The sequence below is a fragment of the Actinomadura rugatobispora genome (assembly GCF_055379765.1).
This window is the reverse complement of record NZ_AP029191.1, coordinates 3030605-3084493: the sequence shown is the minus strand read 5'-3', so window position 1 is coordinate 3084493 and position 53889 is coordinate 3030605. Positions and strand designations below refer to the sequence as shown.

Here is a 53889-nt window from a genome sequence, read left to right as displayed (position 1 = left end):
GTCGTATGGGCGCGACTTAAGCTCTGATGTCGGTCATTTCCTGGAAGAGGGATTCGATCAGCTGGGCCAGTTCTTCTGGGTCCGCGTCGGCGAGTGCGGGCGTGGTCAGGACGCTGCGCATGAGCCATACGCCCGCCTGGACGGCGAGCATCAGTTCCGCGCGGATCCCGGTTCCGCCGCCGGAGAGTTCCTCGGCGAGGTGCCGTCCGGGGTGCCGTCCGATCGCTTCGCGCATGATCTCCGCGGCTCTGGGGTTGGCCGCCGACCTGAGCATGAGCAGGAAGGGGCCGAGTTCCTCCGCGTCCGGCGCCGTCCGCGCCACCAGTGTGCGTGCGGTCTCGCCGGCCAGTTCGCCGCCTGTGCCCGCGATGACCGTGCGCGGTGCGAAGGCGACGTCGACCGCCTCGGTGAAGAGCTGCTCCTTGGAACCGAAGTAGCGGTTGATGAGCATCGCGGTCACGCCCGCGTCCTGGGCGATGTCGCGGACTCCGACGCCGTCGTAGCCGTGCCGGGTGAAGGCCGCGATCGCCGCGTCCAGGATGGCCTGCCTGGTGGCGGCGGCGTCGCGGCGGCGCCTGTTCGAGGGGGCGGGCGCTGGGGTAGCACTCATGTCTACGAGTGTATACTTCCAGAGAAGTCTACGGGTGTAGACATGAGAGGACATCATGGATCTTCAACTGACGGATAAGCGCGCGCTGGTCACCGGCTCCAGCTCCGGTCTGGGCGAGGCCATCGCGAGGGCTCTGGCGGCCGAGGGTGCCGACGTCGTCGTCCACGGTCGCGACCGCGGCCGCACCGAGGCCGTCGCCGCCGCCATCCGGGCGGACGGCGGCAGCGCGCACGTCGCCATCGGCGACCTGACTTCCGACCCCGGCGCCGACACCGTGGCCGAGGCCGCGCTGGCCCGCGGGCCGATCGACATCCTGGTCAACAACGCCGGCGCCTACCCCCACCGGACGTGGAAGGAGGCGACCGCCGAGGATTGGCGGGAGACCTACGAGGCCAACGTGACCTCCGGCGTCCGCATGATCCTGCGCCTGGTCCCCCGGATGCACGAGCGCGGCTGGGGGCGCGTCATCCAGATCGGCGGCGGGCTCGCGCTCCAGCCGGGCGCCGACCTGCCCCACTACACCGCCACCCTGGCCGCCCGCCACAACCTCACGGTGTCGCTGGCCCGCGAACTGAAGGGGAGTGGGATCACCTCGAACACCGTCGCGCCCGGCGCCATCCTGGTCGACGCCGTCCAGCGGTACCTCACCGACCTTGCCCCGGACCGCGGATGGGGGGAGACGTGGGAGGAGATCGAGCGCAACGCCATCGAGGAGCTGGTGCCGAACGACGTCGGCCGGATGGGACGGCCCGAGGAGATCGCCGGTGCGGTCCTCTACCTCAGCGGCCCGCTCGCCGACTACGTCACCGGCACGACGCTACGGGTGGACGGCGGTACCGTTCGCGGCGTGCACTGAGAGGGCCGTGGCCAGGGTGGCTGGGATGGCGATGAGGGCGGTCAGGGCGGGGACGGCGATGCCCGAGTCGTTGACGGCGAACCCCGCGACGGCCGTGACCAGGACGGCGGGCAGGGCCATCCGCAGTGCGGGGATGTCCCGCAGGAGGGGGCCGAGGAGCCCGTCGCGGCGCAGGGGCAGCGCTAGGAGAAGGATGAGCAGGGCGAGCGCGGGCAGTGTGAGCCAGGCGCTGCCGAGCGAGTTCAGCATCGAGTCCACCTTGCGCTCCAGGACGGGTCCGGCGGCGCCGTCCAGGAGGCGGAGCCAGAAGTCGCCGAGGTGGGAGCGGGCGTCGGCGGGGCGCCGGGCGTCCAGCCAGGAGAGGGCGCCGACCAGCACGATGCCTGCCGCGCCCGCGAGGAGGATCGGCCGGGCCGAGACGCGGCGGCCCGATGCCCACAGGGCGACCAGCACGACGCCGGGGGTGAGTGCGAGCACGCCGCCGAAGTCGCTGCCCCAGCCGGGCCAGCCGTCCACCACGATGGCGGCGCCGCCGACCAGGAGGGGCAGCGCGACGGCGAGGCGGCGGCGTCCGGCGGCGAGGGCGTGGGCGGCGAGCCCGGCCGCGCAGATCAGCGTCGCCGTGGCGAAGAGGGCGAAGGTGAGGTTGCCGAACCCGTAGAAGCGCCCGGCGGCCAGCGAGAAGTTGCCGTTGAGGCTGTCGGCCTGGAGCGGGGATCCGGCGATCGCGTCCGCGGCCAGGGTCAGGCTGGTGATCGCGGCGACCACCGTGACGGGTCCGAACGGGCGGCGCCGCCACGGCCCGGCCAGTGCCGCGGCGACGACGGCGAGATCCGCCGCGACGACGGCGGCGGTGAGCGCGCCCGCGGGATGCTCGCCCCGCCACCACGGCACGAGGTTGGCCAGGTAGGTCGCGATGGGCGCGGCGGCCGCGGCCAGTGCGGCGAGGCGGGCGAGGGAGAGGACGGTGCGGCGCCGTGCGGTGGGGCCGCGGCGCCAGGCCCAGGCGGCCAGGGCGTAGGCGAGCAGTTGGCCGCCGACGAGCGCGATGTTGAACGGCGCCACCATGTCCCGGCTGATGCGTGCGGCCAGGTCGCGTTCCTGGAGGTGGGCGACGGCGGTCGGCGGGGCCTGCGGGGTCTGGTGCGTCCAGGACGCGCCGGTGATCTCGCGGGGGACGGGCAGCCGCAGCAGGCTCAGGACGGTCGGGGTGACGTCGGTCAGGGACAGCAGGCCGGGGCGCCGGGTGGACGAGGCGGTCAGGTAGCCCGGTCCGGCGGGGGCGCCGCTGTCGATCGTGACGCGCAGCCCCGAGTGACCCGCGTCCGCGACGCCGACGACCAGCACCGTCGCGCCGTCCGGGACGCGGTCCAGGACCTCCCCGATGCGACGGTCCGCCCGCGACAGCGTTGTCGCGCGGCCGCCGGTGCCGTGCGCGATGTCGTCGACGTCCACGACGGTGAGGGCGCAGCGCCTCCAGTCGCGGCGGTCCATGTCGCGGACGCGGTCGCGGTAGTGGCGGACGTGCCCGGTGGAGTCGGCCGCGGCGAGGGCGCCGCCCGGCCCCACGGCGGTCGTGCAGCCGCCCGTCCTGCGCACGGCGTCGCCGAGCAGGCCGACCCGGGCGGCGTACCCGGTGGCGGCGTTGTGGGCGCGCAGTCCGGCGTGGCCGGGGACGACCGCGCCCGCGCCGTCGCGCCGCGGCTCGGGCGGCGGGGCGCAGCGGTTGCTCGGGGGCTCGGCGCGGGCTCCGGCGGAGATGGTCAGCCAGCCGTCGGACGCGCAGGTCCGGGGTGTGACGCCGCGGACGGCGATGTTGGCGATCCCGCCCCGGCTCGCCATCCGCCACAGGACGGGCGTGGCGTGCGGCTTCACGTCGCCCCAGCGCAGGCCCGGCACTCCGACCAGCACCACCCTGCCGTCCGAGGCCGTGGCGGGTGCGGCCGCCAGGAGCGGCAGGACGCAGAGTGCGGCGAGCAGCGTCACCGTCAGGAGCACGCGGCGGCGTAGAGAGCCCATGATCGGATTGTGCGGTCCGTCCAGTAACGACCCGGTCGCGTTTGCGTGTCTCCCGCACGCGAACGGCCGGTGGCGGGCCGCGCCAGGTCGCGGCCCGCCACCGGGATCAACGGTCGGGATCAGGAGCCGGGGCAGGTGTCGCGGTAGTCGGAGATGTCCCCGATCGCCCGCGGCGGCGGGCAGAGGAACTGCTCGTAGCGGGTGTCGTCGTCGATGTACCGCTTCATCCAGCTGATCATGTACTTGGCCACGGTCGTGTTGGAGGTCTGCGGGAAGAAGTGGCTCGCGTTGTCCAGCTCGAGGTACGCCTTCTCACGGGCGCCGCTGAGGCTGTTGTAGAACGGGATGGCATGCGTGCTCACCCCGGCGACGGCATCGGCCTCGCCACCGAGGATCAGGGTGGGGGTGCGCACCTCGGGCCAGGTCTTGTCCAGGTTCCAGGGCGCGATCGGGATGGCGGCCTTCAGCGAGGTGCGGGACGCGGCCGCGTGGAGCGTGCCGCCGCCGCCCATGGAGTGACCCGCGACGGCCAGGCGGGACGCGTCGATCCGGCTGCGCACCGAACTGCTCTGGGTCAGGTAGTCCAGGGCCGCCAGGAGCTGCCGGCCGCGGCTGTCGGGCTGGTCGAGGGTGGTGTTGGTCTCGATGCCGATGACCACGAAGCCCTGCGAGGCCAGCCGCGGGCCCAGCCACGACAGGCTCGACCAGTAGGCGGTGAAGCCGGGGGAGATGGCGATCGCGCCGAACGTGCCCTCGCTGGTGGAGGTCGGGTAGTAGATCGTCCCGCCGCCGAAGCCGGAGACGCCCAGGCTCGGCACGTTGGTCTGCGAGGTGGCGAACGGGCCGCGGATCGCGGTGACGCTGGACTCGGTGGGGGCGGGGCCGCGTTCGTAGGGGTTGGCGGCGGCCGCCTGTGCGGAGGGCGCCGTGACGAGGCCCGCGATCAGGGCCGCGCCGGCACCGAGCAGCGCGAGTGACTGCTTGCGGAGCATGGTTCTCCTCTCACTGACGGTCAAGCGGCGGGGGGTGCACGCCTGCCGTATTGGATGCGCCGTCAGTGTGTTGCGCCCGTGTTACGCGGGCATCGGTGAAACCACCGTCCTCGGGACGGGCGCCGCGAGCTTGTGAACGACCACAGCGGGCGGCCCCGCGCGGTTGTGACCGCTCACAACGCTCCGGTTTTCGGCGCGGCCGTACGGAGCGCGGGAGCGAGGGCGAGCGTGACGGCGATGGAGGCGGCGGCCATCACCGCCATGCCGGTCGCGGGAGAGGTGTGCTGCGCGACCGTCCCGGCGAGCGCGGCGGCGACGCCCTGCATGGCGAGCATCCCGGACGAGTGCAGCCCGAGCGCCTGCCCCTGCATGTCGCCGGGCGTCAGCGCCATCAGCCGTTCGGTGAGCAGCAGCGTCGCGGAGTAGCCGTACGAGGCGACCAGCACGGCGGCGGCCACGACGGGGAACGCCGGGTCGAGCAGGAAGACCAGGTACGGGACGGCCAGGAGCAGCCGCAGGAAGGGCTCGAGCCGTCGCCGCCACGCCGCGGACAGGAAGCGTCCGGTGACGGTGTCGCCCGCGAGCATCCCGAGCGCGGCGACCGACAGCAGCACACCCGCGTTCTGGGGTGTGTACGGGACGAACAGCGACTCGCACCCGACGATCAGCCCGTTCGGCACCCACAGCGCGAGGTAGACGTACCGGCGCGGCGGCGACGACCACAGGCGCGCGTTGGTCCGCCAGGTCTGCGCGACCGACGGCCGTCCCTGCGCGCGCGGCGGCCGGGGCGACAGCCGCAGGTACGCGACGGCCGCGGCGGTGAGGTGCAGTGCGGCGCCGGTCAGCAGGGTGCCGCGGGCCGACAGCCCGGCGACCAGCGCGGCGCCCGCCGCGAACCCGAGGACCTGCATCGTCCCGGAGGTCATGTTGAGGACCGAGCGGCCGATCAGGTAGCCGTCCCGGGGGAGGATCTCGCCGAGCAGGCCGTGCCGGACCCCGCCGCCGACCGAGGCGACCAGCCCGAGCGCGACCACGACCAGCACGCCCGCCCAGCCCGGCAGCCCGGGGGTCGCGAGCGCGGCCGTACCGGCGGCGGAGGCCAGCGCCAGCCCGGCGGTCGCGGCGCGCGGCGGCAGCCGGTCGGCGGCCGACAGCAGCGTGGTCGCGCCGACCACCTGCACCAGCGACGGCCCGAACATGCTCAGCGCCGACAGCAGCGGCGACCCCGTCGCCGTGTAGACGAGCGTGCTGAGCGCCAGCCCGCTCACGGTGGTCGCGGCGCTGTGAGCGGTGGCGGCCGCGAACAGCGGGGTGAACTCGGGGGAGGCGAACAGCTCCCGGTAGGTGCGCATGGCCGGAGTCTGCGGAGCACGCCCGGCCCGGCGTTAATGTTTCGCGGGAGGTCGAAACGTATGGGTTTCTGGCAGGTGGGCGCGGACACGCTCGCGCGCGGCCGGTTCGTGCTCTCGCCGCTGGCCGAGACCGTGGCGTGCCTGAAGGCCCTGGAGAAGGGGACGGCCGCGCATCCCGGCGAGCGGGCCTGGCTCGCGGCGCACCTGGATACCTACCGGGAGCGGCTGGCCGCCGACCCCGTCACCGCGCTCATCGTCCGGTCCGCGCTGGGACGGCGCTGGAACGCCGACTTCCTCACGCCCGCCCCGTCCGGCGAAGGCGAGCCGACCTTCCACGAGGAACTCGAACGGGTCAGGGAGACACCGCCCGAGGCCGCACGCGCCCACCTGGTGATGGCCCTGGAACGTCCACTACCCGAGAGCCTGCGCCGCCGCCACGACGTGGCCGACCGCGCCGCGGACCTGCTGGAGTGGGTGTGGACGGAGACGGTCCTGCCGTCCTGGCCGCGCCGCCGCCGGATCGCCGAGGCCGACACCGTCGCCCGGACGCGGCAGCTCGGCCGGGGCGGATGGGCGGCCGCGCTGGACGACCTGCGCCCCGGCACCCGCTGGCTGGGCGGGGGCCGGTTGCAGATCAACGCGCACGACTACCCGCCCCGCGACATCTCCGGCGCCCAGCTGTTCTTCGTCCCGGTCACGCCGCGGTTCGGATGGGTGGCGTGGGAGGAGCCGTACCGGTACGCCGTCGTGTACCCGTGCGCGGGCCCGCTCGCGGAGGCCGGGCACGCCCCGGTGCCCGAGGCGCTGGCGCGGCTGCTGGGGGCCGGGCGCGCGAACGTCCTGGTGCTCCTGGAGTCGCCGAAGAGCACCACGCAGCTGGTCGCGCTGACCGGGCAGGCGCTGGGGTCGGCGGGCCGCCACCTCAGGGTGCTGCTGGACGCCGGTCTGGTGGGACGGCGCCGCGCCGGGCGGTCGGTCCTCTACTACCGCACGGCGGCCGGCGACACCCTGGTCCGGGCGGCCGGGGACCGCTGACGGCGTCGCGGCTCAGGTGTTCTGGGACGACACCCTGCGCTGCGGCTTCCGTCCACGCGAGGCGGCCGGGTCGTGACGCGTCTGCTCGCTCACGGCGTCGCGCGTCCCGCGGCCGCGGCGCGGCTTCCGCCTGCGACGCGACGCCTTCGCGGGCCCCTCCCCGGAAGCCTTCGCGGACCCCGCCGCCTCGCCGGGCGCGCCCGCGGCGGGCTTCCCGCGTGCGGCGGTTTTGCCGGGTGCCGTGTTCCTGGAGGTCGCGCCTGCGGCGGAGTTCTCGCGTGCGGCGGTCTTGGCGGGTGCGCCTGCGGGCGCGGTGGTGGCGGACGTGGCGGGGGCTCCGGTGAGCTCGGCGAGCCAGGGGTCGGCGGAGTGGACGCGGGTCGTGCGCGGGGTGATCCCGGCGGCCGACATCAGGCGGTCCATGTCGCGGCGCTGGGCGGGCAGCACCAGCGTGACGACGGTCCCCGAGCGCCCGGCGCGCGCGGTGCGCCCGCCGCGGTGCAGGTAGTCCTTGTGGTCGTCGGGCGGGTCGACGTTGACGACCAGGTCGAGGTCGTCGACGTGGATACCCCGGGCCGCGACGTTGGTGGCGACCAGCACCGTGAGCGTCCCGGAGCGGAAGCCCTCCAGGGCGCGGTTGCGCTGCGACTGCGACTTGCCGCCGTGCAGCGACGCGGCCTGGACGCCCCGCGCCGACAGCTTGCGGGCGAGCCGGTCGGCGGCGTACTTCTTGCCCACGAACATGATGACCCGGCCGTCGCGGGCGGCGATGCGGGCGGTGGTGTCGTGCTTGTCGTCCTCGGTGACGTGCAGGAGGTGGTGCTCCATCGTGGTGACCGCGCCGGCGGGCGGATCGACCGAGTGCGTGACCGGGTGGTCCAGGAAGCGGCGGACCAGCCGGTCGACGTCGCGGTCCAGCGTCGCGGAGAACAGCATCCGCTGCCCGTCGGACGGCACCTGGTCCAGCAGCTTGGTGACCTGCGGCAGGAAGCCCATGTCGGCCATCTGGTCGGCCTCGTCCAGGACGGTGACGGCGACCCGGTCCAGCCGGCAGTCGCCGCGCTCGACCAGGTCGGTGAGGCGGCCGGGCGTGGCGACCACGACCTCGGCGCCGCGCCGGAGCGCCTCCGCCTGGCGGTTGAGGGACAGGCCGCCGACGACCGTGGCCGTCCGCAGCCGTACGGCCTCGGCGTACGGGGCGAGCGCGTCGGCGACCTGCTGCGCCAGCTCCCGCGTGGGGACCAGCACCAGGGCCAGGGGACGCCTGGACTCGGCGCGCCGTCCGGCGGTGCGGGTCAGCAGGGCCAGCCCGAAGGCGAGCGTCTTGCCCGATCCGGTGCGGCCGCGGCCGAGGACGTCCCGTCCCTGGAGCGCGTCGGGCAGGGTGGCCGCCTGGATGGGGAACGGCTCAGTGACCCCCTGGCGCGCGAGCGCCTTCAGAAGGGCGGGGGGCAGGTCCAGATCCGCGAAAGCGGGGGAGCGACGGTCAGCGGGCAAGCGGAATGCCTTCCTCGGGTGGCACGTGTCGAGGAGTACTCCGCTGCCGGGCCCGGAGGCGACACGGGGCCGGACGAAAAGTCCTGCGAAGGAATCTCAAGAACGAACCATGGATGAAAAAACGAGCGGCGGCGGGCCGCGGTGAAGCGGTCCGCCGCCGCACGCGAGTCAGCGCGGGCCTGAGCGGCCCGGCTTGGTAAAGCGTGTGTCGCGGGCTCAGGCGGGGGTGATGTTCTCCGCCTGCAGGCCCTTCTGGCCCTGCGTGACGTCGAAGGAAACCTTCTGCCCCTCCTGCAGCTCACGGAAGCCCTGGCCGGCGATGTTCGAGAAGTGGGCGAAGACGTCGGCGCCGCCGCCGTCCTGCTCGATGAAGCCGAAGCCCTTTTCAGCGTTGAACCACTTCACGGTGCCGGTGGCCATATGCGTCTCCTTATGGGTCGGTCCCCGTTCCGCACCGTGCGGGACGGGCAGCCGCGGATTCAGCCCCATCCGGAGGATCCAGATCAACAAAAAATGCGCCTGAGGCGAAACCGTCAGGCGCACACAAGAGTCTATGGGAACCGCAACTGGCATCGACATTACCACATGGTTCCCGGACTCGCCTTCGGTGCGCCCGGCGGCGCGGTCAGGGGATGTCGAACAGGTTGGGCCTGCCGGCGCGGTAGCGGCGTGCGTCGATCTCCTTGAGGCCGTCGAGTTCGGGTGGCTGGTAGAGCGTCCACAGGTCAACGGGCCCGGCGGGGGAGTCGGCGGCGTCCAGCAGCGCGTTGACGGCCGCCCGCCCCGACTCGTTGGCGCCCTCCATGGTGGCCAGGTCCATGCTGGTCCGGACGTAGTCGCCGGCCATGAACAGGTTGGGGATCCCGGTCCGTGGGGTCGGCCGTTTCGCCCAGCTCCCGACGGTGTTGACCATCAGGGGCTCGTCGTTGGCGTTGCGGCCGGCCGCCGGATCCCAGCTGATCGCGGGATCGAGGAACCAGGAGTGCAGGATGTCGTCGGGGAGCACGGAGCGGCCCGTGTCCTCCAGGTGGTCCTTCATCTGCGCCCAGCACTCCTGGACGACCTGGGCCGGGCTGCACTCCTTGGCCGGACGGCCGTACAGGATGCCTGGGGTGTCCCAGTCGGAGACGTCCAGGGACAGGCAGTCGGCCACGTTCCCGTCGCCGTAGTCGCGCCGGAAGTCCTTGCCGTCCCAGAGCCTGCTCTGCAGGACGGCGGTGAGCTGCCACGGCGAGTCCATGAAGTTGACCTCCTCGCCGAGGCCGGCGGGGGTGCGGCGCAGGAAGAGTTGCAGGCCGTTCATCCACTCGGTGTGCAGGTCTTTCAGGCCCTCCAGCTCCGGCGCCAGGGCCAGGACGCCCGGGGTCAGCAGCGCTCGTGCCCGTTCCACCGGAACCGCGCAGACGAACCAGTCCGCCTCGGCGGTGCGGCGGCGTCCCGCGGAGTCGGCGACCCGTACCGACCGGATCCGGCCAGAGTCGATCTCCAGCGCCTCGACGGCCTGCCCGACCTCGAACCGGACGCCGCGGCCGGTCAGGTAGCGCACCCACGGGTCGATCCACGCCTCGTTGGTGGGCGCGTCCAGCATCCGCGCCAGACCGCCGTCGGCGCCGAGCCCGAGCCCCGACAGCAGGAACGCCTGGCCCATGGAGCCGACCGTCCGGGTGCTGGCGACCTGCTCCTTGACGGCCACGAGCCCGCGGGTGAGGAACCTGGCCACGATGGCCTGGTAGTCCCTGGACCTGCCCTCGGCCCGCACGTACTCCCACCACGGCAGCCGTTCCCACTGGCCGAGGCGCCGCTCGTCGCTGCTGGTCACGTAGACGATGAACCGGTTGACGAACAGGGCCAGCTCGGCGGGCGGGATGGCGGCGACCTGCTCCACCAGGCCGGTCAGGGTCTCCTTGAGCACGTCCAGGGTCAGCCCGCCGCCGGGTGAGGTCAGCTCGGGGACGATGATGTCCGAGCGTCCGTCGTTGCGGGAGATCCGGGTCGAGGACAGCGCGAACATGTTGTCGTGGACGCCGTTGGCGTTGCCGGGGAACGGGATGCGGCGCATCGTGTCGGGGACGTTGCGGTAGAAGCCGGGGAAGAAGCGGAACCCGTGCTCGCCCTGGAGGTCCTGGCGCCCTTCCTTGCCGGTGCCCTGGACGGGGATGCTGCGGGCCTTCCCGCCCAGGGCTTTGCGCTCGAAGACGGTGACGTCGAAGCCTCGTTCGACCAGTTCGTGTGCGGTGGCCAGCCCGGCCATGCCGCCGCCGAGCACGGCCACCGTCCGCTTCGCCCTGGACGTGGCCGCCGCGCGGGCGGAGGGGACGGGCAGCAGCGCGGCCGCGCCCGCGGCGGCGGCGGTGCCGGTGAGCACGCGGCGTCGTGAGATACGCGTCGTCATGGTCGCTCCTGGGGTGGGAGGAGATGAGGCCGGATCAGGAACGCGGCACCCTGGCCGACAGGGTCCGGATGTGCTCGATGAGGCCGAGGGAGCCCGGGACGGTGCGCCCGAGCGACTCGGGCAGGGCGAGCAGGCCGACGTCCAGGATGAACGGGTCCACCACGTGGAAGGTGCGGTCGAGCCCCGGCCGCTCGCCCTTCAGGCCCTCGGGCGTGGCGAGCAGTGAGGACGGGCAGGTCGCCCTGGTGGCCTCCGGATAGGAGAACAGGCCGGAGGTCCGCCACTTCGACAGCGTGAGCGTGCTCATGCAGCCGTAGGTCTCCTCGCGGGTCACCCGTCCGACCACGCCCTGCCAGGTGCCGTCGCCCTTCACCACGCCGCCGAGCAGGGTGGCGGTGCCGTCGGGTTCGTGGGAGACGCCCCATTCCCAGCCGGAGTAGCTCTGGTCGAGGACGTTGAACTTGCCCCAGTTGTGGTCGTGGTAGCCGCGCCAGCCGTCCACGCTGATCGGGGACGAGGCGCCGGGCGGGCGGAGCCAGCCTTTGACGCGGCTGGTGGCCACGGGCGCGGACCAGTACATGTCCTGGCCGTTGTCGTACTTGATCGGCCCGCCGGTCACGCCCGGCAGCGCGTCGTCGAACCAGATGTCGGCCTTGGCGAAGGTGCCGGTCCACTTCAGGTGGTAGGCGCGGCGCCGCTCGTCGTAGACCAGGCTGCCGGCGCTGCTGCGGACCTCGGGGCCCTCGGTCGCCGTCACCTTGGCGGTCGGCTCGGGGAGCACCAGCTTGGCGCCCTCCTCCGGGTACCAGAAGATCACGGCGGTGGGGAGGGGCGCGGTGAACAGCATCGCGATGAACGTGCGCTTGGTCTCCGGATCGATGACGTGCGTGTACCACCACTCGGTGGTGGAGCCGGGGTGCGGCCCGTCGTCGGAGGGCTCGGCGAGCTTGCCGGGCACCTGCGTGAGGTCCGAGCCGGTGATGTCGGTGGGCGGGATCTCCCAGGCGGCCCGGGGCGGGGCGGGCGGGGCCTCCGCCCGCGCGGCGGCCGGTGCCGGGGAGAGGGCGGCCAGCGCCGTGACCGTGAGAGCGAGTGCGGCGATGCCGGTTCTGGGACGTACCACGTTGAGCCTCCTTGGCCGAGCCCCCGTGACGTCCGGCTCCCGCGGTGAGCCGTGGACCGAGTGTGATTCGGTTAAGGAGGGCTGTCAAGCACAGTGTCGACACACTGTCCGACATGCCGTCCGAGCGGGTACGCTGCGGCCATGTCCTCCACCACGCGAGCGCGCGGGAAGGTCCGGGAGCGGCGCGAGGACGTCCGGCGCCGCGTGCTGCGGACGGCCGCGGAGATGATGGCCGACGGGACGCCGTACACCGAGCTGCCCGTCCAGCGCATCGCCGAGCGGGCCGGGGTCGCCCGGTCCACCTTCTACCTGCACTTCCCGGACAAGAGCCGGCTGCTGATCGCGCTCGCCGAGGAGGCCGTCGACGCGCTGTTCGGCGAGGCCGTCGTCTGGTGGCGGGCCGACCACTCCGGCGGGGAGGAGGACGTCGCCCGCGCCATGCGGCAGATGATCGCCGCGTACCGCGAGCACCGCCGCGTCCTGCACGCCCTCGGGGAGGTCGCCGGCTACGACCCCGACGTCGCGGGCTTCTGGCGCGACCGGATGCGGGGGTTCACCGAGGTCGTCCAAGGCCGGCTCGACGCCGAGCGGCGCGCGGGCACGGTCGACCCCGCGATGGACACGCCGACGACCGCGCAGGTGCTGATCTGGACGGTGGAGCGGACCATCTCGGCGCACTGCCACCACGACGAGGGCCCGGGGGACGACCGGATCGCCCGCACCCTGGCCCGCTCCATCTGGCTGATCATCTACGGCGTCGCCCCGCCGGCCCCGACCGACCGGCGCTAACCGCCGCGCGGGAGGTGCGCCTCGGCCGTGGCGTGCAGGGAGAGTGAGAGGTCGACGGCGCGGTCGACGACGGCGTCCAGGTCGTCGCCGAGGCGGCCGTCCGCCCACTGCTGGGCCAGCTCGGTCATGGCGCCGGTGAACATGGTGGCGGCGACGACCACCACGAGCGGCGGGTCCTGGACGGCGCTCATCGCGAGCACGCCGTCCAGCAGGGCGGTCTGCGCGGCCCGGCGGCGCTCGGCCAGGACCTCGTTGCCGCGCGCCTCGACGAACAGCACCCGGCCGCGGCGCGGGTCGTCGCTGATGAAGCGCAGCACGGCGCGGATGCCCGCGCGGGTGCGCGGGCCGGGGCGGGGGCCGGCCTCGCCGAGGGCGGTGGCGAGGACGTCCGCGAGCGCGGTCGCCTGCTGGTCGTAGACGGCGGCGAGCAGCTCGCCGGTGTCGGCGAAGTTCTCGTAGAAGTAGCGGGTGTGCAGCTCGGCCTCGCGGCACACCGCGCGGACCGTCAGCGCCGCCTCGCCCCCGTCGCCGAACAGCCGGAACGCGGCCCGGACGAGCATGTCGCGCCGCTCGTCGCGGCGCCGGGCCGGGGGGATCCCCGCCCACCGGGTCGACGTGGCCGTCCGGACGCTCGCCATGGCGGTCACCCTACCAAGACTGGACACGGGCGTACCCAGACGCTTACCTTTCTGGATACAGCCGTATCCAGAAATGGTTTGGGAGATCCGGATGCCACCGAACGACAACCTCCTCGCCCGGCGCTTCGAGCGGTCCTTCGACGCCGACATCCGCTCCAGGTTCTTCAAGGGCCTGGAGTTCGCCGGACCCGAAGGCGACCCGGGATGGTTCGGCCCCGGAAGCGCCGTCTGGTACGTCCACTCGCACCTGCCCACGCTGATGCTCGGCCTGGTCGCCGCCGCCTACATCGAAGGGCTCGACCCGAGCATCAGCTGGATGGCCTACGACCACTCCCGCATCCCCGAACGGGTCGACGGCGTCCCCACCGGCGGCATCGACCCCGAGGGCGCCGCCGTACGGCTCGGGCACTCGCTCTCGTTCTTCATCGGCACCGCCTACGGCTCCACCGCCACCGCCGAGCGCCTGGCCCGGACCGTCCGCGCCATGCACCACACGGTCAAGGGCACCCGTCCCGACGGGCTGCCCTACGACGCCGACGACCCCGACTGGCTGAGGTGGAACTACGCCACGGTCGTGTGGGGGCTGGCGACCGCGCACGAGCGCTACCACCGCCGCCCGCTGCGCGGCGCCGACCTGGAGCGCTACTACGGCGAGTTCGTCCGCGTCGGCGAGGCCCTCGGCGGGACGGACCTGCCCGCCACCAAGGCCGAGACCGCCGAATGCCTGGAGTCCTACCTGCCGCGCCTGGCGGTGACCCCGATCAAGGCGTTCGGCACCGGGCCCAACCTCCGCGACAGCAAGGCCAAGCCGTGGGAGCCCGGCAGCCCCTTCATGGACTGGGCGGCCCGCGACATGCTCCCGGGATGGGCGCAGAAGCTCGCCATGTACCAGCCGCCCAACCCGGCGGCGCTGCGGCTGCGCCGGGGCGCGCTGTGGGCGGCGCTGAACGGCCTGCACGACGCCACCGGCCCGCTGCCGGAGTTCCGGCGGGCCAAGGCCCGGGTCGCGGGCGGCGTCTAAGCGCTTATTGCATGCGCGAGCTGCGCTCCTCGCCTGGCGGCTCGTCGCTTGTCGCGCCTGCGGCGATCGCTGCATCGCTCCGAACTCGCCTGGCGGCTCGCTCCGCGATCAGGTTCTCGCTCCGCTCGAACCTGCCTCCGGACGCGATCGCAACGCCTGGGCGACCGTTCGGGGCTGGGCCGACAGCTGAGGTGGTCTCCAACCGAAAAGCCCCACCCCATGCCGGGTGACATGCCGCTCGTCAGGGTGTGCGGCGATCGCCGCATCGCTCCGAACTCGCCTGGCGGCTCGCTCCGCGATCAGGTTCTCGCTCCGCTCGAACCTGCCTCCGGACGCGATCGCAACGCCTGGGCGACCGTTCGGGGCTGGGCCGGCAGCTGAGGTGGTCTCCAACCGAAAAGCCCCACCCCATGCCGGGTGACATGCCGCTCGTCAGGGTGTGCGGCGATCGCCGCATCGCTCCGAACTCGCCTGGCGGCTCGCTCCGCGATCAGGTTCTCGCTCCGCTCGCACCTGCCTCCGGACACGATCACAACAGTTGACAGGATCGCCGGGCGCAGTGGCTCGCCGGACGCGGTCGCGACCACCTCGCCCTCGGGCGTGACCAGCACGCCCTCCGATGTCGACGCCGAGCAGCAGGTCCATGGACCCGTCATGGACTCAGAGGTCGGCGGCGACCTCGCGGGCGAGCCGGTCGGCGACCGAGTCGAGGGCCAGGGCCAGCAGCTCCTGGAGGGCGTCGATGTCGAGGGTGTCCGGTTCGGCCGCGGACATCGCGTACAGGCCGTCCGAGGCGGCCATGTTGAGACGGGCCAGCAGCGCGGGCACCTCGGGACGGCGTTCCAGCAGGTCGGGTGGGAGGACGGCGGCCCACCACTCGCCCATCGCGGCCAGCATCTCCTCGCGGATCCGCTGGAAGCGGGCGCGGGCGGCGGGCTCCTCGGCGCGGCGCTCCAGCAGCAGCATCAGCCCGAGCCGCATGAACTCGGGACGTTCGGCGAAGCTCTGCCCGGCCTCGCGCAGCGCCCGGCGCAGGTGGTCGATCCGGTCCGTGCCGGGCTCGGGCGGCTCCCAGCGGGGGCGGTCGGGCAGCCACTCCCGGTAGCTGTGCTCGATCACCTCGGCGAGCAGCTCGTCCTTGCTGCCGAAGTGCCAGTAGACCGAGCTGGCGGGCAGCCCCGAGCGCTTGGTCACCAGGGCCACGCTGGTCCCGTCGTAGCCGCGCTCGGCCGAGATCTCGGCCGCCGCGCGCAGGATCCTGCGCCTGGACTCCGCGCTGTGCTGGGTGCGCCTGTCGGTTTTGGGTGCCACGGACCTCTTGCTATCACACCGCGTCGCGGCGTACGTTTCGGCTACGCGAAAATCCTGTAGCGATTACTACAGGGTGGAGCACCCATTACAGATCCGAGAGGGGTCGTCCATGACGATCGCTGACCGGGTGCGGGCGCTGGCACCGGAGCTGGCGGCGGAGGAACGCCTCGCCGCACGCGACCGCGCGCTGACCGGCACCACCTGGAAACACCTGCTGGAGACCGGCGTCCTGCGCGCGCTCCAGCCCGCCCGCTGGGGCGGCGGCGAGGCTCCGCTCCCCGACTTCCTCGACGCCGTCTTCGAGGTCGCGCGGGTCGCGCCCGCGGCCGGCTGGGTGGCCGGCGTCATCGGCTCCCACCCCTGGCAGTCGGCGATGTTCGCCGAGGAGACCCAGGCCGAGCTGTGGGGCGAGGACCCGTCCCGCATGCTGTCGTCCTCGTACGCGCCCACCGGCACCGTCGTCCCGGTGGACGGCGGCTACCGGGTCTCCGGCCGCTGGTCGTTCTCCTCCGGCTGCGACCACGCGCACGGCGTGATCCTCGGCGGCAACGCCGGCACGATCGAGGCGGACGGCCAGACCTTCCCCGACTACGGCTCACTGATCCTGCTGCGCGACCAGTACCGCATCGACGACACCTGGCACACCTCGGGACTGAGGGGCACCGGCAGTAAGGACATCGTGGTCGAGGACGCGTTCATCCCCGCCCGCCGGTTCCTGTCCCACCTGCGCTACGAGTACCGGCCCGACGTCAAGGCGCCCGGCCAGGAGAGCAACCCGGGCCCGCGCTACCGGCTGCCGTGGGCGACGCTGTTCAACCTCGTGCTGGTGGCGCCGACGCTGGGCATGGCACAGGGCTTCCTGGACGAGTGGACCCGCATCACCCGCACCCGTAAGGCCAACTGGGGCGGCACGGTCGGCGAGGACCCGCTCGTCCAGAAGCACCTGGCCGACGCGTACTGGACCCTGGACGCCGCGATCGCCAAGATGCGCGCCGCCGCCGTCGCCATCACCGAGGCCGGCGAGACCGGGCGGCACATGGAGAAGGGCGAGCGCGCCCGGCTGCGCTGGGACGTCAACCGCGGCTGCGAGCTGGCCGGCGACGCGATCGGCGACCTCTACCGGATCTCCAGCGGCCGGGTCGCCTATCTCGACCACCCGCTGCACTCCCGCTATCAGGACATCGTCGCCGCCCTCGGCCACGCCTTCCTCGTCCCCGACGCTGTCGGGCTCGCCTACGCCGCCCGCGAGCTGGGCGCGACACCCCTGGAGGTCCAGCTGTGATCCAGTCGCTCGACTACATCGGTTTCTCCTCGCCCGGCTTCGCGGAGTGGCTGTCGTTCGGTCCCGAGGTGCTCGGCATGCAGGTCGCCTCGCGCGGCGCGGACGGGACGGTGCGGCTGCGCGTGGACGACGCCGACCACCGCCTGACGATCCATCCCGGCGACGAGCACGCCCTGGAGTACCTCGGCTGGGGCGTGCGCACCCCCGAGGCGCTCGCGGAGGTCGCGGGGCGTGTCCGCGACCAGGGCATCGCCGTCCACGAGGGCGATCGGGAGCTGGCCGGGGAGCGCGGGGTGGCCGGGCTGGCGTGGTTCGTCGACCCGTTCGGCAACCGGCACGAGCTGTCGTGGGGGCAGCACCGCCACCCGGGGTCGTTCCGCCCGGGGCGGGCCATGGCGGGCGGCGGTTTCGTCACCGGGTCCCAGGGGCTCGGCCACGCCGTCCTGGTGGTGCCGGACCTGGCGGAGGCGAACGCGTTCTTCACCGGTGTGCTCGGCTTCAAGCTGTCGGACCGGATCGTCGACCCGCCGCTGAACGCGCAGTTCTACCACGTCAACGGGCGGCACCACTCGCTGGCGATCGCCGAGGTGCCGGGCGCGAGCGGCTTCCAGCACCTGATGGTCGAGGTGGCCTCGCTGGACGACGTCGGCATCGCCTACGACCTGTGCGAGGAGCGGGACGTGCCCGTGGTGCTGACCCTGGGCCGGCACACCAACGACCGGACGACCTCCTTCTACCTCTACACGCCCGGCGGGTTCCACCTGGAGTACGGCCACGGCGGCGTGGTCGTGGACGACGCGCTGTGGGAGCCCGCCACCTACACCAGCACGAAGATCTGGGGCCATCGCGGCACGAAGCATCGCGACGTGCTGCCCTTCGCCATCTTCAACCAGCCGAAGGAGAGCGCCTGATGCCCGCCGCGATCACCACGAGCGACGTCCGCGCCGGGGACCGCACCCTGCGCGTCAGCACGGCCGGCGACCCGTCGGCCACGCCGCTGCTGTTCCTGCACGGTTCGGGGCCGGGCGTCACCGGCCTGTCGAACTGGGAGCGGCTCATCGGTGACCTGGGCGACCGCTACTACTGCGTCGCCCCCGACACGCTCGGCTTCGGCGACTCCGACCACCCGAACCCGCCGCCGCGCGGGATGGCCGCGTTCACCGAGCTGCGGGTGGCGGCGACGTGGGCGCTGCTGGACGCGCTGGGCCTGGAGAAGGTCATCCCGGTCGGCAACTCCTACGGCGGGCAGATGTCGCTGGCCATGACGCTGGAGCGGCCGGAGCGGATCGAGAAGGTGATCCTCATGGGCAGCGGCGGGATGCCCGATCTCAAGCCGCTGCCCGGACTGGTCAAGCTGATCGACTTCTATGACGATCCGACCGAGGAGGCGATGGCCGAGCTGCTGTCGCTGTTCGTCCACGACCCGGCCGCGTTCGGCGACCGGCTCAGGGAGATCGCGGCGGCGCGGATCCCGCGGGCCACCCGCGAGGACGTGCGCCGCTCGCACCTGGCCACCTTCGACTTCTCGGCCGGGGGCCGGATCGGCTGGCAGCCGGACGAGCTGGCGAGGATCGAGCAGGAGGTGCTGGTGATCGCGGCCCGCGAGGACCGGATCGTCCCGCCGGAGGTCAGCCTCTACCTGTCGCGGAACATCCCGAACGCGCGGCTGCACGTGGTGCCGAACTGCGGGCACTGGAGCCAGATCGAGTACCCGGAGATGTTCGCGCGGCTGGTCGACGGCTTCGTGCGCGGCGCGTTCTGAGAGGGGCGTCCGATGTCAGAGATCGATCCGGAGGCCATGCGGCGGGTGCTCGGCCACTACCCGACCGGGGTCGTGGCGGTGACGGCCGTGCACGAGGGGGAGCCGGTCGGCATGGCGGTCGGCTCGTTCACCTCCGTGTCGCTGCGGCCCGCCCTCGTGGGCTTCTTCCCGGACGCGGGGTCGACGACGTGGCCGCGGATCCGGGCGGCCGGGCGGTTCTGCGTCAACGTGCTGGGCGAGGACCACCAGGAGGTGTGCCGGCTGTTCGCGACGCGGGGCGCCGACAAGTTCGCGGCCCTCGGCTGGGAGCCGGGCGCCACCGGCTCCCCGGTGCTGGACGACGCGATCTCCTGGATCGACTGCCGGCTGGAGCGCGTGCAGGAGGCGGGCGACCACTTCCTCGCCCTCGGCCGCGTGGTCGACATGGGGGTGAAGGAGGCCGGCGGCCCGCTGATCTTCTACCGGGGCGGGTACGGCGGCTACCGCGCGCCGCTCGCCTCCTGACCCCCCTTTTTTCTTGCTCGAAGTACGGGCCTTCGCGTGCCCAGAAAGGATCGCCATGTCACTCGCCGAAGCCGTACGGGCCGCCGGGCCCGTCCTCGCCGCGGAGGACGCGGCGGGCGCGCGGCAGCGCCGGCTCACCGACCTCGCCTGGAAACAGCTCGTGGACACCGGCGTGCTGCGCGCCCTGCAGCCCGCCCGCTGGGGCGGCGCGGAACTGCCGCTGGCGGAGTTCCTCGACGCCGTCGTCCAGATCGGCCGGGCCTCCCCGGCCGCCGGCTGGGTCACCGCCGTCATCGGCGTCCACCCCTGGCAGATCGCGCTGTTCCCCGAGGAGACCCAGCGGGAGATCTGGGGCACCGACCCCGACCGCGCCGTGGCCTCCTCCTATACGCCCACCGGCACCGTCGAACCGGTCGACGGCGGCTACCGGGTCTCCGGCCGCTGGTCGTTCTCCTCCGGCTGCCTGCACGCCGACGGGGTGATCCTCGGCGGCATCGCGGGAGGGCGCACCTGGAACGGCACGCCCGTCCCCGACTTCGTCTCGGTCATCCTGGACCGCGACCAGTACACGATCGAGGACACCTGGCACACCGCCGGGCTGGCCGCCACCGGCAGCAACGACATCGTGGTGGACGGCGCGTTCGTCCCCGCCCGCCGCGCGCAGTCGCACGTCGACTACACCTACCTGCTGGGGACGCCGCTGCCCGGCCGCGAGGTCAACTCCGGCCCGCTGTACCGGCTGCCCTGGGCCGTCGTCTTCAACGCGATCATCGCGGCGGGCGCGCTCGGCGCCGCGCAGGGCTTCGTGGACGCCTGGACCGAGGCCACCCGCGGCCGCCGCTCCAACTACGGCGGCATGCTCCGCGACGACCCGCTCGTCCAGTTGCACGCCGCCGAGAACGCCTACGTCGTGGACGCCGGGCTGCTCAAGCTGCGGCGCGTCGCCGACGAGCTGACGGCCGTCGCCGAGTCGGGTGAGTGGCCGGACCGCGCGCTGCGTGCCCGGCACCGCTACGACCTGGCCCGCGCAGCCCAGGACGCGGGGGCCGCCGTGACCCGGCTGATGCGCGCCTCGTCCGGTCGCACCGCCTACACCGACCACCCCCTGCACCGGCGGTTCCAGGACGTGACCGCCGCGATCGGGCACGCGTTCCTGCTGGCCGACCCGCTCGGCCAGGCGGCCGGCGCGCTTGCCCTGGGCGCGGAGAACTCTCCGGCGGTGCACCTGTGAGCCACGCCGTGCTGCCGGGCCCGACCCCGGAGGAACGCCGCGCCGCCCTGCGCGCGCTGCTCGCGTCCGGCCGCACCGTGATCGCGCCCGGCGTCACCGACGCCGCCGGGCTGCGGCTGGTCGAGGAGGCCGGGTTCGAGCTGGCCTACCTGACCGGCGCCGGGCTGGCCAACGCCCAGTTCGGGGTCCCGGACGTGGGACTGATCTCGCAGCGCGAGGTCGCCGACCACGTCCAGCGGCTCGCCGGGGCCACCGGCCTGCCGCTGGTGGTGGACGCCGACACCGGCTACGGCGGGCCGCTGTCGGTCATGCGGACCGTGCGGCTGCTGGACGCGGCCGGGGCGGCGGCGATCCAGCTGGAGGACCAGGTCCTGGACAAGCGCTGCGGCCACTTCGACGAGCACCACCTGGTCTCCGCCGCTGAGATGACCGGGAAGATCGAGGCCGCCGTGGCGGCCCGCGGCGCCACCGGCCCGCTGATCATCGCCCGGACCGACGCGCGCGGCGTGCTCGGCCTGGACGCCGCGATCGACCGGGCCCGCGCCTACGCCGCCGCGGGCGCCGAGGTGATCTTCGTGGAGGCGCCGCGCACCGTCGAGGAGATGCGGACGATCGGCCGCGAGCTGGCCGGGGTCCCGCTGGTCGCCAACATCGTCGAGGGCGGCAAGACGCCCGAGCTGAGCGTGGCGGAGCTGGAGGAGCTGGGGTTCGGCGTCGCGCTGTTCGCCAACTACCTGATGCGCAGCATGATGCACGCCGGCCGCGACGCGCTCGCGCACCTGCGTGCGAAGGGGGAGACCCGCAGCCGCGCCGAGCTGCTGCTGCCGTGGGCCGACCGGCAGTCGCTGTTCGGGCTCGCCGCGTACACCGAGATCGAGCGGAGGTACGCGGGTGAGCGCTGAGGTCGTCGCCGTCGGCGCCGGGCTCGCCGGGCTCGCCGCCGCCGTGGCCGCCGCCGAGGGCGGGGCGCGCGTCACGATCCTGGAGAAGCGGCCGGAGATCGGCGGCAGCACCGTGCTGAGCGCCGGCCTGTCGGCGTTCGCCGGGACCGATGAGCAGGCCGTCGCCGGGATCGCCGACGACCCCGCGACGCTCCGCCGCGACCTGCTGGAGACCGGGCGGCACCGCAACGATCCGGCCCTGGTGGAGGTCTACTGCTCCGACCAGCTCGCCACCTACCGGTGGCTGCGCGGGCTCGGGATCGTGTACGGCGAGGTGCACGCCGCGTCCGGGCAGAGCGTCCCGCGCTCGCACCCGACCGACACCCGCGTCCTGGTCCGCACGCTCCTGGACCGGGCCCGGTCGCTGGGCGCGGCGTTCCGGCCCGGCACCGGGGCGCACCGGCTGATCGTCGAGGACGGCGCCGTGCGGGGCGTCCGCACCACCGGGGGCGAGGAGCTGCGGGCGGACGCGGTCGTCCTCGCGTCCGGCGGCTTCTCCCGCAACCCCGAACTGCTGGACCGGTTCGCCCCGCGGATGGGCCGCGCGCTGCGCGGCGGCGCCGAGGGCAGCACCGGCGACGGGCTGCTCATGGCTTGGAAGGCGGGCGCCGGAGTGATCGACACCCCGTACATCAAGGGCACCTTCGGCATCCATCCCGACCCGGACGGGGCCGAGGGCGGCACCGGCATCCTGGCGATCTACAAGGGCGCGATCGCGGTCGACCGGTCCGGGCGCCGGTTCGTGGACGAGTCCCTCCCGTACAAGGAGGTCGGTGACGCCTGCCTGGACCGGGACGGCGGCATCGCGTTCCAGATCTTCGACGCGGCCGTCATGGAACGTTCCGACCCGTCCGTGCCCATCTACGACTTCGCCGCCCGCACCGGCAACGGGCTCCTGCACACCGCGCCGACCCTCGCCGAACTGGCGCGCGACATCGGAGTCCCCGCGGACGCGCTGGAGGCCACGGTCGCCGAGTACAACGCGGCGATCGAGAGCGGCCGGCCCGACCCGTTCGGCCGGGCCACGCTGTCCGGCGGCGTCGGCGCGCCCGTCCCTATCGCGGTCCCGCCGTTCTACGCCCACCCGTCCACGGCCGTCGTGCTGGCCACCTACTGCGGACTGACGATCGACCCGGACATGCGGGTCCTGGACGTGTTCGGCGAGGTCATCCCTGGTCTCTACGCCGCCGGGGAGGTCGTCGGCGGCCTCCACGGCGCCGGGTACGTCACCGGGACCTCGATCGGCAAGGCCGCCGTCTTCGGCCGCCGCGCCGGGCTGCGCGCGGGAGCCGCCGCATGACCGGGGACATCTTCGACCTGACCGGCCGCCGGGCGCTGGTCACCGGCGCCGCGCGCGGCGGGCTCGGCGCGCACGCCGCCCTCGCCCTGGCCCGCCGCGGCGCCGAGGTCGTCGTGGCCGACCTGCCCGCCCGCGGCGCCGACCTGGACGCCACCCTCGGCCTGCTCCAGGAGTCCGGCGCCCGCGCCCGCGCGCTGCGCTTCGACGCCACCCGCGAGGACCAGGTGGAGGCGCTGGTCGCGCACGCCGCCGACCCCGACGGCAGGCTGGACGTCCTGATCAACGCGGCCGGGGTGATGCTGCGCCGGGAGGTGTTCGCCACCTCCCTGGAGGAGTGGCGGCGCGTCCTGGACGTCAACCTGACCGGGACCTGGCTGCTCAACCGGGCCGCCGGGCGCCGCATGGTGGAGCGGCGGCGCGGCGCGATCGTCAACTTCTCCACCGTGTACGCCGAACGAGTCGGGCCCGTGCCCGAGTCGGCGTACTACGCGTCCAAGGCCGGGGTCGGCAACCTCACCCGGTCGATGGCGGCCGAGTTCGGCCCGTACGGCGTCACCGTCAACTGCCTGGCCCCCGCCGTGTTCTACCCGACCGAGATGACCGCGCCGCTCGGCGACGACCCCGAACGGCTCCGCTGGATGACCGAGCGGACGATGCTCGGCCGGCTCGGCGTCCCCGGCGAGGACCTGGACGGCCCCCTGCTGCTGCTCGCCTCCGACGCCGGCCGCTACATGACCGGCCAGATCGTCTACGTCGACGGCGGCTGGTCGGCGTGGTGACCCGATACCCCCAGGAAGAAAGGTGCATGAGATGACCGGCGGACGTACCGCCCTGCTGATGCTCGACTACCAGGTCGCGCTGTGCGAGCGCGGCGAGCACATGCGCATGCCCGCGCTGGTCGACCAGGTCGAACGGCGCGGCGTCCTCGCCGCCGCCGAGAAGACCCTGGCCGCGACCCGCGACGCCGGACTGTACGTGGTGCACGTGCGGCTGGCGTTCGACCCGTCGTACGAGCTGCGCACCAACCGCTCGGCCCGCTTCGACGCCTACCCGCGCGAGCGCGCCATGCTCCGCGACGCCCCCGGCGCCCGCATCGTCAGCGCGCTGGCGCCGCTGCCCGCCGAACCCGTCGTCGACAAGGGCGGCGTCGGCGCGTTCACCGGGACCCCGCTGCTGGAGATGCTGCTCGGCGCGGGGGTGCGGCACGTCGCGCTCGGCGGGGTCGCGACCAACCTGGTCGTGGAGTCCACCGCCCGGCACGCCGTGGACAGCGGGCTGGCCGTCACCGTGATCGAGGACATGTGCGCCTCGTTCGACCCGGCGCTGCACGACTTCGCCGTGGAGAAGATCCTGCCGATGTTCGCGGAGGTGCGCTCCGCCGCCGCGTTCACCGCCGACCTGGGCGGGGACCGCCGATGACCGCTCACGACGTCGTGGTGGCGGGCGCCGGGATCGCCGGGCTCGCCGCCGCCGTGGCCGCCGCCGAGGCGGGCGCCCGGGTGGTGGTGGCCGAGCGGGCGCCGCGCTCCGACAGCGGCGGCAACACCCGGCACACCGAGGCGTTCCTGCGGATGAAGTCGCTCGACGAGGTGTCCGACGACTTCGAGGAGCGGCTCCTCGGCGACTTCATGGGCCACCCCGACCCGGGCCTGCTGGTCGAGTCGCTGCGCGATCCCGCGACCTGGTCGGCGCCGCTGCGGTCGATGAGCGTCGCCGACCCGCGCGCGGTCGCGACGCTGGCCGAACGCGCCGGGCCCACGCTGCGCTGGATCGCCTCGCACGGCGTCCGGTTCGAGCGGCTCGCGACGCCGTTCCTCACCACCTCCACCACCCGGCTCATGCCGGTCGGCGGCGGGCTCGCCCTCGTCGAGGCGCTCACCGCGGCGGCGGAGCGGCTGGGCGTGCGGTTCGCCTACGAGACCACGGCCCGCTCCCTGATCATCGAGGACGGCGCCGTCACCGGGGTGGTCACCTCCCGCGGCGCCGAACTGCGCGGCCGGGTCGTCCTGGCCTGCGGCGGGTACGAGGGCAACCCCGAGCTGATGGCCCGCTACCACGGGCGCGGCGGCCGCCACACCCGCCCCGTCGCGCGCGGCGGCCACTACAACAAGGGCGACGGCCTTCTGATGGGCCTGGCCGCGGGCGCCGCCACCGCCGGGGACTTCGCGCTGTTCCACGCCGAACCCGTCGACCCCCGCTCCGGCGCCGCCGAGGCCGCGATCTTCTCGTTCCCGTACGGGATCCTGGTCAACCGGGAGGGCCGCCGCTTCACCGACGAGGCGCCCGGCCCGGTCGACGCCTGGTACGAGCGGGTCGCCCGCCGCGTCCACGACCAGACCGACGGCATCGGCTTCGCCGTCTTCGACGCGGGCAGCGCCGAGGTGCCCAACCTGTCCGCCGCCGTCCGCACCGACCAGCCGCCCGTCACCGCCCCCACGCTCGACGCGCTGGCCGCCGCGCTCGACATCCCGGCGGACGCGTTCGCCGAGACGGTCGCCGCGTACAACGCGGCCTGCCGGGACGGCGAGTTCCGTCCCCTCGAACCGGACGGCCTGGCCACCGCCGGGCTCGTCCCGCCCAAGTCGAACTGGGCGCGGCCGATCGCGACGGGCCCCTTCCACGCCTACCCGATCATCGCGTCGAACGTCTTCACCTTCGGCGGGCTCAAGACCGGCGACCGCGCCGAGGTCCTGGACGGTGACGGCGTCCCGATCACCGGGCTGTACGCTGCGGGCGAGCTGACCGGGCTCTACTACACGAACTACACCGGATCGACGTCCGTGCTCCGCGGCGCGGTGTTCGGGCGCATCGCCGGGACCGAGGCGGCGGGGAGCCGATGACGAGGATCTGGCACCAGAGCTTCACCGTGCTGGACGACGTGCCGCACTACCGGGACGCGCTGCGCCGCCACCTGGACGCCGTGGCCCGTCCCGGCACGACCGTCGAGCTGCACGGGATGGCCCCCGGCACGTACCCGGGCTCGTACCCGGGCGTCCACATCGGGCACCTCTACCTGACCAACCTGCACCGGGAGCAGTTCGTCCGGGCGGCGCTGGAGGCCGAGGAGCGGGGCTACGACGCGTTCTTCATCGCGACGATCCCCGACACCGGCTTCGAGGAGATCCGCACGCTGGTGGACATCCCGGTGGTGGCGTTCGGGAACGCGTCGGTGGCGTTCGCGGCGACACTCGGCTCGCGGATCGGCATCGTCAACTTCATCGCCGCCCTCGAACCGCAGCTGCGCCGGAACATGGCCGCCTACGGGCTCGGCGCGCTGGTCGGGCCGATCGTCCAGGTGGAGACCGCGTTCACCGACGTCATGGCCGCGTACGCCGACCCAGGACCGCTGGTCGAGGCGTTCCGCCGCGCCGCCCGCACGGCCATCGCCGAGGGCGCGGACGTCATCGTCCCCGGCGAGGGACCGCTCAACGTCTTCCTGGCCGACCAGGGCATCTCCCGCGTCGACGACGTACCGGTCATCGACTCGCTCGGCACCGGACTGGCGCTGGCCGAGACCCGCGCCGCCTTCCACCGCAGGACGGGCCTGCACCCGCCCCGCACCGGCCTCTATTTCTCCAAACCCGACCCGGCCATGGTGAAGGCGGCCCGCGCGTTCTACCACGGAGCGAGCGCATGACGTTCGACGACCAAGTGGACGTCGCGGTCCTCGGCGGCGGGGCGTGCGGCCTCGTCGCCGCCCTCCGCGCCGCCCGCGACCCCGGCCTGGTGGTCGCCGTCTACGAGAAGAGCACCCGCGAGGGCTGCAACACCCGCTACTCCAGCGGCAGCCTCGCCGCGGGCGGCACCCGCTACCAGCGGGCCGCGGGCATCGACGACTCCCCGGGACGGCATGCCCGCGACATCCTCGCGGTCAACGGCGACCCCGCGTCCGCCCCGATCGTGAACGCGCTGTGCCGCGTCGCGCCCCGCTACGTCGAATGGCTGGCCGACGACCTCGGCCATCCCGTCGAACTGGGACTCGACATGGCCCGCGCCGGGCAGAGCGTCCCGCGGCTCCACACCGACACCGGCCGCGCCGGGGGCGCCCGGCTGATGGAGACGCTCCGCCGCGCCGCCGAGGCCGCGCCCAACATCGCCTTCGTCGACAACGCCCCGGGCATCGGCCTGATCAGCCGCAACGACGCGGTCGTCGGAGCCGAGGTCCTGGAGAACGGCGTCAAGCGCCGCGTCGGCGCGGGTGCCGTCGTCCTCGCCGCCGACGGGTTCGCCAACAACCCCGCCATGATGGCCGAGCACTGCCCGGAGGCCGAAGGCGCCTTCTACGGCGGAGTCAGCACCAGCACGGGCGACGCCATCGGCTGGGGCCTCGAACTGGGCGCGGCCGTACGGAACATGGGCTCCTTCCTGGGGCACGGCCTGGTCGTCCAGGGACACGGCACGCGCCTCAACCCCGTCCTGCCCTTCCTCGGGGCCGTCCTCGTCGACGACCAAGGCCACCGCTTCGTCGACGAGAAGGCCCAGGGCTACTCCAAACTGGGCCGCATCATCGCCGACCGCCGCGCCGTGCTCATCTGGGACCAGCCCATGCACGAGACCGCGATGCACTCGGAACTCATGCGCGAGTCCGAGACCGCGGGCGCGTTCACCACCCACCCCACCCCCGCCCACCTGGCCGCCGCCTACTCCCTGCCCGACCTGACCCTCCCCGCCGACTTCACCCCGCCCCTCCGCGCGGGCAGGGTGACCAGCGGAATCCTCACCACCCAGGGCGGCCTCCTCGTCGACCCCCGCGGGCGCGTCCAGCACCGCACCGGCGGCTGGATCAAGGGCCTGTACGCGGGCGGCGGCTCAGCGTGCGGGATCTCCGGACCGTCCAGCGAGGGCTACATGTCCGGCAACGGCCTCCTGGCGGCCCTCGGTTTCGGCTGGCTGATCGGCGACCACCTCGCCGCCCGCGAACGTGGCATCATGGCGGGGTGATGATCTACCGAAAGGCCGATGCCGCGTAGGCGTCCCGGCGCCCTGCGCGCCCCCCGGCGGCCCCGCCCGATCACCTGGGCCGGTGACCTGGAACGCGTCGACCGCCTGTCGATCGACGCCAGCGCCGCCGTCCACCTGGCCGAACGCCTCTCTCCCGACGCCGACGTCCGCCCCGGCAAAACGGCCCACCGCCTGCACATCTACCGCTCCTTCCTGCGGCAACCGGGCAACCGGCTGAGGCTGGTCACCTCGCTGATGCCGTCCTGCCCCGGCTGCCAGGACGACGACGTGGCCGTCGCCAGGGACGGCCTGGAGGCCGTCCTCGAAACCCTCCCACCCTGGGCCCGCCGCGAACTGTCCCGCCTCCTCGCCGACCTGGACGCCGAATTCGCCCGCCGCACCCTCCCCACCTTCGACCCGTCCCGCCGCCTCGACTGGGAGGGCAACCCCACCCCCTGGTGGCACCACCGCGCCTACACCGACGACTGACACGCATGGCCCGGGTTGCCGGGGACGGAGGGCGCTGGAATGATCTCCGGCCGCTTCCTCCGCGAAAGGACGGTCATGACTCCGCCGCTCGACGACCCGTACTTCACCGCACTCCACAAGCATGTGACGCCGCGCCTCGGGCCCGGGTACGCCTACGCCCGGCCGGTGGACGACGAGGGCATCGGCGTCGGGATGCACAGGCTCAACCCCCTCCAGATCACGGCGATAACGCTGGGCCTGCCCTTCCAGCCGGGCGCCAAGGAGCCCGCGGAGTTCGCCTGCTCCCTCCAGTCGGACCAGGAACGGGAGGCCCACTACCTGGTGCGGCTCGCCGCGCGGTGGTTCCTGAAGAACGACGAGGCGTCCGTGGGCTTCGGTGAATGGATCCAGTCGGGGGAGCCGATGATCGACGGGACCGGCATCCACGGGCTGCTGTTCGACACCTTCCCGCACGGCACCACGACGTTCTCGGTGTTCGACGGCGCCGTCTGGCCGGACGGCGGGGAGGGCACGCTCCAGATCTTCGCGGTGGTCCCGCTGACGGCACCGGAGATCGAGGTCCTGGAGGACCCCGGGCAGGGCGTCGAGGCGCTGTGGACGCGCTGGCGGGAGGAGGAGACCGAGATCTGGAACGCCCGACGAGAATGATATTCTCACCTCCCAGAACCTGATTTCGGGCAGGAAGAGGCGGAGATGGCACGGCGTCTGCAGGACAAGGTCGTGGTGGTCGCCGGTGCGGCCACCGGGCTCGGCGCGGCATCGGCCCGGCGGCTGGCCGAGGAAGGCGCCCAGGTCGTGGTGGGGGACGTGAACCTCGCGGGCGCCGAGCAGACCGCCGGAGCCATCACCGAGGAAGGCGGCCGGGCGGCCGCGGCGCGCTTCGACATCTCCGACGACGCCTCCGTCCAGGACCTCATCGCCTTCGCCGTGGACACCCACGGGCGCCTGGACGCCGTCCACATCAACGCCGGGGCCATGGACGCCGTCTCCAAGGACACCGACGTCGTCGACATCGACCTGGAGATCTGGGACCGCACCGTCGCCGTCAACCTGCGCGGCCACATGCTCGTCACCCGCCACGCCGTACCGCGCCTGCTGGACGCGGGCGGCGGCGCGATCGTCTACACCTCGTCCATCGCGTCCTTCGCCGGGGAGCCCAAGCGTCCCGCCTACGCCGCGACCAAGGCGGGCATCAACGCCCTCGCCCGCCACGTCGCCTCCCGCTGGGGCCGGGACGGCATCCGCGCCAACGCCATCACCCCCGGCCTGATCCTCACCCCCGAGATCCGCGAGGGCGCCCCGCCGGAGATGCTGAAGTCGATGCTCGCCCGCACCCGCAGCCCCCGCCACGGCGAGGCCGGCGACGTCGCGAGCCTGGTCGCGTTCCTGCTGTCGGACGAGGGCTCCTGGATCAACGGCCAGGTCGTCAACGTCGACGGCGGCACCGTCCTGCGCTGACCGGTCAGCCGGCCAGCCGCTGGGCGCCCGCCCTCGCCCGGTCCGCCGGGATGGCGAACCCGATGCCGATCGAGCCGCCCCCGCCCCGCATCAGCGTCGCGATCGCCGTGTTCACCCCGATCACCTCGCCGCGCGCGTTGACCAGCGGGCCGCCGGAGTTCCCCGGATTGATCGACGCGTCGGTCTGCAGGGCGGTGCCCCCGATCCCGCCCTCGCCCAGGCGCACCTCGCGGTTCAGCGCGCTGACGATGCCGCTGGTGATCGTCCCCTGCAGGCCCAGCGGCGAGCCGAGCGCGAGCACCGGCTCGCCGACACGCACCCGCGCGGACCGTCCGAACCGCAGCGGGGCCGGGCTCTGCGCGGCGGGGATCGCCAGCACCGCCAGGTCGTTGGCGCGGTCGAAGCCCACCACGCGCGCCGCCAGCCGACGCTGGTCGGCCAGCACGACGGTGACCCGGCCCGCGTCCCCGACGACGTGCGCGTTGGTCAGCACGCGTCCTTGCCGGTCGATCACGAACCCGGACCCGGTGCCGCGCGCGTTCCCGGACCGCACCTCGATCGACGTCACGCTCGCCTGCACCCGCGCGGCCACGCCGCTCAGATCACCCGCGGGGCTCGTCGGCCCGGCCGCAGGCACCGCCGTGGCCGCCGGGCCGCCCGCGCTCACCCGCCCGGCGGCCGCCCCGGCCACGCCCCCCGCGAGGCCCCCGACCAGGAACGCCGCGACGACCGCGGCGGCGACCGCCCGGCCGCGGCCGCTGCGCCGTGGTTCGTCGAACCACGGCGCGGACCGGCTGAACGGATCGTCCGGCGGCCACATCATGGCCGGAGGCTCGTTGCGGCCCAGGCCGTACCGGGAGTCGTCACGGAGGTCGTACCGGACGGTGTCTCTGGGGACGGGCGGCGGATAACTCATCGGGCTCCTCACGCGCATCGCTCACTAGTGAGTACTCCGCGCCCCGGGCACTTCGTTCACCGAAAACGCAGCCGATCAGGAGCGTTGGAGGGCGGCGGCCTCGCCGGTCTCGGTGTATTCCCACCGGAGTCCCGACGCGCCCTGCGGGGTGAACTTCTGCAACCCGCCGAGCACGCAGCCGGCCTTCTGGGTCAGCATGCGGCTGGGGAAGACGAGGATGTCGCGTTCGGCGGAGACGAGCGTGGCCATGGAATCGCAGATGAGGCCGCTGCCGTTGGCCACGCTGATCCGGACGGTCTCCGTGCCCACGGCGCCGTCGCCGATGTCGAAGCGCCTGCGTACTCCTGCGGAGGCGACGGCGGTCAGCCCTTCGGACGTTCCGGTCCAGCGCCCGCGCACAACGGCCGGTACCGCGTCGTTGCGGGCGCGGGTGAGGGTGCCCGACACGTCGTGCGCGGCCCAGTGGACCTTGTCGCCGTTCATGGTCATCGTCTGCTGGGACTCGTTCCCGCACCGGCCCGGCGGGACGCCACGCGTGACGCGGGCGCGGAGCTTGACCGATGGGGCGCTGGACGACAGCGCGGCGGTGTACTCGCAGAACCCCGTGTCGTCGACCACGCGGATCCGGGCGACGTCCGCGCCGAGCCTGCCCTGGGAAAGGGTGACGCGGCGGAGCCACCAGGTCTGAGTGCCGGCCTTGCTGACCCATCCCTCCCAGGTTCCGAGCATGGCCGGCGGCACGTCCCCCTCGGCACCGGTGCCGTCCCCCGTGAGGGCGACGCCCATGGCGGCCGCGGCGACCGTGACCGCGGCGGCGGTGGCCCCGGCCGCCAGGTACAGCCTGGTCGGCCGCTTGGCGGCGGTTTCGACGTCCTCAAGTGCGAGCAGGCCGGCCGCATGGCGGCCCAGCTCCGTGACGATCTCGGCGGGCAGCCAGGACGCCGGCACCGGCGGCAGCGAGTCCAGGATCGCGGCGAGCGTGGGGCGCTCGCCCGGCTCCTTGGCCAGGCAGGCTTCCACGAGCTCGCGGACCGGCCCGGACAGGCCGCCCAGCTGCGGTCGTCCCTGCGCGACCTGGAGGAGCAGGGCGGGCAGGCCGCTCAGTCCCTCGCCGAACGGCCGCCGCCCGGTCGCGGCGTAGGCCAGTACCGAGCCGAGGCTGAAGACGTCGCCGGCGGGGCCGGGCTCCTCGCCGCGCACCTGCTCGGGCGACATGAAGGCGGGCGTGCCGACCAGGGCACCGGTGCGAGTGACCACGCTGGCGTCCACCGAACGCGCGATCCCGAAGTCGATCACGCGCGGTCCGTCGACCGTCACCAGCACGTTGGACGGCTTGAGGTCGCGGTGGACCAGTCCGCAGGCGTGCACGGCCCGGAGCGCATGGGCGAGACCGGACGCCAGGGCCAGGACGGACGCGGTGGGCAGCGGGCCATGGCGTTCGACGGTCTGATCGAGCGTGGGCCCGGGCACGTAGCCGGTGGCGACCCAGGGCGTGTCCGATTCGGTGTCGGCGTCCAGGACGGGCGCCGTCCACTCCCCGCCGACCCGGCGCGCCGCTTCCACCTCGCGCCGGAACCGCCGCCGGAACATCGGATCCAGGACCAGCTCGGCGTGCACGAGCTTGACGGCCACCAGCCGCCCGCCACGCGAACGGCCCAGGTAGACCCGTCCCATCCCGCCGGCCCCCAACCGGCCGAGCAGGCGGTGGCCGCCCACCCGACGCGGATCGCCGGGTTCCAACGACTCCACGCTCCTCCTTCGATTCGGGCGTTTCAGGCGCCCGCTCCTCCTCCTCCGTCGCCGCCGCGCGCGCCGTCGAGGACGAGGTCGGCCGTCCTTTCCAGGAAGGCGTCGTCGAGGGGACGGCCGAGCATGAGCAGCCGGAAGTAGAGCGGACCGGAGATCATCTGCAGAAGGAAGTCGGGGTCGGTGCCGGCGGGCAGCTCGCCCCGTTCGACGGCCCGCTCGAAGATCGCGCCCGCGACCTGGAAACGCTCCGGCCAGAACCTGTCGAGCAACTCGTAAAGCTCGGCGCTCTTGGCGCTGCGGGGCGCGGCCTCGCGCAGCAGCGCGGTGACCCACGGGGCCTTGAGGCCGAGCCGGATCTCCTGGAGCAGCGCGATCAGGTCGCCGCGCAGGGTGCCGGTGTCGGGCGGCGGCACCAGCTCACCGCGGCGCTCGACGATGGCGGCCGACACCAGGGTCGCCTTGTTCCGCCAGCGCCGGTAGACGGTCGACTTGTTGACGCCCGCACGCTCGGCCACCGCCTCCACCCGCAGCGCCGCGTAGCCGACCTCGCTGAGCTCGGCGACGGTGGCGTCGAAGACCGCCTGGCGCACGCGCGCGGTCCGGCCGCCCGGCCGAGCCGTCGCGGTGTCCAGATGGTCGAGCGGGTCCTCGGGCATCGGGGCAAGGCTAGAAGCCGGCCGCCCTAGACGCAACTCACCGACGCGTTAAGCGGGCTCTTAAAGCGCCAATGTGTTGCGTTAAGCCTCAGGGGTGGTTACCGTCGCTAACACGACAACCCGGTGCAACAAGGTCAGGAGAACCGACGTGATCTACCACCAGGTCCGGATCGCCATGAAGCCCGACGCCCCCGAGGACAAGGTCCGGCACGCGCTCGACCTGATGCGCAGGCTGGGCGACGAGCTCGACGCCGTCGAGTTCTTCATGGTCGGCCGCGACTTCGGCGGCGAGTTCCAGTACGGCGCCATGTACGCGCTCAAGGACGTCGACGCCTACCGCACCTACATGTACGACCCGCTGCACCGCGAGATCGACGCGATCGGCCTGCCGCTGGTCGCCAACATGATCTCCATGGACCTCACCGACGACGAGGACCCCGGGATCGGCGACAAGATCGCCCAAGTGCACGGCGACCGGTTCAAGGACCACCCCGAACTGCAGGACCTGGTCGACGACCTCGGCTCCTACGAGGGCAGCGGCACCAAGCCCACCTGAGACGGCGGGCGCCGTCCGACGACCAGAGGGGGATCGACGAGGACATTCCCGATCCTGCCGACGATCCAGACAGAACACCGTCACCTGGGTGATGACCGCCCGAGGTCTACACCGGGACGATCAGGCTGAGCCGGTGCCGGTCGGACCCGCTCCCGAGCGCCCGCGCCGACCTGCCGTCCCTTTCCGCTCGCGCGGCGACGGCAGGTTGCGCTTGTACTCACGCCTGAGCCCCCAGACCAAGGCTCCGCAGCCGACCGTCACCGCGAGTGGAAACGCGCAGCCGACGAAACCGGTCGCCTTATAGGTCCCCGGGACCACGGCATGATCCTCCTGCCGCACGGACCAGGGAATGGGAATCACATACCCTCGCCGGGCGCGCAGATACGCCGGCTGTTGACCTCCTGGGGGACATGGCGCGTCGAAATCCACATGGACTTCACGTTGAACGGTGCCGTCCATCGAACGAAAGGTTCCCGCGCAATATGCGGGACTGCTTCTACCTGCTCCTGCATAGTAGTGCGTGGTGACAGTGCCACGCGTGCCGTACTTGCCCTGGGAGAACGTCAGGTTCTCGTACGCGGTGACGACGTTCCAAGCCGTCCACCATCCGGCGGCGATGACCAGGCAATACGTGAAGGCCAGCAAGCCGAGGTATTGGGCCCTTGACGTCTCCGACTTTCGCCGGCGAGCTTCCTCGAAGCTCTTTCCAGCACTCTCGGCTCTCTTCTCCATGCCGATTCGGACGGGACGCCGGCGCCTCCGGTTCCTTGTCCAGTTGATCGGTATGTTCAAGGAGACTAAAGGCGCCGGCCTCTCATGCTTGCCGTCCCGCCCGCGCCCGCCGAACCACGTCCAGTCGTCGAAACGCGACGGGCTGCCCCATCCCGGCGTCGCCCGCGAACCATTCGCATCTGATGTGAGCGCGAGGGAAATGCCCGGTTCCGTCCCCTGGTTCTGGCTGATCCCTACGGTGCGGCCTGGACGGCCGAGTCGGTGGCGCTCGCCGGGAACTCACTGTGCGCATGGTGGAGGACCCGAGTCGTTGGGTGTTGGACATTAGTGTGTGTCGCACAGTATCGTGCCGGACATGTCCCCCGAGGAACTGATCCGGGCGCAAGCCCAGGAATTGCGCCGCGGCACCGTCGTGCTGGCCTGCCTGGCGCTGCTCGAGGAGCCGCAGTACGGCTACGCGCTGCTGGAGACGCTCAACGACGCGGGTGTCTCCGTCGACGGGAACACCCTGTATCCGCTGCTGCGCAGGCTGGAGAAGCAGGGGCTGCTCGCCAGCGAGTGGAACACCGACGAGTCCCGGCCGCGGAAGTTCTACCGGGTCAGCGCCGAGGGCTCCCGGGTGCGGGCGGGCCTGGTCGGCGAATGGCGCGACCTCGTCGCCTCGATCTCACGACTGACGGAAGAGAAGCCATGAACGCGAACACCCTGACCGAGCGGTACGTCCACGAGGTCGTCCGCCGGATCCCCTCCGACCAGCGCGACGACATCGCCGAGGAACTGCGCGCCGTCATCGCCGACACCGTCGAGGCGCGCGGCGCGACCGCGCGGGAGGTGCTCACCGAGATGGGCGACCCGATCCACCTCGCCGCCCGTTACGCGGACCGGCCGCTCGGGCTGATCGGCCCCGGCCTCTACCCGGCGTACGCCCGGACGCTGAAGGTCCTGCTGGCCGGCGTGCTGCCGGTGGTCGTCGCGGTGTCCATGGCGGTCGAGGTCTTCGACGGCGGCGGCGTCGCCTCGGCGATCGGCGGCGGCGTCGGCGCGCTGCTCGCCGTCGGCGCCCAGATGATCGCCTGGCTCACCGCGGTCTTCGCCGTGGTGGAGCGCTCGCGCTCCCTCGGCCGCCTCTTCCGCGGCACCGAGGGCTGGACGCCCGACGACCTGCCCGACGCCCCACAGACGGAGAAGGCCGCGGGCCGCGGCGTTCTGGCCTCCGCCGCGGTGAGCACGCTGCTGCTCGCCCTGATCGTCTGGCAGCACGTCGCCGAGCCCTACCGCACCGGCGGCGACCGCATGCCGATCCTCGACCCGGCCCTGTGGTCGGGCTGGATCTGGCCGATCCTCGTCGGCCTCGCCGGCACCGTCCTCTTCGAACTGGTCCGGGTCGCCGCACACCGCTGGACCGTTCCCCTCGCCGCCGCCTACGCCGCCGCCGAAGCCCTCTTCGCCTTCTCCCTCATCTGGGTCCTGCACCGGCAGGCGCTCTTCAACCCCGACTTCCTCGCCACCGTCAACGACGGCAAGGGCTGGACGGTCCCCGAAGCCTTCTACACCGGCACCATCCTGGTAGTCCTCGCCATCAGCGCCACCGAAATCCTCGGCCGCTTCCGCGACACCCGCCCCTGACCCGAACCCCGCCCCTCCCAAGGACCCGCCCCCGGCGGGTCCTTCCGCTCTCCGGCCCAGGACATCGAGCAGCAGCGACCACGGCACGCGTCGTCGGCGGCGGAGTCATCCCCGGGTGCGGGTTCACCGGGAGGGCGGCCGGAATACGCCAGAAAGGGATCACGGCCTGACGGTTGATCGTCAGGGTGATCGGCGTCGGGTTGGCGGCGGTCCTGGGGGTTGCGGGTGACCTCGATCGATCGGACCGTGTATCCACGGTTTGCGCGGGTGTTGGCGGCGCAGGAGTTGGCGGAGGCGTTCACGCCGACCGGGGCCGAGGTGGAGTGATCAAGTGATCTGTATTCGAAGCGACGGTCTCCAGAGGTGGTCATTTGGAGTGGTCGTTGGGGCGTGGCGGTTCCAGGTTCCGCCCGCGTCGACGGCTACCCGTCAACCGGTGGTGCAGGCAGATTCCGGGTCTGTGTCGACTGTTGGCGTACGGGGGCGGGTCTGTGGAGCCGGCGTCGGGGGTCGGCACACTGGCTATCCCGCCCCTACCTGGTGGCGTGCCTCGTCGCGGAAGTATCGGGGCGAAGCCCCGACTACGCGCCGGAATGCCGTGCTGAAGGCGCTCTCGGACTCGTAGCCCGTAGCCGCTGCGAGCTCGGAGATAGAGCGGGTGTCATTGCGCAGGGCGTCGCGGGCCAGGCTCATTCGCCATTCGATCAGGTAGGTCAGGGGGGCCGTGCCGACCTTGGCTTTGAACGCGGCGGCGAACGCGGAGCGTGACATGTGGCTGATCGCGGCGAGCTCGTCGAGCGTCCAGCGCCGGCTCACGTCAGCGTGCATCGCGCGCAGTGCCGCCCCGATGCCGTCCTCGACCAGTGCGCCGAGCCAGCCGACGGGCCGCTCGGTCTCATCGGCATGGACTCGCAGCATGTGGACGAGGATGAGCTGCGCGAGGTGCTCCAGCACGAGGGATCGTCCGACACCGGCGGACTCCATCTCCGCGACCGTGAGAGCGGAAAGGTTCGCCAGGAGTGCTCCACGCGGGTCGCCGACCCGGACGAGGACGATGGGCGGAAGCACGTCGAACAGCACCGAGGCGTTGGCTTCCTCGAACACGAAGTCGATGCAGCACACGTAGGTGTCCTCGTCGGACTCGGCTCCGATGCGCACCTCGCCGTCGTTCTCGCTCTCCCAGAAAGCAGTGGCCTGGCCCGGTCCCACGTCGAGTGTGCTGGTCAGCGTGTAGGACGGTGGGTCGTTCAGCAGGAAGAAGTCGCCCTTGTGCAGAAGTACCGGCTCGCACCCGTCGAGGGCCATCCAGCATTCACCCTCAAGGACGACGCCCAGCTTCACGTGCGAGTAGGGATCGAAGCGCACGGCCCACGGCGAGGCGGCGTGCACGCGTGCTGGGACAACCGCCTTCGTGCGCAGTAGTCGCAGAACGTCGACGATCGGGTCACCCGATCCGACAGCCCTATCCCGCCTGGACGATGCGTAATCTTTCTTGGACTTCACGTTATTCATCATACGCGCCCGTGCTCCTACGGTTAGGCCCATGAGCAACGCACACACGGTGCCCGCAACGGGCACCAGCACCACAGACGGGCTGCCCAGCAAGAACTACAAGATGATCGATGCCCTCGGCCACCAGCTGCGGGTGTACGACGAGGGACCGGCCGATGCGCCGACCCTGGTCATGTTCCACGGCGCCCCGCACAACTCGCTTGAGTTCCGGTTCAACGTCCCGGCGATCGTCGAGGCCGGATACCGCGTGGTCGTCCCGGAGCACCTGGGCGCCGGCGGGTCCGACCGCCCCGAGGAGGTGGAACTCTACTCGGGCTACCACGACTATGAGCGTGCCGTGGCCGTCGTGGACGCCCTGGGCCTGGACAAGTTCTATGTCGAGGGTGGCGACCGCGGAAGCCTCCCAGCGTGGATGATCGCGGCTCTGAATCCCGAGCGGGTCCTCGGCCTCATCTCGGAGAACGTCAGCCACCTCAACGGCTTCTTCATCGATCCCGCACTCGATCAGCGCAAACGGTCGTGGTACATGTCCTACTTCCAGTTCGAGGCCGCCGAAGAGGTCCTGCGAGCCGACGACTGGGCCCTTGCCCGGGAGTTCTTCGACTGGCATCCCGACATGGAGCACATCCTTGCCGACTGGGAGCGCCCCAACGGCCTCAAGGCAAGCTGGCTCAACTGGTACCGCTCGACCGTCAACCCCGACACGGCCCCCAAGGCAGAGCCCCTGCCTGACGTGACCGCTCCGGTCCTGCAGCTCTACACCATGAACGACCCCTACATCGGCCCGGAGCAGCTGATCACCGGCCGCGAGTTCATCAAGGGCCCCTTCACTCTCAAGCGGATCGGCGGAGCCGGCCACTTCATCGCCCGCAACGCCCCCGCAGTGTTCAACCGCGAAGTCATCAAGTGGCTCGGCGACCGCGAGAACGAGCGCCGAAGCAACTGACGCCAGTCCAGCGATCCGCAGCCGTCCGGGGAGCGAACAGCGAGCCCCTGGACGGCTGCGATCCCGATTACAGGCCATCGCGTCTCTCACCTGAGTACTGCAGGTCCAAAACGTCAGAAAGGATGGCCGCGTGAGGGCGTCCGCTGATCAGATGCGTGCCGAAGGCGGAGACCCCAGCGGACAGGGGGTTGCGCACCGTCTCGGAACCCGCCCGGCGGCGCAGTTCGAGCAGCAGCCCGGACGTCCGCGAAATGGCGGCGCACAGGCCCTTCTGGCCTGTGCGCCGCCAGTCTGCCCAGTCTTGGACTGGAGCGGGCGACACGGCGACAGTGACGACCTGGGATCCAGCCCATGGGTCGGTCTCAGGGGCGTGTGGCGGCACCCGGTGCGCAAGGGTGCTACTTCTGCACGGTATTTGCGCTCGCCAGGTCCATGAAGATGGCGACGTGGGCCGGAGGCATGGCTGCCAGCGTGCCCCCGATGGGCGAGGGGCGCTCCGCGCTGTCGATCATCTTTCGGGCGGCCTCCGGTGAGACGGGCGGGACCGGGTGTTCGAGGTAGAAGCTCTTCTCCTCGTCCGCGGTGAGTCCGTCCGGGATGGTGGGGGCGTACGGCCAGAAGTAGATCGGGGTGTTGGGCTCGATGCGCCAGCTCTCTGCGAGCGGGCCGGCGTCGACCACGTCGTAGCCGACCGCTTCCAGGAACTGCGTCACGGTCTTCTTGGCAGCGGCATCGTTCCCGGCGATCGGCATGGTCGTCCGTTCCGGGTCACCCTCGGGGCGGGCGTTGGAGTACATGTGGTTCCAGTCCAGGTTGTGCAGCCCCTTGACGACCAGGGAGTCCTTGAGGTGCCGCTGTACGAGCTCACTCGAGGTGAGTGCCCCGTTGTCGAGCTCGGCGTTGCGCCAGAACTCGGGGTAGTAGTTCGTCTGGTCGATGACGATCTTCCCGGCAAGCTTGTCGGCCGGCAGCGCTTCGAAACTCGCGAGCGGGACAGGAAGGGCGATGATGTCCCCGGCCGCGATCGCCTCATCGACGGTTCCGGCGCGCGCGAGCGGACCGAGCTCCTGAACGAGTTCCGCAAGGGACTCCGGACCTCGCGAGTTGCTGAGCACGACCCTGTGGCCCGCGTCGACGGCCAGACGAGCGACGGAGCCGCCGACCAGGCCGGAGCCGACGATTCCGATGGTGCGTGTCATCACCGATATCTCTTTCTTCAAAGGGGGCGTCAGCGCGCCGCAGAGGGCTCTGCGTCTGACGCGCTTGGCTTACGAGTCGATATTCGGCCTGTCCACAGGGGTGCACCAGGCGTTGTCGTCCCTGGTATTCCCGGTACCACCCAGCTCTTGACGCGCGGACGCATACTGATCCCATGAGCACCCATACCGAACTCGGTCCAGCCCTGCGCGCATGGAGGGAGCGCATCCGCCCGGCCGACGTTGGTCTGCCGACCGCGGGCAACCGGCGAGTTCCGGGTCTGCGACGTGAGGAACTGGCCGTGCTGGCCGGCATCTCCGTCGACTACCTCGTACAGCTCGAACAGGGCCGCGCGAAAAATCCGTCGCCCCAGGTCCTTGCCGCCTTCGCGCAGACACTGCGCCTGAACGCCGTGGATCGCGAGCTCCTCTACCGGCTGGCCGGTTCGGTGGTCCCCCCGTCCGGTTCGGTGCCGCGCGAGGTGCCGCCCGGTGTGCAGCGGATGATCGACCGGATGAGCGACACTCCGCTGGCCGTCTTCACCGCTGCCTGGGATGCCGTGCAGAGCAACCCGCTCTGGGGCGAGCTGTTCGGCGATCCGGCCGCGGCCGATGCCCGGTCGGGCAACCTGATCTGGGGGCATTTCGCCGCTCCGCATGCAGCCGGCGCATCCCGGATCGAGCGCGACGCCGCACACGCCGACGCATTCGAACGCATGATGGTGTCCGACCTTCGACGGGCCGCTGACCGATACCCGGACGACCGCGCCGTCACCGAACTGATCGACGGACTCCGCGAGGCCAACCCGCGCTTCGCCGACCTGTGGACCCGCTACGAGACCCTGCCGATCGGTCGCTCGCACAAGACAGTCGTCCACGCCGAGCTCGGTGAGATCGTCCTGGACTGCGACATCATGACCATCGAACGTGCCGACCTCCACATCGTGCTCAACTGGGCCGCCCCGGACACCGGTGCCGCCGAGAAGCTTGCCGCGCTGCGCGAGCGGGTGACCACCGCGGCACGCTGAACACTGCTACGGCTCATCGTTCTTCTTCTGGCAGGAGTCGTTGATCAGGTGATCTGTGTTCGAAGCGACGGTCTCCGCGGTGGTCACTTGGAGTGGGTCGTTGGGGGCGTAGCGGTTCCATCTTCCGCCTGCGTCGGCGTCGACGCGGGTGGTGGTGACGTGGTGGTAGCCGAGGTATCCGGCGCCGGACCAGCCGGAACGGTCATCGCCTTCGAGACGGGGACCTTCCACCGAGGCACCCGACTGACCGCGCCGCGCGGTGTTCGTTACAGCATGCACCTGGGATTTCGGCCATCCAGCCTTCGGTGGGGACAGCGGACCGGGTGGGCTGCGCAGGCATTCGAAGAAGCATGGGTCGACTTCGTCCACCGCGCCACGCCGCGGCAGCTCCAAGCCCTGGGGTTCCCTCCCGGCACCGCCCGGTTCGGGTACGCCCGCTGCTCCACCGACGAGCAGGACGTCGTCGTCCAGACCGAGCAGCTTCTCGCGCTCGGCGACCCGGTCGATCGGATCTACATCGACCGGGGCTTCTCCGGGACCACCCGCCGCAACCGCGGCGGCTTGGACCAGGCCCTGGCCGCGGTGTGGCCCGACAGCGTGTTCACCGTGACCAAGTTCGACCGGTTCGCCCGCAACATGGCCGAGGCCAACCAGATCCTCACCGACCTGTCCGACCGGGAGGTGCTGTTCGGCCTGGGCGGGTCGGTCCACGACTGGAACGACCCGTTCGGCCGGCTTTCCTGCAGACCCTGGCGATGGTCGCCGAGTTCGAGGCGAACCTAGGCCACCTGCGCACCCGCGAGGCATGGCGCTGGCCAAGAAGAACGGCAAGCTCAAAGGCAAGCAGCCCAAACTGCCCGAGCCCGCGCGGCGTTCCATCCGCCGCCGCTACGCCGAAGGCGAGGTGTCGCTGGCCGACCTGGCCACCGAGTACAGCGTCGGCCGCTCCACCATCCACCGCATCATCCACGGGCCGCCGGCCGGACAGAGCTGACGACCAGTGCGCGGCCGGTCCCAGGGCGCACCATCGGAGCGGAAAAGGCTGTGTTCCCCAGCCCCGATGTCCCACTCCCTCTCCCTGGGGCGACTCGGAACTGAGACGGCCGCGAAACCCCGTCGGTTTGGCCGCGCCATCCGTCCACGTCCGAATGTCCGCGTAATGTCAGGGCATGACGCGGGCCGAACTGCTGCGAGCCCTTGTGGCCACGGGCCGACGCTACGAACCTGCGCGGCTGCATGAACTGGCGGCCGAACTGGACCTGCCCGTCTCCGACCTGTTCGTGATCGCGGGACGTCCCGTCCCCGCGCACCTGCTGCCACCGGACCGCGATCGCGAGGTCATGCGCGAGTTCGCCTACCGGGTGACCTACTGCGACCACGCCCGGCTGGCTTCCCTCGAAGACTTCGTGACGGGCCTGGCGTCGGCCGCCGAGACGCCGGACGAGATGGAAGCCGCCTCCGACATGGACGGTTTGCCGCGCATACTCGACGGGCTCCTGCGCAACCGCGGCTTCGGAGCCGGGGAGTTGCCGTTCACCGGGCTGGCCCGCAGCACGATCAACGGCATGCTGAGCGGCCGGTGGCACAACCTGCGGCAACTCCATGCGATGGCGGGGCCACTGGGATGGGAACTCGAGGACCTGGCGCCCGTGGCAGGCGAACCGCTGGGCCCCTTCAAGCCCTGCTCCGTGCTCTGCCGTCATGTCGGCAGGGTGTACGTGGCCGCCATTCCCCTCACGACCGAGCAACTGATTCAGGCCGCCATTGAGGTGGATCGTCTGAGCGGCCGGGAGGATCAGGGCGCCTGGCGCCCATGGGTTGAGAACCAGTGCCCCGACGTGCCGTCCCCGGGCTAGCAGGAGCTCGCGGTCCGCCGTCCTGCGGCGATGTCGCGCATGGCCAGCAGCGCCGCGCGGTGGCCAGCTCCGCCTCGTCGAAGGCGCGCGTCGCGGTGACCATCTCGCCGATCATCGGCCCGAAGAACGACCAGCCCAGGGCGATGGCCTCGTCCTGCACGGTCAGCAGCACCCGCCGCCGGTCGCGGGTGTCCGGTTCACGGCGGACGAGCCCGCGCCGCGTCAGCCGATCGACCAGGGCCGTGGTCGAGGCGTTCACGCCCAACTGCGAACGCAGCCATCCGGGGGTGGCGGTCGCGCCCGCCCGATCGGCTAGTCGCCGCTATCGGTTGGAGCCCGACGTTTTGGAGAGGTCGGTGCGGATCAAGCAGATACTTTCCTCAGTGCCACGGGTGCCCGCGTGGGGTCATGCCAGTGAACCGTCCTGAGCATCCGTGATGGGCCGGTCGGCCTCACAGCGGTGAAGGGACGGGGCGGATCGTGAGGGTGTTGACGTCCACACCCGTCGGCTGATTGATCGCCCACACGATGGCGTCGGCGAGTTGGTCGGCGGTGATCATGGCACGGTCCGGCGGCCCGCCGTCGGCGTCGAAGAAATTGGTCTCCGTGGCTCCCGGATTGACCAGTGTCACGCCTACGCCGTCGTTGGTCACCATGCGCCTGGTGTTCTCGGCGAGCCCGGTCACCGCCCATTTGGTCGCTCCGTAGATGTTGCCAGGGCTGTAGACCACGCCCGCGACGCTTCCAATGAGGACGATCCGCCCGCGAGTCTGCTTCAGAGCGGGCAGGGCGGCCCTGATCAACAGGGCGGGGCCGAGCACGTTGGTCAGCACCATGTCTCGCCATACATCGGGATCCCCTTCGGTGACATCATCGAAGGAGGCAAAGCCGGCGTTGGCCACGACAGCGTTCAACTGCCCGAACTCCCGGACCGTGGATTCGACGGCCGTCTGGACGTCTTGATAGTCGCTCGCATCGCCGATGACCGTGCGCAGGCCTGCTGGCCGGCCCAATTCCTCGGCGAAGCGGCGCAGACGATCCGCGCCACGCCCGGTGACGGTGACTCGGTACCCCTCCGCCAGCAACCGCCGAGCGGTGGCCGCCCCGATACCACTTCCGCCTCCGGTGATCAGGGCGACAGGAGAGTCGGACACGCGCAGCCTCCGAGGGCACTTGGGCAACCGGTATCGACCAACACGCACACATTACGCATGGGCGACTCGCAGGGCGAGTTCGCACAGCCCGGTGAAGTCAACATGAAGCCCGTTGCGCCCGGCGAACTCGGCGGCGAACAGGTCGAGCCCATGGTGACGGCCCGCAGCAGCTGAACCGGTTGGAGATCGTTGATCGAAAGGATGGATGCGGTGGACGAGGGGCTCTTCTCCGCGGCCCACGACGCCGCCCTGCGGCGATGGCCCGAACCGGTGCGCGGCGTTGACCTGACGTCCCGCTACGGCACCACCCGGGTCCACATCTGCGGTCCGGAGGACGGCGTCCCCCTCGTGCTCCTGCCCTGCGGCGGGACGACCTCGGTGTCATGGTTCGCCAACGTCAGAAACCTGGCCCGCGACCACAGGCTCTACGCCGTCGACCTGTTGGCATGGCTGGACGTGCTCTTCGACGAGCTCAGCCTTGACGGCGCCCACCTGTGCGGCCACTCCTACAGGGCCTGGATCGCCCTGGCAGAGGCGTTCCTGGACAGCACCACCACCGTCCGACGCAAGGCTCACAACGCGCAACGCGTTGCCATCGCCGCCTCCTCCCCAATGCCGACATCACCACCCTGCGCGGCGCCTCCCACCACTCCATCCCCACCGACCTCAACCCAGTGTTGACGGGCTTCCTGGCCGGATGAACTCCAGCCCACCCATGCGAACGGCCTGGAGAAACGCCGCCACTCCTGGGGAGCGAATTCCAGGATGGGTCCGCTATCGCGCTCCTTGGTGTCGCGGACACCGATCGTGCCGTTGGGTGAGCGGCCGACTTCAACACAGTTCGTGTCGGGGGTGCTGCGGCTCGGCTTGCGCCAGTGCTCGAATCGGGTGGTCATCCGAGCTGTCCTGAGCGGACGGAGTGGAGGAGGCTGGCCCACTCGCGAGGGGTGAGTTCGAGGATAGGGCTGGCGTCGCCCTGTTTGGTGTCGCGTACGCCGATGGCGCCCTGCGGCGAGCGGGCAACCTCGACGCATTCGGCGGCGGCGGAGCTGTGACTCGACTTGCGCCAACCGTTGTAGTGCTGCTTCACGTGCCGGACCCAATCTGCTCGTTCAGCCGATCGGCCGTGTCCGCGAAGTGGGAAAGGCTCTCCAACGCGGGCAGAGCCGCCTGGCTGAGGCGATCATAATGACGTTCATAGCTTGCCACCTCCTCCGGCTTTGTGAGGACGAGGTCAGTGGTGAACATCTCGGAGACGACCATTGGTGGATCGGCGAGATCCGGAAACGTGTAGAGCATGAACGAGGAAGCTTGAAGGCTTCCCGTGATGATGCGGACGTCCAGCGGGAGAAGGCGGAGGGTGAATCGCGGCTGGTGGGAAAGCACGTCCACCATGTGGCGGAGCTGAGCCGCCATGACCGCGGGTGGGACGGGGAGACGCTTGAGGACGTATTCGTCGAGGATGATCTCACAGGTAGGACCGTCGGGGCGGAAGACGGTCTCCTGGCGCATCCGGCGGGCCTCGATAATGCGGGCGGGTACGTAGTCGAGTTCAGGAGCCTCGGCCGCGTCCAGATCGATGAGTGCCTGGTGAAACTCGGCAGCCTGGAGCAGGCCGGAGATTGACATCTGGTTGTAGCCGCGGATGGTGGCGGCGCCGGATTCCACGTCAGCGTAGAGGCGCTGGCGGCGGCCCATGGAGTTGCCGAAGGAGTCCCACCAGCCCCGCTCGGCGGCCTCGACGGCGATGGTGATGATCTTTTCGCGTCTGTCGCCGGTCACGTCGAGAGCGTCGAGGATCTTGATGACGGCGGCGATATCGGGACGGCCGCGCGCGTTCTCCAGCCTGGAGATCTTCATGCGCGAGCGGTAGAGCCGTTGGGACAGTTGCTCGGCGGTGAGGCCGTGCTCCTCGCGGAGCGCCCGGAGTTCGGCGGCGAGACGGCGGCGGCGAACGAAGGGGCTGCTCATCAGGGCCTCCCTGGGGGTGGAGGATGGTCTGCCTACTCTTTGTTACCACTCTCGAACCGAACGTGTTGGCGATTGCTCGTGTGTTCGAAAGGGTGCGGCGACGAGGAACGATCGCCTGGTGAACGTTCAGATCGTGTGCGTGCCACTTCGTGGTCTGGGCGAGGAAAGCGGCGGTCTCACGGGACGGCCTCAGTGGTTCTGGTGACGATGAAGGCGGATCGTCCCCGCTTCAGCCCGTGAGGTGATCAATGCTGCTCACTGTGCCCGTTTCCGCCGATTCCGAGGCGCCGCTCTACTGGCGGCGCGAGTTCCGTGGGCGGCCCGATCAGGTCCGCGTCGTCCGCGCCTTCGCCGCGCATCTGCTGGACGGCTTCCCCGCCCTGGACGACGTCCTGCTCGTCCTGGACGAACTGGTCGTGAACGCCCTGCGCCACACGCGGTCAGGCCGGGACGGCGGTTGCTTCACCGTCGGGCTGCGCTGGGAGGAGGACGGGGTGACGGCCTGGGTCTCGGACGAGGGCGGCCCCGGCAAGCCGGGCGTGCGGCAGCCGGCCGATCCGGAGGCGATCGACGAGCTGCCGGAGTGCGGACGTGGCCTGCTGACCGTGGACGCGCTGGTCACGCAGTGGTCATGGACGGGTGACGTCCGGGGCCGCACGGTCCGCGCGTGCTTTTCGCACGACCAGGACTGACAGCGCGACGCCGATGGCACCCGACAGGACGTGCCCGACCGACGAATAGTCGGGAAGCCGCCCGTACCAGGTGGCGGCGGTCAGCGGATAGAGGACCGCGACCGCGGCCCACGGGATGCGCAGCCACTTGTGAAGCAGCCAGGTCACCGCGCCGATGGCGCCGATCGAGCCGAAGCTGACGCCGTAATCCGGGTCGTGCCGCACCTCGTCCGGGTAGTGGCCCGCGTGGACGGCGTACGCGACGACCCCCAAGACGAGAAGAGTGGCCAGGACATGGGCCGTCGCGAAAATCCCGAAAGCACGAAGCGTGCCCAGACGATATTCGAGCCAGGACAGGCAGACCGCGATTCCCAGGCCGATGATGAGGATCTGGTCCAGCACGACGCCCGAGGTGTCGACGACGAGGGCGCTGGCCACGAGCCGGAACGGCGCCGTCCAGTTGGTCATGTCGGCCAGGTTCGTGCTGATGGCCTCCAGGACGCGCCGCCGATCGTCCGCGGAAAGGACGCGGAAGACGATGACGTGCGTCCCCAGCAGGAAGACCAGATAAGAGGCCGTGCCCGCGCATCGGCGCAGAAACCGCATCGTCCCCTCCTCCGGCCCCTCGGAACCCACCGCACCCTATCGCGGGGGAAGGACGGGCCCATTCGGCTCCACCACTCGAACACATTGTCGGCCCATTGAGGTCTCTTCATGGGCTCGAACAGTCAGTGCGAACGCGACCGGTGTCACGATGCCGTCGTGGCCGGTCCGGAGAGGAAGCGGTCGGCCTCGTCGAGTGTTCGCGGTTGCTCGGGTGTCACCTTCAGGACGTCGCGCCGGTAGTTGCGGATCTCCAGCACGCTGCCGGGGTCCGCCTCCGGCATGAGCCGCAGCCCCCGTTCCACCATTGCCCGCGGGTAGACCTTGAACGTCTTCTCCCGCACCGAGGTGCGGCCGCCCATTTCCTCGAAGCCGTGCGCCCGCCGCAGGTCGAACTTCAGGTCGATGACGGGGAACGGCTCGCGGTCCCAGGTGGTGGAGGGCATCGAGTTCCGCCCCTGGATCCGTGCCTCGACGAACGTCTCGGTGTCCTCGTCGCCGATCTCGCAGTCGCGGATCGGGAAGACCCTGCCGAGCCTGCCCCCATGGTTCGCGGCCGTCAGCGAGGGCGCACAGAACAGCACGTGGTCGAACGGGCCGATCGGCGCGGGCAGCGGCACCTTGTGATGAGAGCGGCCGTCGAAGGCCAGCCCGACGCGCGGCCGGACGAAGTCCAGGAAGGCCGACACCATCGCATCGTCGTGGCCGGGCTTCTTCACCACCAGGGACAGGCCCCGGCCCGCGGTCTCGCCGAGGATGCAGTAGTCGTAGAACGGCCCGGGCCCGGCCTTGAAGTCGTGGAAGATCACGAACACGCCGGCGTGCCCGGCGACCGGCTCGTACTTGTCGCCGTGCGCGACCACGTCGAGCAGTTGGACGTCCGCCTCGTCCGCCTTCGCCTGCGGTGCCTCTGGCGCGACCTCGACGTACCCGGCCCGCTTCTTCTCGCTGATCTTTCTGATGAAGTGGCGGAGCGCGTGCGCTTCGTCGTCGAGCGTCATGCTCGACCCGCGCATGACGCCGCCGGCCACGCCCCAGCCCATGCGGCAGCGGATCCCGTCCAGGGTGATCTGCCAGTGTCGGACGACGTCATTGTCGTTCTTATCGAAATACCGTGTCTCCGCCATGCTCCCGGCCCCCCTGTGATCCGGAAAGCCGCATGATCCCACGCACGTGCGACACCAGGGGGAGATGTGGATCGCTCAAGCCGCCTGAGGGTGAATGACCTTGTCGGAGCCGTTCACTCCAGTTCGGGCCAGTGCGCGGTGCCGTGCACCGGCAGGACGCCCTTGACGCGGCAGCCCATGGCGTCGATCGCGGCGAGCAGCGCGTCGCGTACTCGCGTGTCCGCGCCGGGTGGGTAGGCGACCCGGATCTGGTGCCCGTAGGCCGTCTCGTAGGTCAACGTCCACTGGTCGTCGGCCGCGGCGAAGTGGTCCTGCCGGGCGCCGCCTGCGCCTGCGAAGCCGCCGCGGTCACTGGTCGGTGCCAGGCTTCGGCGCAGGATGCGGAGTCGCTCCTCATACGGGGGCGCGCCTTCCGCCTCCGTCAGCTGCAGATATACGTGGACGTCCTTGCGGTAGGGGGTGAACCAGGGGGCGCCGACGTCCGCGCCGTTCTCCCTCCGATTCTCGATGAGCCCCATGAGTACGGCGGCCACGCCGCCTTCGGGGTACTCGAACTCGTCGTCGCGCGTCCAGTAGACGGTCTGCCAGTGTTCGGGGGATTCGGCGGGCTCGGTGAGCCAGGCGAGCGTCCCGCCGATCGAGTCCGATCCCCACAGCACCAGCCCCCCGGGCTCAGGGTGAACGGGATGCGGGCAGTCCTCGCCCGCGTCCCCGAGGATCAGCCGCAGGTCCTCCAGCCGACCGGGGTTCTCCTCGATCATCTCCTCTGGGGCGCAGCAGGAGAACTCGTCGCAGAACGTGCCGCGCCCGTACCGCCGGGCGATCTCGGTGAACTCGCGGGGAAGGACCAGCCCGAGCGCATCCTCCACCCGCGTCCAGTCGGCATGGGGATCCACCGGGGCCGCGGGCGGTGGTACGAGCGCCAGCAGCCTTTCGAGGTCCGTCATGACCGCAGACTCTAACCGTCCCGGTTCATCCGGATCGCCTTGCGGCGCCAGGTCCGCAACGGGCGGCGCCCGCGTCGTCGGTCAGACGAGGAGGCCGCCGGTGGCGCGGAGGTTCTGGCCGGTGATCCACTGTGAGTCGGGGCCGGCCAGGAAGGACACGACGGCGGCGATGTCGGTGGGCTGGCCGAGGCGCTGCAGGGCGGTGAAGGCCACGCTCTGCTCCAGCGCCTCGGGCGGGTTGGTGGCGCGGAGCAGATCGGTGTCGATCGCGCCCGGTGAGACGGTGTTCACCGTGATCCCGCGTACGCCGAACTCGCGGGCCGCGACGGCGGTGAGCTGCTCCAGCGCGCCCTTGCTCGCCGAGTAGAGGGCGTGGCCGGGTGCGGGCACGACGGTGTTGAGGGTCGAGATGTTGATGACGCGGCCGTTGTCGCGCAGCAGCGTGGCGGCCTTCCGCATCGCCAGCAGGGGAGCTTTGGCGTTGATCGTCATCACCCGGTCGAACTCTTCGGAGGTGATGTCGGTGATCGGGGCGTGCGGGTTGATCGCGGCGTTGTTGACGAGGATGTCCAGGCCGTCGGCGACGGGCTCGAAGAGGGTCTCGATGCCGGCCGGGTCTTCGAGGTCGGCGCGGACGGCGACGGCGTCGTCGAGTTCATCGAGGAGGGCGTCGGCCGCCGTCTTGTCCTGGCGGTAGCCGAACACGACCTTGGCGCCGTCCTGCGCGAGCCGCCGCACGATGGCCCGGCCGATGCCGCGCGAACCGCCGGTCACGAGCGCCGTCTTCCCGGTGAGTGTCATGATCCCGGAGGCTAGCCAGCGTGCCGGATCCCGTCTTGAACGAATGCGAACAGCTGGCCGGGCGTCATCCCGGTCATCGCGCGGATCTCACGGCCGAGATGGGGCTGGTCGGCGTAGCCGCACGCGACGGCGCTCGCGAGCGTGGCCGCGGGTGATGACAGCGCCCGTACGGCGTCCTGGAAGCGGGCGATGCGGGCGATCGTCTTGGGCGGCAGGCCGATCTCCTTCTGGAACCCGAGCTCCAGGTGGCGCCGGCTGACCGCGAGTTCGTCCGCCAGGCCGCCGATCGTGAGCCGCCCGGCCGATTCCTGGAGCCGCCACCAGGCACGCGGCACCAGCCCCTGCGGGGTGGGGTTCAGCCAGGCGGTGAACGTCTCGTCCAGGAGGGCGAACCTGGCGGGCCAGTCCGGCGCCTCGGCCAGGCGTTCGGCCAGGCGGCCGGCGCGAGGGCCGAGGACGTCGCCCAGGTCGGTGATGGCGCCGGTCAGTTCGCGCGTCGGCATGCCCAGGAGTGCCCGGACGCCTGCGGGAGTCAGCCCGACCGAGACGCCGTGCCGCCAGCCCACCTCTTCGTAGATCACTGTGGTGGCGCGCGGCCCGGTGACCACCCGTCCCGTTCCGGTGAAGTCGATGATCAGCGTGGTCAGGCCCAGCGGCAGCACCCGGCGCCGCGGCGGTCGTCCGGGACCGGAACTGAAGCTCGCGTAGCCCACGACGTACGGCCGCAGCGGAGGCCGCGCCGGTCGAGTGGTCGTCTCGCACGGTGTCGGCTCGATCTCGGCCGACACCGAATGCACCACCGCCAACCTCACACGTCGATCCTAAAGAGGTTGCGTCGCGTGGGGCAGGGCGGTTCGCTTCCTCGCATGAGCCTGAGCGTGCACGCGTTCGTGATGGACGACGACGGCGAGATGACGCTGTTCGACGGGGAGGAACCCGGCTCCGGTCTGGCCGGATTCGAGAGCACCCGGACCGACCTGTGGGGTTCGGAGACTGTCCGCTCTCTGGGCGCGCGTTTCCTGCCCACCCTGGACGGTGCCGACCTTTACGTCATGCCGGAGGACGTTGACGGTTTCCTCGCCGAATGCGAGATGGTGCGCGAGAACATCCCCGCCATCACGGCCGCCACGGGACGGCCCGCCGACTACGTCGCGCACAGGCTCGGCAACATCATCGACGCCGCCCACCGCGCCAAGAGCCTCGGGGGCGGCGTCGTCGTCTGGTGACGCCCGTCCAGTACTCCCTGGCCGCAGCCACGCTCGCCGCTCTTGTCACCCGCGTGTAGTACTTTCTCAGGCTTTGGTGATCAAGACCGGCTGCGTGCGCGGGTGTGGTCGCGGCCCGGACGATGGGTGGAGCTGGATGCTCGTTCGTGAACTGTTCGCGGAGTACGTCGAGTGGCTGGGCGTCAACGTCCCGTACGCGCATGCCAACCTGGCGCCGGGGGCGAGCGATGCCGACATCGAAGCGCTGGAGGCGGGGATCGGGGCGCGCCTTCCCGAGGACGTGCGGACGGTGCTCGGGATGCACAACGGGCAGCGCGAGTCCATGGTCGCCGACCGAGCCGGGCCCGCGGTCCCGTGCCTGCCCACCCTGACGTTCCTGTCCACCGATCTGATCCTGGAGACATGGCGGTTCTGGCAGGAGATCGGGGACGTCATCGAGGGGTCGGTGTTCCCGGGTGCCGAAGGCGTCATCAAGCCGCTGTACAGTTCGCCGGGTTGGATTCCGCTGTGGAGCGATCCGGTCAGGTTCGACCACGTGGGGCTCGACCTCGACCCGGGCCCGAAGGGCACGTCCGGGCAGATCATCAATTTCGGGCGGGACGAGGAAAACCACTTCCTGTGCGCCGACGACTTCACCGGGCTCATCTCGATCCTGCACCGGGAGACCGTGCTCCGCGGCGCCTGGCAGGCCGCCACCATCACCTACGCCGACGGCAGCGGCGCCCATCCCTGGTTCGGAGACCCGGAGGAGCACTTCTTCAACACCCTCCACGCGCATTTTGCCGGGCGGATGTCATAAGGGGGCGCGACCGGCGTCCGGGCGTTCGTCCAACGCTCGTCTGATGAACACGACCGGAACACCGCGGGGCCCGGTAGGCGGCTATTCTCCGGCCACCGTCGCGGCGAACTGGGCGAGCAGCATCGTCTGGGCCTCGAACTCGCGCCTCAGTCCCCAGGCGGCGGGTCCGGCGAATGCCCGTACCTCGAAAACCCCGGAATCCTCCCGGTAGCAGGTCAGCACCGAGACGCGCCGCGTCCCCCACCAGTCCGCTGCGCTCGCGTCCGCATGGGCCTCGAAGACGTGGTCGCACAGCAGGTCGCGCGCCTCGTCCAGCGCCTCTCCGGTTTTCCCGAACGGATCCGTGTGCCGCAGGTGGCCGAGGGCGGGGATGCCCCTCATCGTGACCTGCATGCCATTCTGGCCTCCGCCTCGGGTGAGATCGGCATATTCCACAATGCCGGTGACATGGGTGTCGTCGTCGTGAGTCGCACCGGCGATGCGATGGCCGGCGAGCGTCGAGCGATAGGCCTCGGCCAGAGCGGATGCGATGTTCGCGGGAACCGGCACCACAACGGCCTCGTCGATCGACGACGGCGCGGGAGCGTCCTCGATGCGCCGAGGCCGAGGCCGCGTGGGCGCGTCCACCCGCGCGTACCGGTACCAGAGCCGGGTCAGCAGGAATCCCATCTCGAAGTCCACCGACACGGTGCGCACCAGCCGCCCCGCCTCATCAAGGGTCAACCGTGCCGTGGCAAAACAGTCGGAGCCGTTGCCGTAGTGGTACCCATTGGGCTCCACCTCGCCGTTCTCGTCCTCGTCGGGGACGAAGTACAGCGCGTCCTTCCCCCGGACGACCTCGCCGTTGAACGGCTCGCAGCGGTTGTCGAGCACCACCTCGCTTTCCCACCACGGCATCCGCACCCGGCCGGCGGCATACTCGGTGGCCGTGCCGTCCGCGGCGATGTGGAGGACGAAGCCGTTGACCGGAAGAAAGCCCCCCGGTTCGGGCAGTGCCGGATCGTCGAGCCAACCCTGCACGTACGGCCGGGTGTCCACGCCCTCCGATGCGCAGAGCTCGCGGGCCTCCGTGTAGGCCTCCAACTCCCAGTACCCGGTCAAGTCCTCCAAGGACAGGCCGCCACTTCCCACGTTCGGACATCCCATCACCCGTGCCGTTTCCCGCCGCGTGCGATTCTTCCACCTGGCGGCAGTGTGACGACTGGGATGATCCTCTGCGCCCGCGACTCCGATGTCCCTGCACGTGCGGCTATCGCGACTACTGGCCAGGTGGGTTTTCCCTGCCCCGCCCCCTTCTCGAGGCCAGGCCTTCGCCGTGTCCCGCCGCATCGGCTGCGTATCGGCCGTCGCCTAGCGTCTGCCGGCCTTGGTACGGCATCGGCAGTGTGCCGGAGCGAAAGGGCCGCGCTACTACGACCGGGCCTGGGGCGGGATCGGCGCCGATGGCTGTCGGCACCTGCTGATTCGCCGCAACTCCAGCAGCGGCGAGCTCGCCCGCTACCTGTCGTGGGCTCCGAGGTGGGTGGCACTGGCGCAGCCAGAGTTGTCGAACTTTTCTGATATTCGGCATATTTGCGTGTTCGGGGTAGAGAGTGGCGCGAATCTGTTCGTATTCGTCCGCCTCCGTTCGGGCCTGCCTGGAAGGAATCGTGATCATGATCTCGCTGGACGTTCGGGCCCGTTTGCCGGTGATCGGGGCTGTCCGCCTTGGTTCGTACGTGTTCCGACCGTTCGGTATCGATGCTCTTTTTACTCAATCCCGCCCACGCGCCCCCGGTGAGGCTGTCAAATGGGATGTGCAGTGATTCGGATATGGGTGGAACTTTGCCCGGTTGCTCGCATGACGACTGGTCACGGCTGCCCAATTCTATTCAAAACGGGCAATCTGGATGGTGGAGGTGAAGTGAGTTATGTCCGTCGACCGTGGCGACGAAGCTGTCGAAGGCTTCGCTGAGGTGCTTCGCAGGGGCTGGAGCGCAGCGGGCCCGCCGACTTACGGTCGCGTGCGCACGATGTCTGAGCGGAGCGACCTGGTGGGGTCGGTGTGCTCGCTGCCGAAATCGACCGTGCACGGCGTTATCAGCGGGAAGAAGCGTCAGCAACTTCCCCAGTGGAGGTGGGTGTATTCGTTCCTCGTCGTTCTACGGGAGATCGCGAAGGAGGACGGCCTGGACCCGGACACCGTCGGGACGGTTGAGGAGTGGAACGCCCGGTACAAGGAGGCGGCGCTCGAGATCACAGAAAGAAGCAGGCCCTCCCCTGTAGGGGTTGCGG

At 71.4% G+C, this 53889-nt stretch carries 61 protein-coding genes and 1 pseudogene (2 of these 62 only partly in view); 34 read left to right on the top strand and 28 right to left on the bottom strand.

Annotated features, from left to right (window positions below; translation table 11 throughout):
• Positions 1–27, top strand: partial view of an ATP-binding protein gene (locus ACZ466_RS12825; protein ID WP_378292640.1) — the final stretch only. Its footprint begins 360 nt before the window's first position; only the last 27 of its 387 coding nucleotides appear in the window; its start codon lies off the left edge, out of view; its stop codon occupies positions 25–27.
• On the opposite strand, the gene ACZ466_RS12820 is transcribed toward ACZ466_RS12825, so the two are convergent.
• A complete protein-coding gene (locus ACZ466_RS12820) occupies positions 17–610 on the bottom strand; it encodes a TetR family transcriptional regulator (RefSeq protein ID WP_378292638.1) in 594 nt (197 codons plus the stop codon). The genes ACZ466_RS12825 and ACZ466_RS12820 overlap by 11 nt on opposite strands.
• Positions 611–665: 55 nt before the next feature.
• Here ACZ466_RS12820 and ACZ466_RS12815 point away from each other — a divergent pair, with 55 nt between their 5' ends.
• Positions 666–1466 carry an SDR family NAD(P)-dependent oxidoreductase gene (locus tag ACZ466_RS12815; RefSeq protein ID WP_378292636.1) on the top strand — a complete coding sequence of 267 codons (801 nt, stop codon included), beginning with the start codon at positions 666–668 and terminating at the stop codon, positions 1464–1466.
• Here the strand turns inward: ACZ466_RS12815 and ACZ466_RS12810 are convergent.
• The 3 genes from ACZ466_RS12810 to ACZ466_RS12800 form a co-directional block, all read right to left on the bottom strand.
• The gene (locus ACZ466_RS12810; RefSeq protein WP_378292634.1) at positions 1428–3485 is read right to left on the bottom strand and encodes an alkaline phosphatase family protein; all 2058 of its coding nucleotides are present in this window, start codon (positions 3483–3485) and stop codon (positions 1428–1430) included. The genes ACZ466_RS12815 and ACZ466_RS12810 overlap by 39 nt on opposite strands.
• Before the next feature lie 119 nt (positions 3486–3604).
• Positions 3605–4477, bottom strand: a complete 873-nt coding sequence (locus tag ACZ466_RS12805; protein WP_378292631.1) for an alpha/beta hydrolase family protein — start codon at positions 4475–4477, stop codon at positions 3605–3607.
• Positions 4478–4650: 173 nt separating this feature from the next.
• A complete protein-coding gene (locus ACZ466_RS12800; protein ID WP_378292629.1) occupies positions 4651–5829 on the bottom strand; it encodes an MFS transporter in 1179 nt (392 codons plus the stop codon).
• 60 nt (positions 5830–5889) lie between these two features.
• Here ACZ466_RS12800 and ACZ466_RS12795 point away from each other — a divergent pair, with 60 nt between their 5' ends.
• Positions 5890–6864: an ArsR/SmtB family transcription factor gene (locus ACZ466_RS12795; RefSeq protein WP_378292627.1), complete on the top strand. Its 975-nt coding sequence runs from the start codon at positions 5890–5892 to the stop codon at positions 6862–6864.
• A gap of 12 nt (positions 6865–6876) precedes the next feature.
• Here the strand turns inward: ACZ466_RS12795 and ACZ466_RS12790 are convergent, their stop codons facing one another.
• From ACZ466_RS12790 to ACZ466_RS12775, 4 genes are all read right to left on the bottom strand, one after another.
• Positions 6877–8361 (bottom strand): DEAD/DEAH box helicase, encoded by a 1485-nt coding sequence (locus ACZ466_RS12790; RefSeq protein ID WP_378292625.1) that lies wholly within the window; start codon positions 8359–8361, stop codon positions 6877–6879.
• A 216-nt stretch (positions 8362–8577) separates the two neighbouring features.
• Positions 8578–8781, bottom strand: coding sequence for a cold-shock protein (locus tag ACZ466_RS12785; protein WP_378292623.1), 204 nt, complete (start codon positions 8779–8781; stop codon positions 8578–8580).
• Positions 8782–8986: 205 nt separating this feature from the next.
• Entirely contained in the window at positions 8987–10753 is a 1767-nt protein-coding gene (locus ACZ466_RS12780; RefSeq protein WP_378292621.1) for a hydroxysqualene dehydroxylase, read from the bottom strand.
• Positions 10754–10787: 34 nt separating this feature from the next.
• Complete coding sequence (locus ACZ466_RS12775) at positions 10788–11876, bottom strand: hypothetical protein (protein WP_378292619.1); 1089 nt, start codon at positions 11874–11876, stop codon at positions 10788–10790.
• A 141-nt stretch (positions 11877–12017) separates the two neighbouring features.
• Here ACZ466_RS12775 and ACZ466_RS12770 point away from each other — a divergent pair, with 141 nt between their 5' ends.
• Positions 12018–12665 (top strand): TetR/AcrR family transcriptional regulator, encoded by a 648-nt coding sequence (locus ACZ466_RS12770; protein WP_378292617.1) that lies wholly within the window; start codon positions 12018–12020, stop codon positions 12663–12665.
• On the opposite strand, the gene ACZ466_RS12765 is transcribed toward ACZ466_RS12770, so the two are convergent.
• A complete protein-coding gene (locus ACZ466_RS12765) occupies positions 12662–13303 on the bottom strand; it encodes a TetR/AcrR family transcriptional regulator (RefSeq protein WP_378292615.1) in 642 nt (213 codons plus the stop codon). The genes ACZ466_RS12770 and ACZ466_RS12765 overlap by 4 nt on opposite strands.
• 91 nt (positions 13304–13394) lie before the next feature.
• Between ACZ466_RS12765 and ACZ466_RS12760 the strand changes: the two genes are divergently transcribed.
• The gene (locus ACZ466_RS12760; RefSeq protein ID WP_378292613.1) at positions 13395–14324 is read left to right on the top strand and encodes an oxygenase MpaB family protein; all 930 of its coding nucleotides are present in this window, start codon (positions 13395–13397) and stop codon (positions 14322–14324) included.
• A 660-nt stretch (positions 14325–14984) separates the two neighbouring features.
• On the opposite strand, the gene ACZ466_RS12755 is transcribed toward ACZ466_RS12760, so the two are convergent.
• On the bottom strand, positions 14985–15635 hold the full coding sequence (locus tag ACZ466_RS12755) for a TetR/AcrR family transcriptional regulator (protein ID WP_378290938.1): 651 nt from the start codon (positions 15633–15635) through the stop codon (positions 14985–14987).
• 109 nt (positions 15636–15744) lie between these two features.
• On the opposite strand from ACZ466_RS12755, the gene ACZ466_RS12750 reads away from it, so the two are divergent.
• From ACZ466_RS12750 to ACZ466_RS12680, 15 genes are all read left to right on the top strand, one after another.
• The gene (locus ACZ466_RS12750; protein WP_378290936.1) at positions 15745–16917 is read left to right on the top strand and encodes an acyl-CoA dehydrogenase family protein; all 1173 of its coding nucleotides are present in this window, start codon (positions 15745–15747) and stop codon (positions 16915–16917) included.
• The gene (locus ACZ466_RS12745) at positions 16914–17828 is read left to right on the top strand and encodes a VOC family protein (RefSeq protein ID WP_378290934.1); all 915 of its coding nucleotides are present in this window, start codon (positions 16914–16916) and stop codon (positions 17826–17828) included. Before ACZ466_RS12750 ends, ACZ466_RS12745 begins: the two co-directional genes overlap by 4 nt.
• Positions 17828–18679, top strand: coding sequence for an alpha/beta fold hydrolase (locus tag ACZ466_RS12740; RefSeq protein WP_378290932.1), 852 nt, complete (start codon positions 17828–17830; stop codon positions 18677–18679). The genes ACZ466_RS12745 and ACZ466_RS12740 overlap by 1 nt, the downstream gene beginning before the upstream one ends.
• 12 nt (positions 18680–18691) lie before the next feature.
• A complete protein-coding gene (locus ACZ466_RS12735) occupies positions 18692–19183 on the top strand; it encodes a flavin reductase family protein (protein WP_378290930.1) in 492 nt (163 codons plus the stop codon).
• Between the two features lie 55 nt (positions 19184–19238).
• Positions 19239–20414: an acyl-CoA dehydrogenase family protein gene (locus ACZ466_RS12730; protein ID WP_378290928.1), complete on the top strand. Its 1176-nt coding sequence runs from the start codon at positions 19239–19241 to the stop codon at positions 20412–20414.
• Complete coding sequence (locus ACZ466_RS12725) at positions 20411–21316, top strand: isocitrate lyase/PEP mutase family protein (RefSeq protein ID WP_378290925.1); 906 nt, start codon at positions 20411–20413, stop codon at positions 21314–21316. Before ACZ466_RS12730 ends, ACZ466_RS12725 begins: the two co-directional genes overlap by 4 nt.
• Complete coding sequence (locus ACZ466_RS12720; RefSeq protein WP_378290923.1) at positions 21306–22655, top strand: FAD-dependent oxidoreductase; 1350 nt, start codon at positions 21306–21308, stop codon at positions 22653–22655. Before ACZ466_RS12725 ends, ACZ466_RS12720 begins: the two co-directional genes overlap by 11 nt.
• Positions 22652–23434: an SDR family oxidoreductase gene (locus ACZ466_RS12715; RefSeq protein WP_378290921.1), complete on the top strand. Its 783-nt coding sequence runs from the start codon at positions 22652–22654 to the stop codon at positions 23432–23434. Before ACZ466_RS12720 ends, ACZ466_RS12715 begins: the two co-directional genes overlap by 4 nt.
• Before the next feature lie 31 nt (positions 23435–23465).
• Positions 23466–24074 carry a cysteine hydrolase family protein gene (locus tag ACZ466_RS12710; protein ID WP_378290919.1) on the top strand — a complete coding sequence of 203 codons (609 nt, stop codon included), beginning with the start codon at positions 23466–23468 and terminating at the stop codon, positions 24072–24074.
• On the top strand, positions 24071–25495 hold the full coding sequence (locus ACZ466_RS12705) for an FAD-dependent oxidoreductase (RefSeq protein WP_378290917.1): 1425 nt from the start codon (positions 24071–24073) through the stop codon (positions 25493–25495). The genes ACZ466_RS12710 and ACZ466_RS12705 overlap by 4 nt, the downstream gene beginning before the upstream one ends.
• Entirely contained in the window at positions 25492–26292 is an 801-nt protein-coding gene (locus tag ACZ466_RS12700; RefSeq protein WP_378290915.1) for an aspartate/glutamate racemase family protein, read from the top strand. Before ACZ466_RS12705 ends, ACZ466_RS12700 begins: the two co-directional genes overlap by 4 nt.
• On the top strand, positions 26289–27596 hold the full coding sequence (locus tag ACZ466_RS12695) for an FAD-dependent oxidoreductase (protein ID WP_378290913.1): 1308 nt from the start codon (positions 26289–26291) through the stop codon (positions 27594–27596). Before ACZ466_RS12700 ends, ACZ466_RS12695 begins: the two co-directional genes overlap by 4 nt.
• Positions 27597–27614: 18 nt before the next feature.
• Positions 27615–28085, top strand: coding sequence for a hypothetical protein (locus ACZ466_RS12690; protein WP_378290910.1), 471 nt, complete (start codon positions 27615–27617; stop codon positions 28083–28085).
• A gap of 75 nt (positions 28086–28160) precedes the next feature.
• The gene (locus ACZ466_RS12685) at positions 28161–28733 is read left to right on the top strand and encodes a suppressor of fused domain protein (RefSeq protein ID WP_378290908.1); all 573 of its coding nucleotides are present in this window, start codon (positions 28161–28163) and stop codon (positions 28731–28733) included.
• Positions 28734–28778: 45 nt separating this feature from the next.
• Positions 28779–29543: an SDR family NAD(P)-dependent oxidoreductase gene (locus ACZ466_RS12680; protein WP_378290906.1), complete on the top strand. Its 765-nt coding sequence runs from the start codon at positions 28779–28781 to the stop codon at positions 29541–29543.
• Between the two features lie 4 nt (positions 29544–29547).
• On the opposite strand, the gene ACZ466_RS12675 is transcribed toward ACZ466_RS12680, so the two are convergent.
• From ACZ466_RS12675 to ACZ466_RS12665, 3 genes are all read right to left on the bottom strand, one after another.
• On the bottom strand, positions 29548–30459 hold the full coding sequence (locus ACZ466_RS12675) for a S1C family serine protease (protein ID WP_378290904.1): 912 nt from the start codon (positions 30457–30459) through the stop codon (positions 29548–29550).
• 75 nt (positions 30460–30534) lie between these two features.
• Positions 30535–32208, bottom strand: coding sequence for a serine/threonine-protein kinase (locus ACZ466_RS12670; protein WP_378290901.1), 1674 nt, complete (start codon positions 32206–32208; stop codon positions 30535–30537).
• 23 nt (positions 32209–32231) lie between these two features.
• Complete coding sequence (locus ACZ466_RS12665) at positions 32232–32864, bottom strand: TetR/AcrR family transcriptional regulator (protein WP_378290899.1); 633 nt, start codon at positions 32862–32864, stop codon at positions 32232–32234.
• A gap of 148 nt (positions 32865–33012) precedes the next feature.
• Here ACZ466_RS12665 and ACZ466_RS12660 point away from each other — a divergent pair, with 148 nt between their 5' ends.
• Positions 33013–33420, top strand: coding sequence for a Dabb family protein (locus ACZ466_RS12660; protein WP_378290897.1), 408 nt, complete (start codon positions 33013–33015; stop codon positions 33418–33420).
• 120 nt (positions 33421–33540) lie between these two features.
• Here the strand turns inward: ACZ466_RS12660 and ACZ466_RS12655 are convergent, their stop codons facing one another.
• Complete coding sequence (locus tag ACZ466_RS12655; RefSeq protein WP_464043511.1) at positions 33541–34065, bottom strand: hypothetical protein; 525 nt, start codon at positions 34063–34065, stop codon at positions 33541–33543.
• A gap of 442 nt (positions 34066–34507) precedes the next feature.
• Here ACZ466_RS12655 and ACZ466_RS12650 point away from each other — a divergent pair, with 442 nt between their 5' ends.
• Both ACZ466_RS12650 and ACZ466_RS12645 read left to right on the top strand, forming a co-directional pair.
• Positions 34508–34846, top strand: a complete 339-nt coding sequence (locus ACZ466_RS12650; protein WP_378290893.1) for a PadR family transcriptional regulator — start codon at positions 34508–34510, stop codon at positions 34844–34846.
• On the top strand, positions 34843–35778 hold the full coding sequence (locus ACZ466_RS12645; RefSeq protein ID WP_378290891.1) for an HAAS signaling domain-containing protein: 936 nt from the start codon (positions 34843–34845) through the stop codon (positions 35776–35778). The genes ACZ466_RS12650 and ACZ466_RS12645 overlap by 4 nt, the downstream gene beginning before the upstream one ends.
• Positions 35779–36300: 522 nt before the next feature.
• Here ACZ466_RS12645 and ACZ466_RS12640 read toward each other — a convergent pair.
• Entirely contained in the window at positions 36301–37281 is a 981-nt protein-coding gene (locus ACZ466_RS12640) for an AraC family transcriptional regulator (RefSeq protein ID WP_378290889.1), read from the bottom strand.
• Between the two features lie 40 nt (positions 37282–37321).
• Between ACZ466_RS12640 and ACZ466_RS12635 the strand changes: the two genes are divergently transcribed.
• Positions 37322–38236, top strand: coding sequence for an alpha/beta fold hydrolase (locus ACZ466_RS12635; RefSeq protein WP_378290887.1), 915 nt, complete (start codon positions 37322–37324; stop codon positions 38234–38236).
• Positions 38237–38634: 398 nt separating this feature from the next.
• Here ACZ466_RS12635 and ACZ466_RS12630 read toward each other — a convergent pair whose 3' ends face one another.
• Entirely contained in the window at positions 38635–39435 is an 801-nt protein-coding gene (locus ACZ466_RS12630; protein WP_378290885.1) for an NADPH-dependent F420 reductase, read from the bottom strand.
• Between the two features lie 173 nt (positions 39436–39608).
• On the opposite strand from ACZ466_RS12630, the gene ACZ466_RS12625 reads away from it, so the two are divergent.
• The gene (locus ACZ466_RS12625; RefSeq protein ID WP_378290883.1) at positions 39609–40460 is read left to right on the top strand and encodes a helix-turn-helix transcriptional regulator; all 852 of its coding nucleotides are present in this window, start codon (positions 39609–39611) and stop codon (positions 40458–40460) included.
• A gap of 6 nt (positions 40461–40466) precedes the next feature.
• On the opposite strand, the gene ACZ466_RS12620 is transcribed toward ACZ466_RS12625, so the two are convergent.
• A complete protein-coding gene (locus ACZ466_RS12620; protein WP_378290881.1) occupies positions 40467–40691 on the bottom strand; it encodes a hypothetical protein in 225 nt (74 codons plus the stop codon).
• A gap of 42 nt (positions 40692–40733) precedes the next feature.
• On the opposite strand from ACZ466_RS12620, the gene ACZ466_RS12615 reads away from it, so the two are divergent.
• From ACZ466_RS12615 to ACZ466_RS12605, 3 genes are all read left to right on the top strand, one after another.
• A complete protein-coding gene (locus tag ACZ466_RS12615; RefSeq protein ID WP_378290879.1) occupies positions 40734–41243 on the top strand; it encodes a recombinase family protein in 510 nt (169 codons plus the stop codon).
• A gap of 22 nt (positions 41244–41265) precedes the next feature.
• Positions 41266–41454 carry a hypothetical protein gene (locus ACZ466_RS12610; RefSeq protein ID WP_378290877.1) on the top strand — a complete coding sequence of 63 codons (189 nt, stop codon included), beginning with the start codon at positions 41266–41268 and terminating at the stop codon, positions 41452–41454.
• 175 nt (positions 41455–41629) lie between these two features.
• Positions 41630–42316, top strand: a complete 687-nt coding sequence (locus ACZ466_RS12605) for a hypothetical protein (protein WP_378290875.1) — start codon at positions 41630–41632, stop codon at positions 42314–42316.
• A 181-nt stretch (positions 42317–42497) separates the two neighbouring features.
• Here the strand turns inward: ACZ466_RS12605 and ACZ466_RS12600 are convergent.
• Positions 42498–42611: pseudogene (locus ACZ466_RS12600) on the bottom strand (hypothetical protein); the annotation flags it as partial.
• A gap of 157 nt (positions 42612–42768) precedes the next feature.
• Positions 42769–43470 (bottom strand): SDR family oxidoreductase, encoded by a 702-nt coding sequence (locus ACZ466_RS12595; protein WP_378290873.1) that lies wholly within the window; start codon positions 43468–43470, stop codon positions 42769–42771.
• A gap of 210 nt (positions 43471–43680) precedes the next feature.
• Between ACZ466_RS12595 and ACZ466_RS12590 the strand changes: the two genes are divergently transcribed.
• On the top strand, positions 43681–44151 hold the full coding sequence (locus tag ACZ466_RS12590) for an alpha/beta fold hydrolase (protein WP_378290942.1): 471 nt from the start codon (positions 43681–43683) through the stop codon (positions 44149–44151).
• Here ACZ466_RS12590 and ACZ466_RS12585 read toward each other — a convergent pair.
• From ACZ466_RS12585 to ACZ466_RS12575, 3 genes are read right to left on the bottom strand one after another with little or no spacing between them, the layout of a single operon-like run.
• Positions 44043–44366, bottom strand: coding sequence for a DUF397 domain-containing protein (locus tag ACZ466_RS12585; protein WP_378290871.1), 324 nt, complete (start codon positions 44364–44366; stop codon positions 44043–44045). The genes ACZ466_RS12590 and ACZ466_RS12585 overlap by 109 nt on opposite strands.
• The gene (locus tag ACZ466_RS12580; protein ID WP_378290869.1) at positions 44363–44560 is read right to left on the bottom strand and encodes a DUF397 domain-containing protein; all 198 of its coding nucleotides are present in this window, start codon (positions 44558–44560) and stop codon (positions 44363–44365) included. Before ACZ466_RS12580 ends, ACZ466_RS12585 begins: the two co-directional genes overlap by 4 nt.
• The gene (locus tag ACZ466_RS12575) at positions 44557–45441 is read right to left on the bottom strand and encodes a helix-turn-helix domain-containing protein (protein ID WP_378290867.1); all 885 of its coding nucleotides are present in this window, start codon (positions 45439–45441) and stop codon (positions 44557–44559) included. Before ACZ466_RS12575 ends, ACZ466_RS12580 begins: the two co-directional genes overlap by 4 nt.
• Positions 45442–45689: 248 nt before the next feature.
• On the opposite strand from ACZ466_RS12575, the gene ACZ466_RS12570 reads away from it, so the two are divergent.
• Complete coding sequence (locus ACZ466_RS12570) at positions 45690–46133, top strand: ATP-binding protein (protein WP_378290865.1); 444 nt, start codon at positions 45690–45692, stop codon at positions 46131–46133.
• On the opposite strand, the gene ACZ466_RS12565 is transcribed toward ACZ466_RS12570, so the two are convergent.
• The 5 genes from ACZ466_RS12565 to ACZ466_RS12545 all read right to left on the bottom strand — a co-directional run bounded on the left by ACZ466_RS12565 (position 46071) and on the right by ACZ466_RS12545 (position 50402).
• A complete protein-coding gene (locus tag ACZ466_RS12565) occupies positions 46071–46718 on the bottom strand; it encodes a rhomboid-like protein (RefSeq protein ID WP_378290863.1) in 648 nt (215 codons plus the stop codon). The two genes, ACZ466_RS12570 and ACZ466_RS12565, sit on opposite strands and share 63 nt — an antisense overlap.
• A gap of 143 nt (positions 46719–46861) precedes the next feature.
• Positions 46862–47842, bottom strand: coding sequence for a hypothetical protein (locus ACZ466_RS12560; protein ID WP_464043502.1), 981 nt, complete (start codon positions 47840–47842; stop codon positions 46862–46864).
• Positions 47843–47955: 113 nt separating this feature from the next.
• Complete coding sequence (locus ACZ466_RS12555; protein WP_378289797.1) at positions 47956–48789, bottom strand: SMI1/KNR4 family protein; 834 nt, start codon at positions 48787–48789, stop codon at positions 47956–47958.
• 81 nt (positions 48790–48870) lie between these two features.
• Entirely contained in the window at positions 48871–49590 is a 720-nt protein-coding gene (locus tag ACZ466_RS12550; protein WP_378289795.1) for an SDR family oxidoreductase, read from the bottom strand.
• 11 nt (positions 49591–49601) lie between these two features.
• Complete coding sequence (locus ACZ466_RS12545; protein WP_378289793.1) at positions 49602–50402, bottom strand: helix-turn-helix domain-containing protein; 801 nt, start codon at positions 50400–50402, stop codon at positions 49602–49604.
• Positions 50403–50456: 54 nt separating this feature from the next.
• On the opposite strand from ACZ466_RS12545, the gene ACZ466_RS12540 reads away from it, so the two are divergent.
• Entirely contained in the window at positions 50457–50816 is a 360-nt protein-coding gene (locus tag ACZ466_RS12540) for a hypothetical protein (RefSeq protein WP_378289791.1), read from the top strand.
• 136 nt (positions 50817–50952) lie between these two features.
• Positions 50953–51615, top strand: a complete 663-nt coding sequence (locus ACZ466_RS12535) for an SMI1/KNR4 family protein (protein ID WP_378289789.1) — start codon at positions 50953–50955, stop codon at positions 51613–51615.
• 81 nt (positions 51616–51696) lie between these two features.
• On the opposite strand, the gene ACZ466_RS12530 is transcribed toward ACZ466_RS12535, so the two are convergent.
• Positions 51697–52716, bottom strand: a complete 1020-nt coding sequence (locus ACZ466_RS12530; protein WP_378289787.1) for a hypothetical protein — start codon at positions 52714–52716, stop codon at positions 51697–51699.
• A gap of 554 nt (positions 52717–53270) precedes the next feature.
• Between ACZ466_RS12530 and ACZ466_RS12525 the strand changes: the two genes are divergently transcribed.
• Positions 53271–53420: a hypothetical protein gene (locus ACZ466_RS12525; RefSeq protein ID WP_378289785.1), complete on the top strand. Its 150-nt coding sequence runs from the start codon at positions 53271–53273 to the stop codon at positions 53418–53420.
• Positions 53421–53525: 105 nt separating this feature from the next.
• On the top strand, positions 53526–53889 hold the 5' portion of the coding sequence (locus ACZ466_RS12520) for a hypothetical protein (RefSeq protein ID WP_378289783.1). 56 nt of this gene lie beyond the right edge of the window; the window shows 364 of its 420 coding nt (coding positions 1–364); it begins with the start codon at positions 53526–53528; the stop codon falls past the right edge of the window.

Coding starts and splice junctions, on each gene's coding strand:
- ACZ466_RS12675 (WP_378290904.1), bottom strand. CDS start 30,459: ATGAGTTATCCGCCGCCCGTCCCCAGAGACACCGTCCGGTACGACCTC.
- ACZ466_RS12685 (WP_378290908.1), top strand. CDS start 28,161: ATGACTCCGCCGCTCGACGACCCGTACTTCACCGCACTCCACAAGCAT.
- ACZ466_RS12765 (WP_378292615.1), bottom strand. CDS start 13,303: ATGGCGAGCGTCCGGACGGCCACGTCGACCCGGTGGGCGGGGATCCCC.
- ACZ466_RS12770 (WP_378292617.1), top strand. CDS start 12,018: ATGTCCTCCACCACGCGAGCGCGCGGGAAGGTCCGGGAGCGGCGCGAG.
- ACZ466_RS12780 (WP_378292621.1), bottom strand. CDS start 10,753: ATGACGACGCGTATCTCACGACGCCGCGTGCTCACCGGCACCGCCGCC.
- ACZ466_RS12730 (WP_378290928.1), top strand. CDS start 19,239: ATGTCACTCGCCGAAGCCGTACGGGCCGCCGGGCCCGTCCTCGCCGCG.
- ACZ466_RS12680 (WP_378290906.1), top strand. CDS start 28,779: ATGGCACGGCGTCTGCAGGACAAGGTCGTGGTGGTCGCCGGTGCGGCC.
- ACZ466_RS12630 (WP_378290885.1), bottom strand. CDS start 39,435: ATGACACGCACCATCGGAATCGTCGGCTCCGGCCTGGTCGGCGGCTCC.
- ACZ466_RS12760 (WP_378292613.1), top strand. CDS start 13,395: ATGCCACCGAACGACAACCTCCTCGCCCGGCGCTTCGAGCGGTCCTTC.
- ACZ466_RS12570 (WP_378290865.1), top strand. CDS start 45,690: ATGCTGCTCACTGTGCCCGTTTCCGCCGATTCCGAGGCGCCGCTCTAC.
- ACZ466_RS12810 (WP_378292634.1), bottom strand. CDS start 3,485: ATGGGCTCTCTACGCCGCCGCGTGCTCCTGACGGTGACGCTGCTCGCC.
- ACZ466_RS12750 (WP_378290936.1), top strand. CDS start 15,745: ATGACGATCGCTGACCGGGTGCGGGCGCTGGCACCGGAGCTGGCGGCG.
- ACZ466_RS12615 (WP_378290879.1), top strand. CDS start 40,734: ATGCACCTGGGATTTCGGCCATCCAGCCTTCGGTGGGGACAGCGGACC.
- ACZ466_RS12710 (WP_378290919.1), top strand. CDS start 23,466: ATGACCGGCGGACGTACCGCCCTGCTGATGCTCGACTACCAGGTCGCG.
- ACZ466_RS12555 (WP_378289797.1), bottom strand. CDS start 48,789: ATGACGGACCTCGAAAGGCTGCTGGCGCTCGTACCACCGCCCGCGGCC.
- ACZ466_RS12645 (WP_378290891.1), top strand. CDS start 34,843: ATGAACGCGAACACCCTGACCGAGCGGTACGTCCACGAGGTCGTCCGC.
- ACZ466_RS12795 (WP_378292627.1), top strand. CDS start 5,890: ATGGGTTTCTGGCAGGTGGGCGCGGACACGCTCGCGCGCGGCCGGTTC.
- ACZ466_RS12650 (WP_378290893.1), top strand. CDS start 34,508: ATGTCCCCCGAGGAACTGATCCGGGCGCAAGCCCAGGAATTGCGCCGC.
- ACZ466_RS12665 (WP_378290899.1), bottom strand. CDS start 32,864: ATGCCCGAGGACCCGCTCGACCATCTGGACACCGCGACGGCTCGGCCG.
- ACZ466_RS12575 (WP_378290867.1), bottom strand. CDS start 45,441: ATGAGCAGCCCCTTCGTTCGCCGCCGCCGTCTCGCCGCCGAACTCCGG.
- ACZ466_RS12560 (WP_464043502.1), bottom strand. CDS start 47,842: ATGGCGGAGACACGGTATTTCGATAAGAACGACAATGACGTCGTCCGA.
- ACZ466_RS12785 (WP_378292623.1), bottom strand. CDS start 8,781: ATGGCCACCGGCACCGTGAAGTGGTTCAACGCTGAAAAGGGCTTCGGC.
- ACZ466_RS12635 (WP_378290887.1), top strand. CDS start 37,322: ATGAGCAACGCACACACGGTGCCCGCAACGGGCACCAGCACCACAGAC.
- ACZ466_RS12800 (WP_378292629.1), bottom strand. CDS start 5,829: ATGCGCACCTACCGGGAGCTGTTCGCCTCCCCCGAGTTCACCCCGCTG.
- ACZ466_RS12695 (WP_378290913.1), top strand. CDS start 26,289: ATGACGTTCGACGACCAAGTGGACGTCGCGGTCCTCGGCGGCGGGGCG.
- ACZ466_RS12610 (WP_378290877.1), top strand. CDS start 41,266: ATGGCGCTGGCCAAGAAGAACGGCAAGCTCAAAGGCAAGCAGCCCAAA.
- ACZ466_RS12565 (WP_378290863.1), bottom strand. CDS start 46,718: ATGCGGTTTCTGCGCCGATGCGCGGGCACGGCCTCTTATCTGGTCTTC.
- ACZ466_RS12740 (WP_378290932.1), top strand. CDS start 17,828: ATGCCCGCCGCGATCACCACGAGCGACGTCCGCGCCGGGGACCGCACC.
- ACZ466_RS12535 (WP_378289789.1), top strand. CDS start 50,953: ATGCTCGTTCGTGAACTGTTCGCGGAGTACGTCGAGTGGCTGGGCGTC.
- ACZ466_RS12550 (WP_378289795.1), bottom strand. CDS start 49,590: ATGACACTCACCGGGAAGACGGCGCTCGTGACCGGCGGTTCGCGCGGC.
- ACZ466_RS12715 (WP_378290921.1), top strand. CDS start 22,652: ATGACCGGGGACATCTTCGACCTGACCGGCCGCCGGGCGCTGGTCACC.
- ACZ466_RS12820 (WP_378292638.1), bottom strand. CDS start 610: ATGAGTGCTACCCCAGCGCCCGCCCCCTCGAACAGGCGCCGCCGCGAC.
- ACZ466_RS12605 (WP_378290875.1), top strand. CDS start 41,630: ATGACGCGGGCCGAACTGCTGCGAGCCCTTGTGGCCACGGGCCGACGC.
- ACZ466_RS12540 (WP_378289791.1), top strand. CDS start 50,457: ATGAGCCTGAGCGTGCACGCGTTCGTGATGGACGACGACGGCGAGATG.
- ACZ466_RS12735 (WP_378290930.1), top strand. CDS start 18,692: ATGTCAGAGATCGATCCGGAGGCCATGCGGCGGGTGCTCGGCCACTAC.
- ACZ466_RS12805 (WP_378292631.1), bottom strand. CDS start 4,477: ATGCTCCGCAAGCAGTCACTCGCGCTGCTCGGTGCCGGCGCGGCCCTG.
- ACZ466_RS12690 (WP_378290910.1), top strand. CDS start 27,615: ATGCCGCGTAGGCGTCCCGGCGCCCTGCGCGCCCCCCGGCGGCCCCGC.
- ACZ466_RS12525 (WP_378289785.1), top strand. CDS start 53,271: ATGATCTCGCTGGACGTTCGGGCCCGTTTGCCGGTGATCGGGGCTGTC.
- ACZ466_RS12585 (WP_378290871.1), bottom strand. CDS start 44,366: ATGACCACCCGATTCGAGCACTGGCGCAAGCCGAGCCGCAGCACCCCC.
- ACZ466_RS12815 (WP_378292636.1), top strand. CDS start 666: ATGGATCTTCAACTGACGGATAAGCGCGCGCTGGTCACCGGCTCCAGC.
- ACZ466_RS12705 (WP_378290917.1), top strand. CDS start 24,071: ATGACCGCTCACGACGTCGTGGTGGCGGGCGCCGGGATCGCCGGGCTC.
- ACZ466_RS12625 (WP_378290883.1), top strand. CDS start 39,609: ATGAGCACCCATACCGAACTCGGTCCAGCCCTGCGCGCATGGAGGGAG.
- ACZ466_RS12700 (WP_378290915.1), top strand. CDS start 25,492: ATGACGAGGATCTGGCACCAGAGCTTCACCGTGCTGGACGACGTGCCG.